Genomic DNA, 57103 nt, shown 5'->3' with positions numbered 1-57103 from the left:
GTGGCGTTTCAACCCGCCCCATCAGTTCGAGAATCAGCTCGGCTTTCATCAGCCCGCCCATGGCATGGTCATCAAGGAGCGGGATTACAACTGAAGCGTCAAGCCCGGACTACGACATCGGTCAAGCTTTTGCATTCTTCGTCGCGCCGGATTCCGGCCCGCAAACAAAAAAGCCTCCCATCCAGAAACGGGAGACTTCCACTGGCCGGCAAACCGGCCCGCAACTGCCCATGAGGGCGGTCACCGGCAGGCAGCGTGGCGTCGCTGCCTGCCGCGCATCATGTGGCTACTTGCCGACCTCATGCCCGACCACGCCACCGACTGCTGCGCCGCCGATGGTGCCCAGTGCGCTGCCATTGGTCAGGACCGCACCGCCGACCGCGCCGATACCGGCGCCGACTGCCGTGCTCTTGCCCTGCTTCGACATGCCGGCGCAGCCGCCAAGGCCGAGCAGCATGGCTGCGACGACGGTACCCAGCGCAAGTTTGTTCATGGTTTTCATGGTTACACCTCTTCTGTTGAGTTTCCGGCACTGGCACCCGGCACGTCTCTCCTCTCCATCCTGAATGGATGGGCCGCCCGGGCGTCCCTGTCAGGTAGACCCCGGACGGACGGCAACGTTCCCCGAGCGCCAGTCTCCGACCCCGCGGCACGACGGTTGTGATGCCTTGCGGAGGAGTGAAACCATTACTGACACAGGCCGGAACGCGTGTCTGTGCGCTAGCGCACCGGACGTTACCATTTGTATCTGAACGGCATGCACAGCGCGGTGGCCGCAGACGGCAGCGGGACCGGACCCGCCCTCCCCGGCAGGGCCTCCAGGCAATGGTAACGGCCGTTATATTTGCACTTTCAACATTTGGCCGATTTCATGGCCATTGCTGACTGGCAATTCACTTTTGATCTTGAATGAAAATTTTGTAACACAGAATATTCAGGTAGTTAATTTCAGCTGTGCCGCTCCTAAGTTTCAAGATGCATGCTGTAGTCAGGCAGATAAAAATTGACAATCAGGCCAATAGGGACAGGGCTTTTACCCAAATACGGTCGTTATGAACGGCGCGTGACAGCGGTGAAAAAAAATATTCAGCAAACGGTTTACCAGAGCGTAACGATGCTGATAAATTAAATGTCATGCGCGTAGCGTGACACGTCAATGCCCTTCCCGCTTATTCCTTTTTCTCAGTGACTGAGCATCGGGCACTCATTGCCGGCCAGCCCCCGTCATTCCCCACTTATTGAAGGTGGCTATATGAAAATCTCGACTAAACTGTATGGCATGGCGGCGATCAGTCTCATTGGCCTGGTCGCCATGCTCGGCACGCTGTATGTGCAAATGGCAGTAGTGGATCAGCGCATCATCGATGCCACCCAGAATGCCCAGCCCTCGCTGGTCATCGCAGAAGAGGTCAAGGCCCACTACATCGAGGCGCGCCGGCAGGCCATGATCCATGCCGCCAGCCTGGATCCCGCCGACAAGAAAGAGGCAGAACAGGGTATCCAGAGCAATGTCGACACGCTGCTGAAGGACCTCAACACCTACAAGAGCACGTTGCTCATCAACGATGAGGATCGCGCCAATGTCGAGGCGACGCTGGCGGCGCTGAAGAAATGGCAGGCGTCGATGGCCGACTTCCTGGCGCTGTCCGGCAAGGGCACGGTGGAAGGGAACGCGGCTGCGCTGCAGTTCAGCAAGGACAAGATCACGCCGGTCGCCGCCGATGCCTATGCCGCCATCGACAAGCTGGTCGAGTTCAACAAGACCCTCGGTACCCAGTCCGGCCTCGATGCCGTGAAGGCCGGCCAGAACGCAAAATGGACGCTGCTGGCGCTGGGGCTGACACTGCTGGCCGTGATTACCGGTTCCAGTCTGTGGGTGGCGTTCAGCGTCAAGGCCTCGCTCGGCAAGCTCGAAGTCAAGATCGTCGCCATCACCAGCGAACGCAACCTGACCCTGCGCGTCGACGACAGCGGCACGGACGAGATCGCCCATATCGCGTCCCGCTTCAACCAGCTGCTGCAGATGCTGCAGACCAGCTTTGTCGAACTGACCCGGATCGGTCAGGCAGTCGGCGGGCACGCCACGGCGGTCGCCGACTCGTCGGAACAGATGTCGCAGGCGGTCGAACAGGTCAGCGAATCGACCTCCAGCATGTCGGCGGCGGTCGAACAGATGACGGTCAGCGTCAACCACGTTGCCGACCGCTCGGCCCAGGCCGATGAAAGCGGCCGCGCCGCCGGCGAGGAAGCCACCCTGGGCGCCGCCGTGATCGGCGAGACCATCAGTGCCATCCGCAGCACCTCGGACAGCGTCAAGCTGGCCGCGGAGCAGATCGTCAAGCTGCAGGAAAAGACCACGTCGATCGGCGCCGTGATCGATGTGATCAAGGACATCGCCGACCAGACCAATCTGCTGGCGCTGAACGCAGCGATCGAAGCCGCCCGTGCCGGCGAAACCGGCCGCGGCTTCGCCGTGGTCGCCGACGAGGTACGCAAGCTGGCCGAACGCACCGCGATCTCGACCCAGGAAATCACCGCCACCGTGCAGTCGATGCAGGGAGACGCCAACCGGACGGTCGCCTCGATGAAGGGTGTGGTCACCCAGGTCGAAACCGGCATGAGCTCGGCCAACCAGGCGACCGAGGCCATCAACCGCATCCTCGAGCGCACCAGCGGTGCCGTCGAGCAGATTTCCGAGATTTCGTTTTCGATGCGCGAGCAGTCGCTGGCCAGCACCAGCATCGCCCAGCAGATCGAACGCGTGGCACAGATGGCCGAAGAAAGCCATTCCAGCTCGCAGAACAACTCGGCCACCGCCGCCAACCTGAACGATCAGGCACAGCGGATGCTGACCACCATCGCCCAGTTCCAGGTATAGCGGCGAGCGCGGTCGGAATGGCTTCCTTTCAAGGAGACAGTGATGGTCATGACCCGGTTGGACGACGACACCGTGACGCGGCTCCGTGCCAGCGGCTACCATGCCAAATGTTTCATCCGGCACGGCATGGCCCTGTTTTTCATCTATCGCTGGAAGGCGGGTACGGCGACACCGCCGCCGCCGTCCACCCCCCGCCCAGCGCCCTGAACAGCGTGACCCGGTCGTTGCCGACCTGCAGGGCAGAGGCAGCGAGCCGGGCGCGGGCCTCGACATGGTCGGCCTGTGCCAGCAGCACGTCGAGATAGGCAATGGCACCTGCCCGCCAGCGCTGATCAGCCAGTCGGTATGCCCGGCCGGCACGGTCCCGTGCATCGCGCAGCGCCTCATGCTGCGACAGCGACGCGTCATAGATCGTCAGCGCCTGTTCGGCCTCCTTCAGCGCCGTCAGCACCGTGCCATCGAAGGCGGCCAGCGAGGCGGCCGTCCGGGCTTTCGCCTGCCCGACACGGCTGCGTGCTGCCATCACATTGGGAAAGTGCCAGCTGATCAAGGGCCCAAGGGCGAATGACCAGTCCTGGTTCCCTGCGTCGTTGCGCAGCCGGCTGCCCGTCGCGCCCAGGGTAATGCGCGGATACAGATCGGCAACGGCAATGCCGATCCGTGCAGTATCTGCCGCCAGCCGGTGCTCGGCCTGGCGGATGTCCGGCCGCCGACGCAGCAACGCCGCACCGTCCCCGACCGGCATCGGGCCACGCAGCACCGGTGCCTGCAGGCATTGCGCCGCCGTCCCGGGCACGGCGGCCGGCGGACGGCCGAGCAGCGCGGCCAGCTCGAACAGCGTCGCCTGCCGCTGCCCCTGCAGCGGCGCCAGTGCCGCCCGTGCCCGCGCGGCACTGGCGCCGGCCCGTTCCACATCGAGCCGGGATGCCGAGCCTGCCTGCCATTTCTGCGTGACCAGTTCCAGACTGTGCGAAGTCAGCGTCACCGACTCGCGGGCGATGGCAATCGACTCGCTGAGCGTGCAGGCCTCCACATACGCACGAGTGGTTTCCGCCACGACGGCGACCCGCGCCGCATCACGGGCGGCCGCCATGCTTCCGGCGTCGTGCTGCGCCGCCTCGATATCGCGCCGAACCCGGCCGAACAGATCGACTTCATAAGCCAGTTGCAGACCGCCGCTGTACGACCATTGCACCGGCGCCCGGCCCGGGCCGGACGATGCGGCCGCGTCACGGCCATACTGCGCGCTGCCGCTGACGGTCGTGGCCGGCCACTGCGCACTGCGTGCCTCGCGGAACATCGCCTGTGCCCGGTCGAGATTGGCCTGGGCAATGCGAAGGTCGGTGTTGGCTGCCAGCGCAGTCTGCACCAGGGCGTCCAGCGATGCGTCCTCGTACAGCCGCCACCAGTCGTCGGGCAGCTCGGCCCCGTGAGCCACGGCGCGGGTTGCCGGCGACACGAAGGCGCCGGCCGCCGCTGCCGGCACGGCCGCGGCCCGGTAGTCCGGCCCGCTGGCGCAGCCTGCCGCAGTCATGACGAGTGCAGCCAGCAGCCCGCTGCCGCTACGGCGGGAAACGATCGGGCGCTCAGTCATGGGCCACCTCCGCCACGGCAAGTTCGCGCGCCCGCAGGCTGTCGTGCGCCGCCCGGTGATCCCGGGCCAGGAAGGAATAGACCGTCGGCAGGACAAACAGGGTAAACAGCGTGCCGATCAGCAGTCCCATCACCACCACGATGCCGATGGCGAACCGGCTGGCCGCACCGGCGCCGCTGGCAAACAGCAGCGGCACCAGCCCGGCCACCATCGCCGCCGTGGTCATCAGGATCGGGCGCATGCGGACGGCGGCGGACTTGCGGATCGCCACAACCCGGTCCAGCCCCTCGTGTTTCTGGATTTCATTGGCAAAGGCAACCATCAGAATACCGTGCTTGGAGATCAGACCGATCAGGGTGACCAGGCCGATCTGGGTGTAGATATTGAGTGTGCTGAAGCCGAGGTACAGTGGCACCAGGGCCCCGCACACCGCCAGCGGCACCGTAACCAGGATGACCAGCGGATCGCGGAACGATTCGTACTGCGCCGCCAGCACCAGAAAGATCACCACCAGCGCAAACAGGAAAGACACGGTCAGCCGGTTCCCCTCGCTGACGTACTGGCGACTGTCCGCCTGCCAGTCGATGCTGGCGCCGGCCGGAACCGGCTGGTGTTGCAGGAAATCCACCGCCTGGCCCATGGTGACGCCGGGCGCCAGCACCGCCGACAGCGTGGCCGCATTCATCTGGTTGAACTGCGGCAACCGGTTGGCTTCCGGGTGCATGTCGAAGCCCACCACGGTGGACAGCGGCAGCAGCGCCCCCGAGGCGGCGCGGACATGGAATTGCCCGAGGCTGTCCGGCGCCAGCCGCTGCGCGCGCGGCACCTGGGCGATCACGTCGTAGGAGCGGTCGTGCCAGTTGAAGCGGTTGATGTAGTTCTCGCCGACCAGGATCGCCAGCGTGTCGGCAATGGCGCTCATCGTCACTCCCATCTCGCCGGCCTTTTCGCGATCGATGCGGATCCGCGCCCCCGGGCTGTCGAAGGCCAGATCGCTGTCGACGAAGGCGAACAGACCGCTGCCCCAGGCCGCCGCCTTGATCTTTTCCATCGCGGCATACAGCACCGGAAAATCATCCGGCGAACGCAACACCATCTGCACCGGCAGGCCGCCGTTGCCGGCAGGCAGCGCCGCGCCGAGGAAGGCTGCCGCATACACACCGGTGACAGCGGCGCCGTCGGCATTCAGCCGGGTCTGGATCTGCGCCGCGCTGCGGTCGCGCGCCGACCATTCCGTCAGCAGCACCCCGCCAAAGGCATTGTTGGCGCCGTCGGTGCCATTGGTGAACCAGCTGCTCGCATACTCCGGCAGCGACTTGAACAGCTGTTCGATCTGGCCGGAATAGCGCTGGGTGTAGTCGATATTCGCGTACTGCGGCGCCCTGGCCTGGACAAAGACATAGCCCTGATCCTCGGACGGTGCCAGCTCGCGCCGGCTGCCGTTGAACAGCACGACAATGGCCACCAGCACCGCCGCGCCGACCATCAGCACCACCGGTCGCGCGGCCAGCGTCTGCCCGAGCAGCCGGTCATAGTTCCGGGTCAGCCGGCCCATGGCAGCTTCGACCCGCCGTGACAGCCGGCTTTCGCTCACTTTGGCATCGAGCAGCCAGGAACTCATCATCGGCGACAGCGTCAGCGCCACCAGCCCGGAGACAATGACCGAGCCGGCCAGCGTAAAGGCAAACTCGCGGAACAGCGCACCGGTCAGCCCGCCCATCAGCCCGATCGGCGCATAGACCGCGGCCAGGGTCAGGGTCATGGCAATGACCGGTCCGACGATCTCGCGCGCGCCGACCAGCGCCGCCCGCACCGGAGACAGCCCGTCCTCGATATGACGGTGGATGTTCTCGACCACGACAATGGCATCATCGACCACCAGGCCGATGGCCAGCACCATGGCCAGCAGCGTCAGCAGGTTCAGCGAAAAGCCGAAGGCAAGCATCAGCGCCGCCGTGCCGATCAGCGACAGCGGGATGGTCACCACCGGAATGATGACCGCGCGGAACGAGCCCAGAAACAGGAAGATGACCACGATCACGATGGCGACCGCCTCGATCAGGGTGTGGATCACCTCGTCGATCGACGCATTGACGAAATGCGCCACGTCGAACTGGTTGGACACGGTCATCCCCGGCGGGGCCACGCGCTGGATGGCCGGCAGCAGCGCCTTGACCGCCCGGACAATCTCCAGCGGGTTGCCGTCCGGCGTCGGCGAAATGCCCAGGATCACGGCCGGCCGGCCACTGCTGCTGGCGGTACTGTTGTAATTCTGGCCGCCGATTTCGAGCGTGGCGATATCGCCGAGGCGGACCAGTCCCCCGCTCCCCTGCCTGACCACCATCTTGCGGAAATCGTCGAGGCTGGTCAGATCGGTACCGGCCGTCAGGTTGATCGCCGTGTCGCGGCCCTTCAACTGCCCCGGTGCCGCCTGCACATTATTGGCGCGCAGCGCCGCCGCCACATCCGGCGCGGTCAGCCCGCGCGCTGCCATCCGCGCCGGATCCACCCAGATGCGCATCGCCAGCGCCTGGCCGCCGAACAGGTCGACCGAGGCCACACCGGGCACGGACGTCATCAGCGGCTGGGCCACGCGGACGGCAAAGTCGGTCATCTGCGGCACACCCAGCGTGTCGCTGGTAAAGGCCACGTACTGGATGGCCGACGCACCATCGGTCATCTTGCTGATGACCGGATCGTTGACGCCTTCCGGCAACTGGTACCTGACCTGCTGGACCTTGGTCAGAATTTCGCTCATCGCCCGGTCGGCATTGGCGTTCAGCACCAGCTTGGCCTTGATCTGGCTCTTGCCCTGGGTCGAGGTGGACGACAGGTACTCGATGCCGCTGGCCGTCGACACCGCCTGGGCGATCGGCGTGGTCACGAAGCCCTGCATCACCGCCTGGGTGGCGCCCGGGAAGCGGGTGTCGATAACGATGGTCGCGCTTTCCATGTTCGGGTACTCGCGCACCTGCAGCGAGAACAGCGCACTGCCGCCGATCAGCAGCAGCATCAGGCTGACCACCAGAGACAGGACGGGGCGGCGGATAAAGAGATCGGTAAAGCGCATGCTCAGTGCCCCCCCGCGCCGACCAGCCGGCTGACCCGCAGCGCCGCGCCGGGCTGGATGCGCAGCTGGCCCTCGGTCACCACCACATCGCCGGCGCGGAGTCCGCGCGTCACCACGACGTCGTCACCGATACGCCGGCCCAGCGTGACTGCCACCCGCTCGGCGGTTCCCGCCTGCCGGGGCCGGTCGCCACGGATCGCCACCACGCTGTCACCGGCCGCCGACAGCTGGACTGCCGTCGCCGGCAGTACCAGCGCCTGGCGTTCCGGCGGCAATTGCAGGGCCGCGCTGACATGCATGCCGGGTCGCAGCGCGCCGCCGGCGTTGTCCAGCGTCGCCTGCAGCCGGAGATTGCGCGTATCGCGGTCGACCCGCGGCTCAATGGCACTGACCGTGGCGACAAACGCCCGCCCCGGCCAGGCATCCGCCGCCACGCGCACCGTGGCGCCGACCCGCACCTGCGCCAGGGCCTGCTGCGGGATCGAGAAATCGACGTACAGGCGGTCAATATTCGCCAGGGCGGCAATGGCGTCACCGGGATTCAGGTACTGGCCAAGGTCCGCCTGGCGCACGCCAATCACGCCGGGGAACGGCGCCCGGATCTGCTTCTGCGCAATCCGCGCATCAAGCTGCTGCACACTGGCCTGCGCCTGATCCAGCTCGGCCTGATGCTGCTCCAGCAGTTCTTTCGGCTCGGCACCGGTCGGTACCAGCAGCCGCGAGCGGGCCAGCAGGGTCTGCGCCAGCCGGACCCGCGCCAGCGCGGCAGCGCGATCGGCCCGCTCCGGCGCGTCATACAACTGGACCAGCAGGTCGCCGGCCGCGACCCGGGTGCCCGAGGCAAAGTGCAGACCGGTCACCCGGCCGGCGGATTCCGGAGCCAGCACCACTTCGCGCACTGCGCGCAGCGAACCGACCGCATCCAGCGCAGCGGGGGCATCGCCGGCCTGCAGCACGGTGGCGACCACGGCAACCGGTGTCGCCGGCTGCGGAGCGGACGCAGGGTGCCGCCACTGGCGCCAGCCGGACAGGCCAGCGGCAAGCAGGGCAAGGACCAGGGTGGGGCCCAGCGCGGCGCGGGAAAGGCGTGGACGGGGAGAGATATCGGGTTGATCGACCATGAATGGCTTCCGTTCGGCATAACAGTAGCCGGCACTCTATTTCCTCAACCTTGCTTGAGGTAAAGTGCCCACATACTGGAACGGGAAACTTTTCATGCCAAAGCGATCAGTGCGACGCGATCTGTCCACCGGGCCCTTCGTGCCGATGACGGCAGAAGAGTTCGCCCGCGAACTCAGTGTCGGCGAGGTTGCCGCCCGCAGCGGCATCGCCGTGTCCGCACTGCACTTCTATGAGGCCCAGGGCCTGATCACCAGCCGGCGCAATGCCAGCAACCAGCGCCGCTATCCCCGGGCGGTCCTGCGGCTGATTGCGGTGATCAAGGTGGCGCAGCGCACCGGGATTCCGCTGGCGGAAATCCGCGAACACCTGGCCTGCCTGCCGCACGACCGCCCGGTCAGCGCGGCGGACTGGGCGAAGTTGTCTGCCGGATGGCACGAAGTGCTGGATGACCGGATCGCGCGGCTGCAGCGGTTGCGCGACCAGCTCGGCACCTGTATCGGCTGCGGCTGCCTGTCGCTGACCGACTGCCCGCTGCGCAACCCGGGCGACGAGGTGTCGCGCGAAGGCGCCGGCCCGCGTCTGCTCGACCCGGGCTGAGGGCGACTCAGGCCAGCGTGCGCTTCATGATGGAAACCTGCTCGCCGTCATATTCAATCGACTTGACGGCGCGCCAGCCATGCTTGCGGTACAGCGCCTGCTGGTCCGGCGTATACAGATAAATATCCTTGAAATTCTGCGCCCGGCAATAATCCACACATTTCTCGATCAGGGCGGTACCAATGCCCTTGCCGCGCGCGTCCGGGCAGGTATACACCTCACTCATCCAGTGAGTGCCTTCGCGAATTTCCTTGATTTCATGCTGCAGCACGCTGGCGGTACCGAGGAGTTTCTTTTCATCGCCGAGGGCGACAAAACAGGTTTCTCCCGTTTCCGGCTGGCTGCGCTTCAGAAAGCGCTGCCTGATTTTTTCCGGATTCGACCAGTTGGTGAAAGCTGACCATTCAGCGTGCAAATGTTTGACAATCTCCGGGATCAGATCCGGACGACTGGACAATCTGACGATTTTCATTACCTGACTGCAATCAAATTTTTATTGGAAATCTGCCGGATTATTAAAACAATAATTTAATAATCCGGAAATACATCAGCATGATACCTGAAAATAACCGGGTAAAAAAGGCCGGGCGGGCGACCTCACCGCCGGCGCGATGTTTTATCCCTTGTTCTCCGGTGTTAACCCGGGTTGCCGTTGCTCAGATTCGCTCAGTTCCAGCCGTCATTTTTTCATTACAGTCCCAGTCGCTTATACCGTTCGAATAAACCGGAGCCCGACATGAACAGAATGCACCGCGCCGTCTGGGTCAAGCCGTTCGGCTCCTGGGCCAACCAGGATGATCGCGACGGCGTCGCCGGCTACAAGGCCACCACCGCCCATGCCGGCATCGGCCTCGGCCGCACGCTGATGCTGCGCGAGCACACCTCGTTCACGCCGTCGGTTCGCACCGACTACACCTGGATCCGCGACCAGCCCTACACCGAGAGCGGCGCCGATGCGCTTCTGTCGACGTTCTCGGCACAGGTCCCGAACCATCCGGAGTGGATGGATGCCCAATACCGGCTGCCCGCCGCCGACGTGCTGCGGCGCACCGGCTATCTGGAAGACCTGTCGCAGCTGTAAGCCGCCCCGGCCCGGTCGAGCGACGCTTGCAGCAGCGCAGCCTGACTGCAGATCTGCTGCCGCAGGAATGCCTGTAGCGGGTCCGCCTCCAGCCCGGGATGCCACAACAGTTCGACCCCGATGGACAGGTCCGCATCGGCGATCGGCTTCAGCTGCAGGCCGTGGCTGCGCTGGCTGACGACCTGTCCGATCACGTCGGGCAGCACCGATACCGCCGGCAACTGCTCCAGCAAGACGGGAATGGCCAGCAGGCTGGCCATGCTGGCCAGAATCCGCCGTTGCAGGCCATGCTGGTGCAGATAGTCGTCAACCATGCTGGCGCTGTCGCCGGCATAGGACGTGTAGACATGCGGCACATCGGCCAGGTCCGCCGCGCACAAGGTCGCCGGCAGATGCAGCCGGTCCTGATGGTGCAGACAGACAAAACGGCTGACCAGCAGCGTTTGCCGCCGCAGCCGGGATGTCAGATGCGGGAAATAGCCGATCGCGCAGTCGATGCGCTGGCTTTCCAGCGCCTGCCCGACCTCGGCGGATGACATGGCCTGCACTTCCAGCTGCAGGCCGGGCGCGCAGTCCTGCAACTGGATGATCAGGGCCGGCAACAGGGCGACTTCCAGCAGATCCGGCATGGCCAGCCGTACCTTTGCCTGCGCCGTTGCCGGATCGAAAGCCTGCGGCTGCAACAATTGCTGGCCCTGTTGCAGCCACTGCGTCAGCGGCTGCAGCAATGACGCGGCCAGCGGCGTCAGCACCATGCCCCGGCCATGGCGGTACAGCAGCGGGTCCCCGGTCCGCTGCCGCAGGCGCTTGAGGATATGGCTGACCGCCGGTTGTCCGAGGCAGAGTTTCTCCGCGCTGGCGCTGACACTGCAGGTCGTCAACAGGGTGTGCAGCACCACCAGACTGTTCAGATCCAGCCGCCGCAACTGCACGGGATTGATATTATTCATAGTAATATATTACATGATGAGTATTGATTTTATTACTTTATCCGGACTCCCTACACTGGTGAATTCATTACTCGTCACCCGCCGGCATGTTCGACTCCCGCAGTCATTTTCAGCCTCCCCGCCGTTACCTGTTCGCCATCATGCTGGTAGCCAGTCTGGAATTCATTCAGAACGGCATGCTGAATTTCGCGGCCAGCGCCGTCATGGGCGGCATCGGCGCCGCGCCTGAAGAATTCAGCTACGCAGCCATGGCCTATGCGAGCACGGCGATTGTGGTGCTGTTCAACCACCAGCGCTGCAGTTACTGGCTGGGGCCGCGCCGGTTCGTGCAGGGCTCGCTGCTGCTGTTCGGGCTTGGCGCCGTGCTCTGCGCCTGCGCCAGCACGCCGGCGGCCTTCATTCTCGGCCGGGCGGTGCAGGGGCTGGGCGGCGCGGTGTTTTTTACCGCCGCGCGGGTCGAAGTCGACCGATTGCAGGACAAACGCAAGATACTCGGCCTGCTGTGCTTTGGTTATGCGCTGATGCTGGGTTCCGCGTTCGGCCCCCTGCTCGGCAGTCAGGCGCTGCGCCATCTGGACTGGCGCTGGATCTTCTGGGGCATCCTGCCGTGGCTGGCCCTGGCCCTGCCGGCCACCCGTATGCTGAGTCTGCGGGCGCGACGGCCACGCCCCTCGTCGTCCACCCCGCACGCGCTGGCCTGGCTGGCAGCGGCAGTGCTGGCATTGCAATGGCTGATCCAGCAGACACCGTATGATTTTTTCGGCCAGGCACAACAGCTGCTGATGATCCTGGCGCTGTGCGGCATGGCGGCACTGGTGGCGATCCGCCTGCAGGGCGGCAATGCCCGCCTGGTTTACAGCTGGCGTTCGCTGGCGCAATTGCGCTATGTGCTGGGGCTGTTTTTCTATTTCTGCTGCTATCTGCTGGTATCCGCCAACAGCTATATCCTGCCGGTCATGGTGCAGCAGGCACTGGGCTTTGATGTCCCGACTTCCGGGCAGCTGCTCTCGGTCAGCTTTCTGGCCGGCATGCTGTTCGCCACCGTTTACGCCGCCCTGCTGTTCCGGCGGCGGGCGCCCGGGCTTCGCATCATGCTGCTGATCGCCTGCGCGCTGCTGGCGGCCTATGGCCTGCTGATGACCAGCATGATCCATCCCGGCATGACGCTGTGGCAACTGACCGCAATCCTGCTGCTGAACGGCGGCTTCATGTCGCTGTTCATCATGGCGGTGGCGCAAGGCACCTTCCGCGAGGTCCGGCCGGCGCAGTTCGCCCACGCCTACCAGACCAAGAACATCGTCCGGCAACTGGCCATTTCCATGGGTGTGGCGCTGAGCACCGTATTTCTGCAGGCACGCAATGCCCTGCATTACCAGCGGCTGTCCGAGGGCTTTTCCTGGCATGCCCCGCGGTTCACGGAAGCCATGGACCACCTGCAGCAACTGCTGCCGCAACTCGGGCAGGAGCAGCGGCTGGCGCTGCTGGTCGGCGAGCTGGTGCAACAGGCGATGCTGCTGTCCTGTCAGGATTTTTTCCGGCTCGAAACCGGCGTGGCGGCCGTTCTGGTACTGATCATCCTGCTGCAGCGGACATTCCGGGAATGAGCCGGGCCTCGGCAAGGGCACCGGCGCCCGTTTATGATGCGCGGATGCCATCGACCCCGGGCCACTCATGAACACCGACAGAATCCAGACCCTGCTGCAGGACATCCGCCTCGTCAGCGAGCGCAACCACGCCATCGTGCAGCAGGTCAGACACCTCGCCCTCGCCGCGGGCGACGGGGTGAGCGAGGAGGTCAAGTATGGCGGCATCCTGTTTTCCACTACCCGCTCGTTCTGCGGCGTGTTCTCGTATGCGAACCACGTCACGCTGGAATTCAGCGCCGGTGCCTCGCTGCCGGACCCGTTCCACATGCTGGAGGGACAGGGGAAACTGCGCCGCCATATCAAGCTGCAACAGCTGGAAGATATGGCGGACAGGCATGTCGCGGACTATATCGCGCTGGCTTGCGCGGCGGCCTCGTCCGCCGCATAGCCTGCCGGCAGTGCCGGCCAGTCGATTGCCTGCGGAAAGGCCGGCTGCAGCGGCAGGTCGCGCAGTGCCTGGCGATAGGCACGGACTTCGGCCAGTTGCCCGGCGCTGACCGGGTAGTCCGGCATCAGCAGGTAGTCGGTCGCGGTGATCAGGGCATCGCGACGGGCGCGGGCGGCGCATTGTCATCCGGTGCCGGGGCATCGCGCAGCACCGGGTGGCCATGTTCGTCGGCCTCGATGCACTGGCCGGCGGATTGGCCGGTGAGCAGGGCGGTATGCTCGTCGCGGGTGATTTCGATTGCGTCGGCAGGGATGGCGTCGCCATGGATTTCGCGGTCGTAGAAACCACCAGCCTGCGCGGAATACAGCATGATGCTCATTTTCCGATTGCCCTCCAATAGAGAATCTGGGTTGTCGTCGACCCGTTGAAAATCGCGCATCGGGTCGTGTCGAACGGCGGGTTTACCGTCGGCGCATTGCCGGCCAGTCCATCACGCGTGACCTGTACATTGAACAATGCGGATGGGAATGCAATGGGGAATGTCACCGTAACCTGAGTTCCACCCGGCACAGAGACACTGCCCCATTGCTCAATATCTCCACCGGGCAATCGCCGATAACCGTTTGTGACCAGCGAGCCCTGAAATGCAGTCCACGGCACCTTGTCCGCCCCCAGCTTGCTGACCTCGGTCGCCAGTTGCGCCGCATCGGCTGCACCGGGATTGACCACCGCGCCGAACAGGCGGATGACCCAGCAGCCGGTGACGTTAAGCGGGCGGTTTTCCGGAGCTGTCGGCACCTGGCGGGACGCGTCAAATTTCAGCGAGTAGGAGGCTCCAGTCGAACCACCTGCACCAGTCGTTGTGGCCTGCGTCCCCTCGACGAACGGCCCGGTCGCCCGGGACGACCGTCTGAAAATATCGTCGCAATACTCACCGACAATATTGCGGATCGCATCCCCCTGAATCATGCCGTCAGCCCCAGCCGACAGCGCCCCATCCCCGCGCATGAACAGCGCGCCCAAGCTCCCCGCCGACTTGCCGTTGTAATCCGGCAGCCGGAACGTGCCCGCCCCATCCCCCGCCGTGAACTTGCCGCGCTCGGTCGGCGTGGCCAGCCAGGCGGCGTCGGTGGCCACCGGCACATTGCCGGCGACGATGCCGGCCCAGGCATCCGGGTACAGGCTGCGCGCCAGGGGCTGGCCGTCGGCCGGCGCATAGCCGGCCGGAATGGCGGCGCGGTTCGGGCACCACAGCGGAAACAGCAACGGCAGACCGGCGGCCTGGTCGCTGGCCCTGGCGAAGTACGCGGCCGGGTGCCCGTCCAGCGCGGCGCTGTCGCGCGCCTTGTCGTCCCGGCCGAGGAACAGCGCCTTCAGCGCCTGCAGCCACTGGTTTTTCCGCGCCGGCTCCGGCTGCATGCCGGCAGCGGCCAGCAGCGTGATCGCCTCGGTCTGCAGGTCCTGGATGCCCGACTGCACATCGTTCAGGTGTGCGGAGGTCACGATGGTGCCCATCTCGCCGGTAAACGGATTGCCGTCGTGGAACAGGCCGTCCGGTGAGTCAATCGAGGGCATTCGGTCTTGCATGGTCAGCTCCTGGTTGCGAACAAGGTGTTCAGTTGCAGCAGTGTGCAACCCGGGCGGTGAAGCTAACCATGGGCAGGATTTCAGTGACTTTTCCCTCCGCGGCGGTCTTGCCGTGCCGTCTTGCGCCAGCATTGACGGGATAACGCCCCGCGTTATATTCCACGCATGGCGATCCACAACTTCATCGACAAGGAGACCGGCAAGATCTGACTCGGGGAGATCTCCCGACAGCTGCCGGCGGAAATCCAGAACGTGGCTCGTCGAAAGCTTAGGATGCTCAACAATGCCCATGCGCTTGACGACCTGCGCATTCCGCCAGCAAAGTCCCTCCCTCTTTAGTGCCGGGCCTTCAGGGGCGGTTCGGTCAGTGCGGCAGTGTATCCACCAGCGCCCGGGTGATGTCGGCCATGGCGGCATTGCGCGCCGCCACCGATGCCCCGGTTCCGGTGATAAAGATGGCCAGCACGACCGGCTTCCGGCCGGCAGGCCAGATCACCGCGACATCATTCATGCTGCCATTGGCCCCGGAGCCGGTTTTGTCGCCGACACGCCAGCCGGCCGGCAGGCCGGCGCGGATCTTCGCATCACCGGTCCGGTTCGCAACCAGCCAGTCGGTCAGCTGACGGCGCGAGGCGGGAGACAGTGTCTGTCCCAGCACCAGTTGCTTCAGCGAGCCGGCCATGGCGACCGGCATTGTCGTATCGCGCTCGTCACCGGGGCGGGCTTCGTTCAGCGTGGGCTCGTTGCGGTCCAGCCGGGTCTTGCTGTCGCCCAGTGAACGCAGGAAAGCCGTCACCCGTGCCGGGCCACCGACTCGCTCAAGCACGAGATTGGCGGCGGTATTGTCACTCTGGGTGATCGCCGCCTCGCACAGCTCGCCCAGGCTCATGCCGGCCTTGCCCACATGCTTCCCGGCTACGGGAGCATGTTCAAGCAGATCGTCCGGCCGGATTTCAATGCGCCGGTCCAGCATTTCCCGGCCCTGATCGACCTGCGACAGCAGCAGCGAGCACAGCAGCGGCTTGAAGGTGCTCATCATCGGAAAACGCTCATTGCCCCGGTACGCCCACTCGCGGCCGGTCCCGGTGTCAATGACGGCGACCCCCAGCCGCGCATTGAGCGACTGCTCGATGGCGGCCACTCGGGTTGTCAGCGGATCGTCCGCCGCCAGGGTGTTGCCCGGCAGGGCGGCGGCGCTGGCCGCGAGGGAAAAAACCACGGCTGCCAGCCGGTTTCGGCAAACCAGATTCATCGGTCATGTCCTTTAATTATTTGGGCAAGCGCATCGTATACACGGTGGATGGTGGCGACAAACGATGATATTTTGCCCCTGACATCAATAAAATCTGGCCTCAGCATGGATCGCCCTCACCTGCCGCTCAATGCCCTCCGCGCTTTCGAGGCCTCGGCGCGGCACTGCAGCTTTACCAAAGCGGCGATCGAACTGTGCGTGACCCAGGCAGCAGTCAGCTATCAGGTCAAGAAGCTGGAGGGGCAGCTCAATGTCCGGTTGTTCAAGCGGTTGCCCCGGGGGCTGATGATCACCCAGGAGGGCGAAAGCCTGCTGCCGGTGCTGCAGGACAGCTTCGACCGGATGGCCGGGGTGCTGGACCGCTTCCAGGGCGGCCGGTTCCGGGAAGTGCTGAGCGTGGGTGCCGTCGGCACCTTTGCCGCCGGCTGGCTGTTTCCACGGCTGGCGGACTTCCGCGAACGCCATCCGCTTGTCGACCTTCGGCTGTCCACCCACAACAACCGGGTGGATATCGCCGCCGAAGGGCTGGATTTCGCCATCCGTTTTGGCGATGGGGCCTGGCACGGCACGGCGGCGGCAAAACTGTGCGAGGCACCGTTCTCGGTGCTGTGCGCGCCGGACATGGCGCAGGGTCTGCGAACGCCGCAGGACGTGATCGGCAAGACCCTGCTGCGCTCCTACCGGCCGGAAGAATGGACGCGCTGGTTCGAGGCTGCCGGGCTGCCGCTGCCGGTACCGCCGCACAAGCAGGTGGTGTTCGACTCCTCACTGACCATGATGGATGCGGTCCTGCAGGGGGTCGGCCTTGCCCTGGCCCCCGCGCTGATGTTCCGGCGCCACCTGGCCGGCGGCAGCATCTGCCAGCCGTTCGACCTCAGCGTCAACATGGGCAGTTACTGGCTGACCCATCTGAAGTCCCGTATCCCGACCCCGGCCATGGAGGCGTTCCGCGACTGGCTGATGGCCACGACCCGCTAGCGGCCCGGCGCCCCCGGGTCTCAGGGCTGCCCGATCATCAGCAGCGCCGTCAGCAGCAGCATCAGCGCAAACGACTGCTTGAGCCGCCGTTCCGGCACGCGGTGCGCCAGCGCCACGCCCCACGATACGGTGGCCATGCCGCCGGCCGCCAGCGCGGCCCCCAGCCGCCAGTCCACATGCTGCGCCCGGCCATAGGTAGCCAGGGCGACCAGCGCGCCCGGTACCACCAGTGCCAGGGCCAGCCCCTGCGCCACCGCCTGGCGCTTGCCGAAACCGCGCACCAGAATCGGCGCGGCCACGATGCCGGCGCCGACGCTGAACAGGCCGGCGAACAGGCCACCAACCACGCCGACGGCCGGCAGATAGCGTTCGTTCCAGTGCGCCCCCGGGCTGGCGTTGCCGGCACGCGGCCGGCTGGTCCAGAGAAAATACGCCGCCAGCCACAGCAGGAAGACGGCAAACGCCAGCTTCAGTAGCCGGGCATCCAGCGCCACCGCCAGCCGCGCGGCCGGATAGGTGGACAGGATGGAGGTCAGCCCGATGGCCAGCGCCGTGCGCAGCGGAAACGGGTTGCGCTGGCGGTAGCGCCAGAAGGCGATCAGTACATTGGGCACCATCATCACCAGCGCCGTGCCCTGGGCCAGTTGCTGGTCCATGCCGTACAGCAGCACCAGTACCGGGATGGCCAGAATGCCGCCGCCGATGCCCAGCAATCCGCCCAGTGCGCCCAGTGCCGCCCCCAGCAGCAGGGCCAGACCCAGTGTCATGATCAGCGCCATCGTCATCGCCTGCGTTTTCCCGGAAACAGGCCGCCAGTGTAGCCTGTCGAAGAATGGATATAATTCCGCCCAGGGAAAGCCATTCTTTACTTGAGCGCAACAATGAGCGATGTCTCCGATCTGGCCTTCTTTGCCCGGCTGATGCAGTGCGGCAGCCTGAGTGCCACCGCCCAGGAACTCGGCGTGACGCCGCCTTCGGTCAGCCGGCGGCTGTCCGCGCTGGAACAGCGACTGGGCGTGCGGCTGCTGAACCGCACCACCCGCACGCTGGCCCTGACCCACGAGGGCGAGCGTTACCTCGACAAGGGCCGGCATATCCTCAGCGAGCTGGCCGAGCTGGAACGCGAACTGGCCGGCAGCCAGTCGGCGCCGCAGGGCCTGCTGCGCGTCAATGCCACGCTGGGCTTTGGCCGCCGGCATATCGCGCCGGCGGTGTCCGCCTTCGTGCGCGCATATCCGAAGACCGAAGTACAGCTGCAGCTGAGCGACCGCATGCCGGTCCTCACGGCCGGTGCCTTCGACGTCAGCATCCGCTTTGGCGAACCGCCCGAAGCGCGGCTGGTGGCCAGAAAGATTGTCGCCAATCGCCGCATCCTGTGCGCCGCACCGGCCTACCTCGCCGCCCACCCGCCGATTGTCACCCCGCGCGACCTGAGCCGGCATGCCTGCATCGTGGTGCGCGAAAACCACGATGCCTACGGCCACTGGCAGATTCACGCCGGCCAGCGGCAGGAAACGGTCAAGGTTGGCGGTCCGCTGGCGACCAATGACGGCGAAACCGCCGTCAACTGGGGACTGGACGGGCACGGCATCCTGCTGCGCTCACTGTGGGATGTGGCGCCCTGTCTGCAATCCGGCCGCCTGTGTCAGGTCCTGCCGGACTGGCAGGGCGCGCCGGCCGACATCTGGGCGCTGTATCCGCCCCGGCTCGAACAGTCGACCCGGGTACGGGTGTTCGTCGGATTTCTGACCGACTACTTTGCCCGGAGCACGATGGCCGCTGGCTGACCGCGACCGGCACCATCCCGCAGACCCGGACAGCGGGAAGACAGGCCCCGGTCGATGACCGGAGTCCGGCAGCAGTAGCGCCGGCGCCGGCAGCAGGGCACAGTACGGCGATGCAAGGAGGATGAACATGGCAAGCAGGGAAGAAATCGCCGATTTCATAGCGGCTGAATTTCCACAGACGCGAGTGGTCATCGAGGACGTGGGCGACCGGGGTGCCACCGTGTCGCTGGAAACCGGAGAGGCCGATCTGCGCCCCGGCGGGACCGTGTCGGGGCCGACCCTGATGGCGGTGGCGGATGTCGCCCTCTATGTGGCCGTGCTCGGCGCCATTGGTATCGTGCCGCTGGCAGTGACGACCAGCCTGACCATCAATTTTCTGAGAAAACCCGAATCGCACAAGCGGGTGATCGGCAAGTGCGCGCTGATGAAAGTCGGCAGGAGCCTGGTGATGGGGGAAGTCGCCCTTTATTCGGAAGGTGTCGCAGACCCGGTCGCCCATGTGGTCGGCACGTATTCCGTTCCGCCATCCGGTGCCAGACAAACCGGTTCCCGTTGAATCAGGCGGCGGATCATGGCGGGCTCCGGCAGCTATTCCATCCCGCTTCCGGATGGCCCGCAGCCAGCCATGTGACATGGCCTGATCGGTGGCAAATTTATTTATGAATATATCCGGGTCCTAATGATCGGTGAGGACAATGCATGGGGTCACGGCCTTGCGGCCAGTGACACCGTCTGGAGCGCTGCTGCCCTGTGGCCAGCGTGCCATTTCGTGTTGTCACCTTGCAAAGGATCGATTCATGAGCACCGCCTCCGTCAGCAATACAAACGGGACTTCCCCTGCCCACGCCCCTCACCACAAGCACGGCTCGACTGAAGTCAGAAACCACCGGAACAGTAACGGCGACGCGAACGACAGCAGCAAGCCGGCATCGTCGACGCCGGCCACTTCGGTCAACAGCAGTGGCCAGACAACCGGGAAAGTCATCAACGTCACGGCCTGAATCGTGCCTGAACGCAGCCCTGCCTTGTCAGGAGGCAGGCTGCGAGCCTTCCGCCCCGGGCCAGATCATGGTGATGAACGGGTCGTGCTGACCGCTCTGACCGCCGGCAGGCCCGCGGGAAAAATACTGCGCCAGATAGGCGTCGAGCGCACGGGCATCCAGTGGTCGGGCATACAGATAGCCCTGGGCGGTATCGCAGCCGTTTTCCTTCAGGAAATCGGCCTGTTCGGCCTTTTCGACGCCTTCAGCGGTAATGCCCAGTCCCAGGCTTCCGGCCAGCATGATGATGGCCTTGCAGACCGCCGTATCCTGGGCCAGTTCGGGAATGTTGCAGATAAAGGAGCGGTCGATCTTCAGCCGGTCGACCGGCAGATCCTTCAGTACCGCCATTGACGAGAAGCCGGTACCGAAGTCGTCGATGGCGACGGACACGCCCACCGATTTCAGCGCCTTGAGAATGCGCTTGCTGTCCTCCAGCGACTGCAGCACGCTTTCGGTGATTTCCAGTTCGAGCAGGGAGGCTGCCAGCCGGGAGGTGGCCAGCACGTCCTCGATCCCCTGCAGAAAATCCGGCTCGACAAACTGCATCACCGACACGTTGACCGCCACTTTCAGCGGGTGGCCGTAGCGGACATTCCAGCGCCGCGCCTCCTGGCACGCCTGCTGCAGGACCCAGCCGCCGATTTCCTGGATCAGCCCGCATTCCTCGGCGACCGGAATGAAAGTGTCAGGCGGGATCAGCCGGTCCCCGTCCTGCCAGCGCAGCAGGGCCTCGAAGCCGATCAGTGCGCCATCCGTCATCCGGACCAGCGGCTGGTAATGCAGCAGGAAGCGGCGCTCCTTCACCGCCTGCCGCAGTCGCTGCTCCAGCCGCAAGCGTTCGTGAATCTTTTCCGCCATGGACTGGTTGAAAGTGCAAAAGCGGCGCTTGCCGGATTCCTTGGCCTCGTACATTGCACTGTCGGCAGCACTGAGCAGCTTTTCCGCCGTGGTGCCATGCTGCGGATACATGGCGATGCCGATGCTGCAGGTGACGACGATGGTTTCGTCATTGGCCACGATCGGCTGTTCCAGCTTTTCCAGCAGACGGCTGGCCACGATGCTGCAGTCCGCCTCGCTGCTGTGCGGGCAGACAATGAAAAACTCGTCGCCGCCAAAGCGCACCGCAATGTCCGAGCGGCGGATGGTTTCGCGAATGCGCTGCGCCACCACCTTCAGCAACAGATCGCCGGTGGCATGACCGAGGCCGTCATTGATCAGCTTGAAACCGTCCAGATCAATGAACACCAGTCCGATTTCGCTGCCGTTGATCTCGGCGCGCCGCAGTTCGATCGCCAGTTGCTCATTGAGCAGATAGCGATTGCCGAGTTCGGTCAGCGCATCGTGAAAGGCCATGCGGTTGAGTTCGATCTCCGCCTTCTTGATCGAGCTGACATCGGTGCAGCCGATGATGAAGTGGGACGGAAACTCGTTGTCGTAGGACACCTGGCAGATATGTTCCCAGGCCGGGAACTGCTCGCCGTTCTTCCGCCGGCACATCACCTCGCCATGCCAGCCCACATCCTGCATCTGGGCGATGCTGTGGTAGAAATCGGGCGTGTGCTTTTTCACGTGCAGCAACTCGTCGATGTCCATGCCGAGGATTTCGATCAGCGAGAATCCGGTCATGCGCAGAAAGGCCGGATTGGCCGATTTGACCAGCCGCTCGGCATCAATGACGGCGATGCCTTCCGCCGTGGACTGGAACACGGCACCGGCCTGCTGCAGCAGCTGCTCGGACTTGATGCGTTCGGTGATGTCGCGCAGCACGCCGATCTGCTTGGCGTTCTCCTGCCACTGCGGCTCGTACTCCTGCACCGACATTTCCACCCACACCACTTCGCCGTCGTCCGGGGTGATGGCGGTGACCATGTCCACCCGCCCCCGGTCCTTGATCAGCTGGTTCAGCCGGCCCTGGTCGGCATGCTCCAGCAGGCGCAGGAACGGCGGGATGACTTCCTGGCGCGGCGCCATGTCCAGTCCGGTGATCTTGCCGAAATACCCCTGCCCGGTGAACAGCGACTGCTGCTTGTCCCACTCCCAGATACCCAGCTGGGCCGTTTCCACCGCCAGCATCAGCAGCTTGCGCTGCTTGTGGACTTCCACTTCCGCCATGCGGCAGGCCAGCGCCATGCGGATGGTGGCATTCAGCTCGCGCAACTCGAACGGTTTGAGCAGATAGCCGTACGGCGCGCTCTTTTCCGCCTGCTGCAGGATGATCTCTTCGGCGAAGGCCGTCAGGTATACCACCGGAATGCCCAGTTCCTGACGGATGATCAGCGCGGCTTCAGTGCCGGAAATGCCATCCTCCAGATGGATGTCCATCAGGATCAGGTCGGGCCGGGCCTCGCCGGCAACCACGATCGCTTCCTCGCCGGAGGCGCAGCAGGCCACCACGTCAAAGCCCAGGCTCTGCAGGGCGATTTTCAGGTCCAGCGCAACAATGCGCTCGTCCTCCACAATCTGGATGCGATAGCCCATCACGACTCCCGGATAAGGTCTGGCATGACCATGGTGAAACAACTGCCCTGACCCGGCCCGGACCGCAGCGTCAACGTGCACTTCAACTGTTCGGCCAGCAGCGGCAGCAGCTGGAAACCGAGAGTGGAAGCCGTTCCCAGCTTCACGTCGTCGGGAATGCCCTTGCCGTTGTCCCGGATCTGCACCTGTACCTGCTCCCCGCTCAGCATCACGATTTCCACCGTGCCGGGGCAACCGGGTTCGAAGGCGTGCTTGCAGGCATTGATCACGATTTCGTTCAGGATCAGCCCGAACGGGATGCTGTTCTGCAGTTCGAGAAACGCTTCCTCGCCTTCGCGGCGGAAAGTGAGGCTGATATGGGAACCATAGGTCGCACTGACATCGCGCAGCAGATGAATCAGGCGCTCGACATAGACCGACACCGGAATGCGCGAGAAGTCATTGCGCTCATAGAGCAGCTGGTGGATCAGCGCCATCGAGCGCACATGGTTCTGGCTGTCCACCAGCGCCTTGTGCACTTCCGGCGTGGCATTGCGTGACTGCAGACTGAGCAGGCTGGAGATCACCTGCAGATTGTTCTTCACCCGGTGGTGGACCTCACCGAGCAGCACGGTCTTTTCCTGCAGGGCTTTTTCCAGCATCTGCTTGGCGTAATAGCGTTCCGACACATCGGTCACGCAGGCCAGGGTCAGCAGCTCGGCGCCCACCTGCATCGGATTGAGCCCGATCTCGCACGGGAACTGCGAGCCATCCTGACGCCGGGCGAACAGCGGCTTGCGGTTGGCCATGCTGCGCGCCGACGGCTGGCGGAAAAAACCCTGCACATAGTCAACGTGCAGGTGGCGGACATCGTCCGGCAGCAGCTTGCCCATCGACTCGCCGACCAGTTCATTGCGCGTGTAACCGAACAGTTCTTCCATCCGGGTGTTGATCAGGCGGATCTGCCCGCGGCCGTCGACCATCATCAGCCCGTCCGGGGTGGATTCCACGACCTGGCGGAAGTAGGTTTCGCTGATCTCCAGCGCCAGCTCGTTCTGTTTTCTGGCCGTGATGTCGATGGCGGAAGCAACGATATTGACGATATGCCCGCTGCCGTCCCGCAGCGGCGTCAGCATGAAGTCGATGGTCATGCGGCTGTCGTTCTTCATGCGCACGGCCACATCGTAGCGGACCGTCTCGCCGCCCGCCGCCCGGGCGATGGCCTCCTGCAGCCGGGCCTGTGTCAGCGGATCATGGTTCCACCAGTAGCATTCCCAGAATGGCTTGCCCTGCACCGACGACAGCGCCAGCCCGGCCTGCTCCAGCGGCGCCCGGTTGGCCTCCAGCAGCACGCCATCGACATCCAGCACGCTGACGAAGGTGAACAGTGCGTCCAGCACCTTGCGGACCCGTTCGCTGCCGTTGCGCATGACCTGCTCGGCCTGCTTCTTCAGCGAGATGTCCTCCACCATGGCGATGATGCCGCACACGATGCCGTCGTCATCGAAACGCGGGTGATAGCTGGCATCCCAGAAAGTCATGCAGCCGGAGCCGGCCGGGATTTCCGCACTGGCCTCGAAATGGCAGCGCGCGGTGCCACTGGTCATCACCTCGTTCATGATGTCTTCCAGTGCGGGACCGATGGCCGGCAGGATATCCCGCGGACGACGACCGAGATGCTGCTGAACGGCCAGTCCGTTCGAATTGGCCAGCCGGCCGTTGATATGCACATAGCGCAGCTGGCGATCCAGAATCGCAATGCCGGTCGGTGACGCTTCCAGTAGATCTTCTACCCATTTTTCCATCGCCTCACCCCATGCACTTGGACGTCAGCGCCTGACAGTCATTATGGGTAACGGAACAGGGTATTCAAAGAAGCAAATCTCATGGCACGGTCATGGCGCGGCCACGGCCGGACGGGCTCATGCGCCCTTCAGCCGGCCTACAGGTGCGCCTCGAACCGCTTGACCAATTGCTGCAGGTCATGCGCCGTGGTGCGGAGCTCGCCCGCGACCTGGTTCACGGTGGCAATGCTCTGGCTGTTCTGCTCGGTCATGGAGCTCATCAGCTCCATGTTCTGGGCCACCTCGGCGGCGGAAGCGGACTGCTGCTTGAGCATGTCGTTGACACTGCCGGATGCCGAGGCCACGCCCTGGTTGGCATCCCGGATCTCGGTCAGGCTGTTGCTGACGGTCTGGATCGCCTGCTCGATCTCGACCACCTGCCTGAGCGCCGCCTCGATATTGCTGGTGACCTGCCCGGTCTGGCTGGTCAGCACGCCGATCGACTGCTCGATATCGCGGGTGTTGCCGGTCGTGCGCTCGGCCAGCTTGCGCACCTCGTCCGCCACCACGGCGAAACCGCGCCCCTGCTCGCCGGCGCGGGCCGCCTCGATGGCGGCATTCAGCGCCAGCAGGTTGGTCTGGTCGGCCAGATCGCGGATCAGGGAGGTGATGGAGCCGATTTCCGTGACCGACTGCTTGAGCAGGGAAATGGAGTCGCGGGTGCTGTTGAACTCCCGCGAGGCGGTCCGGGCGGCCTCCTCCGTCACTTTCATGTTGTCCTCGCCGTTCTCCGCCAGCTGGCTGGCATGACTGGCATGCGCAGCACCGGCACCGGTAGAGGACGAAATCTCGGAAGTGGACACCGCCAGTTGCTCCAGCGCGGCAGCAATCCGGCTGACTCCTTCTAGCGTCTGCTCACCTCTCTTCTGCAGCGCGTCGGACTGGTTGTATGTGGACGTGGCCGCCGCGTTGACGGTGCCGGCGCCGGCCACCACGTCAGAGATCACTGCACGCAGATTGATCCGCATGGTTTCCAGCGATGCCTGCATCTGCTGGATTTCACGGCACCCGGATTTGGCGAACGTGTGGCTGAAATTGGCTTCGGTCAGCCTGACCAGACCCGCCCGGGTCCGGTTGAGCGGGACGGTAATGCTCCGGTGCAGCAGCCAGGCGGAAATTCCGAGCCACAGGATACTGCCGAGGTTGAGAATGTCCCGCGTGATTTCGTCCGGCACCAGCAGCTGGGCAATCAGTGCGACGAAGGGGGGCAACAGGCCCACGCAGAGGTACCGGTTCAGGCCCCAGTTCTGCTTCAGGCTGGTGGAGGGGAAGCGGGCGCGCTTTGCCTTCACTTCGGCACAGCATTTTTCCGCATCGATTTTCTGCTGTTGCGTTGGCGGAGTGCGGACGGACATGAAACCGACGGTTTGTCCGTTTTCCGTCAACGGCGTCACATAGGCTTCCACCCAGTAGAAACCCCCGCACTTGCTCCGGTTCTTGACGATTCCCCGCCACGAATGACCCGCCTGGATCGTGCGCCACATGTCTTCGAACGCTTCGGGCGGCATGTCGGGGTGGCGCACGATATTGTGCGGCTGGCCGATCAGTTCTTCCTCGGTAAACCCGCTGATGTCGATAAAGGCCCGGTTCGCATAGGTAATCAGCCCGCCAGGGTCCGTCTTGGTCACGATCGGACGTCTGGGCTGAAGAAAAAGCTCATGCTGCGTTACAGGCAGGTTACTGCGCATCGCGCGCCTCCGTTGTTTTCCGACGACAGAATACGCAATAGCCATTATTGCGGGAAATATTTACATATATAGCATGGCAAATTGGACTGCCTGTTTGCGTTGAAACAACTTTGCGCGCGCCGCGGCCGGCAGGATGCGGAACCGGATCAGGGCACAAAAAAAGCCAGGTTCCTCGGGAACCTGGCTTCGGGACGGGCTTGTCAGGCCCGGGGTTTGCTCACGCTACTACGACATCATGACCTGCACCACCAGCATCAGTCCGCCAAAGGCCAGCACGAATCCCACCATCGGGAAGACGAACTTCACCCACTTGTTGAACTGGATGCCCAGCATCTGCAGGGTGACCAGCACCAGACCGGTCGGCGCCAGGTACAGCATCGCGTACTGGCCCCAGTTGTAGGCCGACACCACCACCGAACGCGGGATGTTAACGGTATCCGCCAGCGGTGCCATGATCGGCATCGACAGCACGGCCAGGCCGGACGACGACGGTACGACAAAGCCCAGCAGCGAGAACACCAGCATCTGCGCCACCGCGAACACCGTGCCGTGCATGCCGGACACCAGGTTGGACGCATAGTCCAGCAGGGTGTCGGAGATCATGCCCTGTTCCATCACGATGTTGATGCCGCGGGCCAGACCGATGATCAGCGACACGGCCACCAGTTCGGATGCGCCGCGGGTGAATGCGTCGACCGCTTCCTTCTCACCCAGTCCGGAGATGAAGATGATGATGATGGCAACGGCAAGGAACGAAGCCGCCATCTGCGGGAACCACCAGCCGCCCGTGGTCACACCCCACACCATGATCGGGAAGGCGATGACGAACAGGGTCAGGATCAGCTTGCGGCGCGTGGTGAACGGCACCACTTCACCGTTGTTGTCGCTCTTCAGGAAGCGGGCGCGGAAGGCTTCACGGTCTTCATAGGTGTAGGAGAAGGACGGATCGGCCTTGATGCGACGGCAGTACCAGTACAGGTAGCCGATAACGGCCAGACCGCCAACGATGCAGCCAAACACCCGGTAGCCAATACCATCGGTAAAGGTGATGCCGGCCGCGTTGGACGCGATCACCACCGAGAACGGGTTGATGGTCGAGAACGTGGTCCCCATCGAGGCGGCCAGGAAGATCGCGCCGACGCAGACAATGGAGTCATAGCCGAGCGCCAGGAAAATCGGCACCAGTACCGGATAGAAAGCCACCGCCTCCTCTTCCAGACCGCAGGTGGTCCCCCCCAGCGTCATGACCATGCACACCAGCATCACGAACAGGAACTCGTTGCCCTTGGTCTTTTGTGCCAGCACCACCAGCCCGGCATCGAAGGCACCGGTCTTGTTCACCACGCCAATCAGGCCACCCAGCACCAGAATGAACACGATGATGTCGGCCCCTTCAATGGTGCCCTTGACCATGCTGACGGTAATGTCGCCCAGACCCTTTGGCTGCTGCTGCAGACGTTCATACGTACCCGGAATGGCAATCGGCTTGCGAATGGTGCCATCGGCAAATTTGTCGAGACCAATATTGATATTCAGTTTGGTCAACGCTTGCTGGCTGGCAGGTATTTTTTCCGTTACCCCGTGCGGAGTGGTAATTTGCAAAGTATGACTGTCTGACAAATAGGCCAGTCTTGAATATGAACCGGCAGGAATAATCCAGGTCATACCTATCGCCAGCAGCAGAATGGCAAATAAAATGGTGAACGCGGTTGGAAAACGCATCGGTCTTTTTATGCTCAGGGAAGCCATTAGGAACTCCGCATCAAAAGTTGTGCCGAGGCGGGGCTAATGCCGGGCCAGGGGCTTTCCTATGGGAAGGTGCGCATCTGGTGCGGCATATTGCCGACGGGGTGCGCGCTTGTCAGAGAATGTTCTGCTTATTTTTTACCAGACGTTTCTTCTACTAACGGAATTGAGTCTATCGGAGAGTGTACCTGTCGTGATTTGACGTGCCTCAACCCACTTGTCACAAGTCGCCATGTGTTTTTTCATCCAAAGACAACTCGTGGTTTTTATGAAAATCATCGGAAAATACCCGATTCAGGATGTCTTTATTGCATAAGAGCATTATTGACCACGGCGCCGGGCGTTTTTTGATAAAGATTGCGCTTCAGAGCACGCAATCTTTATCGATATCCAGCCTGAATCAGGGAATAAAATTGTTTATGCAAAGCAATCCGCTTCAATGACAATTGCCTATCCGCAAACAGGGGGGTGTCATTGAAAAGGTAAACATGCTAGACGCAGTTCGGCTGCCAGACGCCGGCGCCGGCTCAGACCAGCGGCACGGACGCCGGTGTGCGCGCCGGTTCATGCTCGGCCCACTGCTGCTTGATGCGCAGGATGTCATCCATGCAGCCCGGCAGCAGCGCGGCCAGTTCCGGATCGAAGTGGCGACCGCTTTCGTCCCGGATCAGCGCCAGCGCCTTTTCGACCGGCCAGGCCTGTTTGTAGGGGCGGACGCTGGTCAGCGCATCGAACACGTCGGCAATGGCGACGATCCGCGCCACATGCGGAATGTTCTCGCCGCGCAATCCCTGCGGGTAGCCGCTGCCATCCCACTTCTCATGGTGATTCAGGGCAATGATGGCGGCCATCCGCAGCAGGCCCGAGTCATGCTCGCCAATGATCCGCGCACCGATGACCGTGTGCTGGCGCATGATCTGCCACTCGGCGTCGGTCAGCTTGCCCGGCTTCTGCAGAATGGCATCGGGAATGCCGATCTTGCCGACATCGTGCATCGGCGCCGCATGCAGCAGTTCCTCCGCGGCGGACGGACTGTAGCCGGCAGCGAGCGCCAGCACCCGGGCGTAGTGGCTCATCCTGACCACATGCAGCCCGGTCTCGTTGTCCTTGTATTCGGCGGCCATTCCGAGGCACTGCACAATCTGCAAACGCGTTCGGCGCAGCACGTCGGCCTGCACCAGGGACAACTGGTTGCGGACGCGGACCTTGACGATGGCCGGACTGAAAGGCTTGGTGATGTAGTCGACGGCCCCCAGGTCAAAGCCATGCTGTTCGTTGGCCGCCTCCGCCAGCGCCGTCACGAATATCACCGGGATGTCAGCCGTCGCGGCTGACTGCTTCAGCGTCTGGCACACCTCGTAGCCCGACATGCCGGGCATCATGATGTCGAGCAGGATCAGGTCCGGCTGTCCGGTCCGCGCCAGTGCCAGCGCCTTGTTCCCGTCCCGGGCAAACAGCAGCCGGTAGTCGTCCTGCAGGGTATGGCGCAGCAGTTGCAGGTTGACCGGCTCGTCGTCGACCAGCAGCAGGGTCGGTCTGGCATCGTTCTGTCGCATCATGAGTGGCATTCGGCCTGGTCGGACGGCAGGCGGGCCAGCCAGTCCCGGAGCAATTGTTCGGCAAGATCAAAATCGAAGGCATCGACGGCACTGTTCAGCGCCTGCCCGCGCTCCTGCTCGCCCTGCGCCCGGAATCCCTCGCAGACGGCCTGCAGGGACGGGTCGTCCAGTTCACCACGGGCCAGGTAGCCGAGCAGGGTCCGGACCGCATCCTGGACCGCCCGGGGCGAAGCGTCGGGCCATGACGGCGGCACCGGGTCGGCCCGGGTCCGGGCAGCAGGTGCCGGCCGCGCCGACCCGGCCGGTTCGTCGGCCAGCGGCAGCGGCGTCATGGCAGGAACGGCGGCACGAGCGGCGCGGGGGGACAGAAACGGCTGCTGCAGTCCCAGTACCCTGGCCATCTCCACCAGCAGCCGGGGTACATCCAGCGGCTTCATGGCAAAGCCGTCCATTCCCGCTTCGCGGGCGGCCTCCCGGTCCGTGTCCTGGACACTGGCGGTCAGGGCAATGACCGGTGTCGCCACCCGCCCCTGCTCCCGCTCACAGCTTCTCAGCCTGCGCACGGCCTCCAGACCGTCCATGTGCGGCATGTGCACGTCCATCAGCACAATGTCGAACCGGCCAGCCATGAACTGTTCGAGGGCCTCCTCGCCATTGCGCGCGGTCGTGACCCTGTGCCCGCCCTGCTCCATGATCAGGGTCAGCAATTCGAGGTTCTGTGCCACGTCATCCGCTACCAGAATATGCAGCGGTGGCAGACTCATGGTGCCGATGGTCTGTGCCTTTTCCGCCGGTGCCGAACCGGCCGGCAGCGGCAGCGCCACCCGGAAGACACTGCCGTGCCCCGGCTCGCTTTCAACCTCGATCGTCCCGCCCATCAGCTCGGCCAGTTGCCGGGCAATGGTCGTCCCCAGCCCCGTGCCGCCAAAGCGGCGGCTGATCGAGGTATCGGCCTGGGTGAAGGGCGCAAAAATCCTCGCCAGTTGCTCGGCGCTCATGCCGATCCCGGTATCCCGCACCTCGATGAACAGCCAGCCATCCTCGCGGCGGAAATCGAGGCCGACATGGCCCCGCTCGGTAAACTTGATGGCATTGCCGACCAGGTTGGTCAGGATCTGCTGGACACGCAGCGGATCGCCCACGCAGTACTCGTCCAGATCCGGCGGAAAATGCACCGTCAGTTCCAGTGATCTGGCCTCGGCAGCCAGTCGCATTGACGCCATGACCTGGGTCGCCAGCGCCTGCAGCGAGAAATGGATCTGTTCCAGCCGGAACGCGCCCTTCTCCAGTTTGGTGGTATCCAGGATGTCATTCAGCAGGCCCAGCAGTGAACGGGCCGACTGGCGCACGGTTCCCAGGTGGCGGCGTTGCAGATCAGACAGCTCACCGCCGAGCAGCAATTCGGTAAAACCGATGATGGCATTCATCGGGGTGCGGATCTCATGGCTCATATTGGCCAGAAAGATCCCCTTTGCCGCAGCGGCCTGTTCGGCACGCTCGGCCACCTCGCGCAGCGAGGATTCCAGCGCCCGGCGCTCGGTCATGTCGGAAACAAAGCCGACGAACAGCGGTTCGCCCGGCAGCTCGACCCGGCCGACGGCAAGCCTCATCGGGACGGAATGCCCGTCCTTGTGCAGACCGGTCACTTCCCGTCCCACGCCAATAACTCTGGCGGCACCGGAATTCAGGTAATTGGCCAGATAGCCGTCATGCTGCGACTGATCCGGCTCCGGCATCAGCATTTTGATATTGTGGCCGATGACTTCATCGGCCGACCAGCCGAAAAGTCGTTCGGCCGACGGATTGAATGCCTGGACGATGCCGCGGCAATTGATGGTAATGATGCCGTCCACTGCCGTCTCGACAATGGCCCGCATGCGCGACTCGCTTTCCTCCTCGCGGAGAAACAGGCGGCGGTAATAAAACAGTCGCTTGATTGCCAGCATGACCACGACCAGGGCAATGACCAGGGCGGACAGCAGTAATGCAATGACGGGATCAGCCGGGAATGAGGGCATGGTATGGCGCTATGCGGAAACCGCACCGGTTTCTGGCACTCGCGAGAGTGCTTTCTTTATTAAGGGAGAACTGCGGGGGGAACAGACTGCACCTATTTGCTCAGACTGGCAATGAAATGCCCGGCGAGAGAATTGAGGTTATCAACCTGCCGGCCCAGTTTTCCGGCTTCGTTTCCGGCTTCCCGGCTGGCATCGACGGCCCGGTTTGCACTTTCTCGCAGTACCCGCATCTGGCTGCTGGTCTGCTCGCTGAGTACGGACTGTTCCGCCATGGCACGATCGACACTGGCTGCCAGTTCATGAATATTGCCCACGGACTCCAGGATCATGCCGAAGGCGCGGTCGGTTTCACCGGCCAGACTGACCGTCTGCTGCGAGGTTTCCACCCCGCCGCTGATCGCCTCGACACAGGCGCGGGTTTCCGTCACCAGCCCCAGAATGATGTCGCGGATATCGCGGGTCGATTCCTGCGTGCGCTGCGCCAGGCTGCGGACCTCGTCGGCAACGACCGCGAATCCCCGGCCGGCCTCCCCGGCCCGGGCCGGCCTCCCCGGCCCGGGCCGCCTCGATCGCGGCGTTCAGTGCCAGCAGATTGGTCTGCTCCGCCACATCGGTAATCACGTCGATGACCTTGCTGATGCGCTGATTGCGCTGTTCCAGCGCCGAGACCGTGGCCCGCGTCCCGTCCAGCGACGCAGCCAGCCGGTCGATGGCCTGCACCATGCATTCCAGTTGTTCCCGCCCCTGCAGCGTTGCCTGGCGCGATGCGGTCGAGGCCTCCGCCACCCGGGCCGACGACTGGGCGACCTGGTGCTGACCATCCAGCATGCTGGCCATGGCACTGGCAATGTGCTCCACATGCTGGCCCTGGCCAAGAATCGCCTGATTCGACTGCTCGACAAAAGCGTCGCTGCGTTTTTTCGAGCGCAGCAGGTAGTGGCAGGTATTCTCCAGCCGGGCAACGATGGCACGCATTTCCGAGGTCCGCGTCAGCAGGCTATAGCGGATGCGCCCCAGCTCGTCCCGGCGCCCGCTGTACAGATAGGCCAGATCCGGATGACCCTCGCCCCACGGACTGGCCTCGTTCACCAGCCGGCGAAACGGTGTCAGCAGGGCCATGACGCCGCCGCCGGACGCCACGGCTGCCAGCAGTGCGCTGCCGGCCATCAGCAGGTCTCCCGAACCGGCGGCCAGCCCGGCCAGCGCCGTGGCCGGCATGCCGGCCACCAGCGCCATGCGGGTTCCCCAGGCGCTCTTCTGCCCCGGCATCCGCCATGCCTGCCGGCCCCGACGCCATGTCCGGTACAGCCGTTCGGCCCGGGCCCGGGCCTGCTCGTCCGGCTGCGTGCGCACGGACTGGTACTCGACCACTTGCCCGTTTTTCAGAATCGGCGTGACATAGGCATCAACCCAGTAATAGTCGCCGTTCTTGCAGCGGTTCTTGACCATGCCTTTCCATGAACGGCCGGACTGAATTGTCTGCCACATGTCCCTGAATGCGGCTGCAGGCATATCCGGATGGCGAATGATATTGTGGTGCTGCCCGACCAGCTCCTCGCGGCTGAAACCGGATACGGCAACAAAATCGTCATTGGCAAAGGTAATGTCACCCTGCAAATCCGTCGTAGTGATCAATTGCGCATGGCGAGGATACAGGACCTCTTTCGAGGTAACCGGCTGGTTGTCACGCATGAACAGCTCACTTTCCTTGATGCAGAAACAGGGCACCCCATCCCCATGCCGCAAACGCACACCGCCCTTCCGGGAAAATGCGGAAATCGTCCGGAAAACAGGCACACCACCTTGTAATGGACGCAAAAAAGCATCGACAATCTGCATGTATATTGTCGACAGGGTATCGGGTATCAGTTTTTAAAGCATATCCCAGGCGGATACGCAATTCAACAAAACTTTCGCACTTTGCATAACAAACCGGCAGGGTATAAAAATGTTGAAGAATGACGGGATAAAAGAGTTAAATTTAACGTTGCGGCAGGGTTAACAATCCATGACGCTTTTAACATGAAAAAGCTCATGACCCGGCATGGCCGGCCACCTGGCACAACCACATTTGAAACCGGCCCCGCCCAGGCATTCGGCAACGTCGTTCGCAAGCTGAGAATGGAACAGGGTGTCGCCCAGGAGAAACTGGCCCAGCTGGCAGGCATTGAACGCTCGCACATGGGCAAGATCGAGCGCGGCAAACACATGCCGTCACTGATCCTCATTCTCAGGATTGCCCGCGCGCTCGACTGTAGCTCCGCCGACCTGCTGACGGTCATGGAGCGCCTCATGCCGGTAATGGATAGTCACTGATATTCGTCCGCAAGTTCTGGCCCTGGATCAAATCCGGGCGTTTCTGCCATCACCGGCAGCGGATTCCACAGAAGGGAGTCAGCACCTGTCACCCTCGCGACATGTGCAGACCGCATGATCGGCACTGCGCGTATGCTTGCCGCAAGGTGCCTTTCCGGCGCCATTCATACGGTCCAGCGCTTGCCATGTTTGGTGTGATGTATCTGTTTTCCTATATTCTGGGCGTGCTCGCCATTGTGCTGGTGCCGGGCCCGAACTCGATCTACGTATTGACCACCGCGGCCCGCAGCGGCATCAGAAGCGGCTACGGCGGCGCACTGGGTATCTTTATCGGCGACTCGGTGCTGATGTCGCTGTCCGCCCTGGGCGCCGCCTCGGTGCTGCATGCCAATCTGTTCCTGTTCAATGTGGTCCGGCTGGCTGGCGCAGCCTACCTGTGCTATCTCGGCATCGGCATGCTGTTCAACGGCGTGCGCTCACTCGTTGGCAAACGCACGGAGACCGTCCAGGCTGACGTCACCGAAGCCCCCGCCGCCCGCGAGCACACCCCGTTCGGGACCAGTTGCCGCAAGGCACTGATGATCAGCCTGATCAATCCCAAGGCGATCCTGTTTTTCCTGTCATTCTTCGTGCAGTTCGTTGACCCGGACTATGCCTATCCGACAATCAGCTTCCTGGTTCTCGGGCTCATCATGCAGGCCTTCAGCATGTGCTACCTGAGCATCCTGATTCTGGCCGGCTCCAGTCTGGCCAGGGTGTTTTCGCGTCAGAAAAAGCTCAAGGCCCTGCTGCACGGCATGATCGGCGGCCTGTTCGTCAGTTTTGGCATACGCCTCGCCGCCTGAATACCTTTCCGGCATGGAAACCCGCCGCTGCCCGCGCGATAATCGGCCTCTTGCCGATTTCATCGCCGGAGGGACCCATGCTGGTCAGCGCATTCGATTACAAACAATGGTCAGACCGCCGCACGCTGGCGGCCATGGCGCGCATTGACCGGGCAGCGTTTCCCGAAGCCGCCGCCTTCACGGCCCAGCAGCTGAACCACATGGTCATCGTGGAAGAGTTGTTCAGGGCCCGCCTGGCCGGCACCCCGGCCCCGCACCGCGCGACCAACACCGACACGGTTCCCGATCTGCAGGAACTGGCGCAAAGGCTGGCGGCATCCAGCGAATGGTTTTCCTGTCAGGCAAGAGACCTGACGCCGGCACAACGGCAGCAGCGGCTCTCGTTCACGTTTGCCGATGGCAGGCAGGGCTGCATGAGCCGGCAGGAGATCCTGTTCCACATCATCAACCACGGTACCTATCACCGTGGCGCCATCGGCCATGCACTGGACCTGGCCCGGGTCGCGCATCCGGCGGATACGTATACGGTGTTCATTCATGAGGCCGAGCCGGCACGGCGCGGATAAGGACATGCCGGTGCCTTGCCCCACAGCGGAGGAATGATGAGGTCGACGCGGATCACGCTGCTTGCCACCGTTCTGGCTCTGGCCAGCCAGGCCTGTGCCGGCGCACCTGCCGACGCTGAAACCCGGACATTCACGGTTCACCGGCAGATCGCCCATGGCGACGAGGCCAATATCATGGAACTGACCGTCCCCTATCAGCTGGGTCGCACGGTCGAGAAAACCGGCGACGTCTGCTGGCAGTCCGTGACCCGCCAGACCGGCGAGGAAAAGCACGCGCGCACACTGGTCGATGCCGACCGTCGCGTGAGCGTGGAAGAGGTCTGGCCGGTACTGGCCATCACGAAGACGGTGGTCGCGTGCGGGGAGAACGGGTTATAGGGCATTGAACGGCCTTGCGGGCACGACAACCCGGATGGCCATCCGGCTGCCCTATTTGTTTTCGCTGCAAATGAACGCACGCTTCAGGCCGGCAATCACGGCCAGATCGGTGCCATCCGGCGTCATCACGATTTCCCCGGTTTGCAGAACGCAGGCCGAACCCCGGATCTGGAAAAACGCCTCGTAATCCTTGCCGGGCTGGGGGATAAAGCTGGCAGCCACCTGGCATGAGGCATGGGGATCAACAATACCACTGTTCAGGGTCAATGGCTGCCCGGCCTCGATTTCATACTCTTTGAAAAACGCGCGCGCGCCAAAAAAGCTGATGTCGTTGATTCTTCTGGTGGTGGGCGATTCCGGCATGCCAATGGTGACATTCGAGACCGTGCCAAAAAAAGAGCCCATGGTGTCGGAAAATCCGCCGGAGGCCACAATCTGGTTCGGTGCCGTGCCAATGAATTTCATCGTATAGCATTCACTGTTCTTGAACAGATCCACATAAACGCTATTCCGGCCAAAAACTCTTATTCTTGCCTTGGCCGGGCTTTCCAGCTCTGGTGTTTTTTCATCCGGGGGCAGTTCATCGGCAACCGCCATCGCGCAACATTGAAGCAATACGGCACCAGCAATCATTTTCATGATTTTATTTCCAGAACTCATTTTCAATCCAGTCAGAAGCCAGTCGGCCGAGGGGGTAAAGAGGCATAAATTCTATCCCACCCCGCTTCTGCTCGTCATATCGAATAATGATGTCGCGCCAGTCGCGACCTCCATGGAAAACCGGATACTTCCTGCACCGGCCAGCACCCTGACATGCTTCCTGGTCCCGGCCATCACGCATCAGGCCGCCACCGACCCTTGCTTTTCCAGTGCGGGAGGGGACAATCCGGAGTATCAAGCATCGCCATGGCAACCTGTATGCAACATCAAAAACACTGGTCAAAAGTCGAACTGATTTACCAGACCGTTCGCAACCCGAACATCCACATCAAGGGCACGCACAGCTATTACAGCGATGCGTGGAGCGGCAGCTTTGAACAATCCGTGGTGCGCTATCTGTATGGCGACGAATACAGCCTGCAGGCGTGGGAGCCGCAATGGGACATCGACCCGCTTTATCTTGGTGATTACGTATGCATCGGTGCGGAGGCGGTAATCTTGCTCGGCGGCAATCACACGCACAGGGCGGACTGGTTCAGCCTGTATCCTTTTGCCGATTTTCTGGACGAGTCCTACCAGGGCAAGGGGCCGACCGTGATTGGCGACGGCGCCTGGATCGGCATGCGCGCGATGATCATGCCCGGCGTGACGATCGGAGAAGGCGCGATTGTCGCGGCCAACAGTGTGGTCACGCGCGATGTCGCCCCTTATGCCGTGGTGGGCGGCAACCCGGCGAAGCCGATCAGGACGCGTTTTTCGCCGGCAGTGATCGAGCGGCTGCTGGCGCTCAAGGTTTATGACTGGCCTGAAGCGAAATTCGATACGCTGAAGCGACAGTTGTGCAGCGCCGACATCGACGCACTGGAAGCGGCCAGCCGTCGCTACGATCAGGCGTCAGACTGATGACGCGACATGCCCGTCGATGGCGCCCGACAGACAGAAGCCCGGTCGATGCCCGGGTAGTAGCAACTGGCATTGGAAATTTATATGACATATGCTGAAACGGCACACCCTGCCAAGACAGGCACTTGTCAGCTTAGAAGGGCGACAGAATGCACCCAGCCGGACTGGTCATTGAGAACTTCTGCAGGCTCACCCATGCGAAGCCGACCCGCCAGCCCGGCTGGCATGCCCTGGCTGGTGGGAGCAATGCTGACAAGACGGCAGTCGTCAACACGCCGGGGACCCTGCTGGCTGCGAGTCCATCAATGGCCGGGACCTGCCACAAGATGGAGCTCCCTGAGGCGCCCCCCGGCGATCAAGGCATGATGGTGCGGCGGCGGCTCGCCTGGAACGACGGGGAATCCCCACCTTGAATGACTTGACGATGAACCATCTGAAAGCACTTTGTGCTGTGCCAAAGCGCATCCAGATTGACCATGGCAGCAGGTTCATCCTGCATGCGCCGGCTTACCGGGCGCATGAACACAAGGTGCCCCTGGACTTCTCCAGCCCAGGAAAGCTCGCAGCCCCTCCCCTCGCCAAAGCAGGCAACGGAAGTTTCCGGGATGAATGCCTGAACGTGCATTGGTCCCTGTCACCTGGGGATTCGCGTGAAAAGACCGAAACCGGGCGACAGGGTGAAAATCCATTCAGACCGCACAGTTCACCATGCAATCCGACGCCCCGCGAGTTCCGGCCCGCACTCATTGACAGCCAGAACCCCAGGTGCGTGGTGATCGGCCTGCGGAGAGAAAATCATCATTGCCTTGCAACATATTCAAATACAAATGAAAGCAACGACACAATGATGAATATCTTTAATTTTCATATTTATAAATATTTATGAACAATGCCACTCACGCCAAAATTGTGCACGAGGACGCTACAACCAAAGCCCTTGGTCAATGCGTAGAGTCATTGCAAAAGACCCTGTTCTTGACACCACTCGGATGGGGGTTGGTTGTATGGCTATCCTACGGTTACATTCCCACACGAAATATAACCACATGGGTTTTGATATTCTTAATAGAATGGCTCATTTCTCACGGGATAATTATTTACATAAAATCATCAAGATTGAGCAATAAAAAAATCACTGCTTTTCTAAATTTATTATCAGCAGCGGATGGGATTGCCTGGGGCGCCATGGTGCCGCTTCTCTTTCTTTACAATCAACTCGTTGACTCTTGGCTGGTTGTTGTTTTATGCGGGGTTGCCGCCATCAATGCGCCTGTATACGTAACATGCATGTCCGCATTCAGATATTTTGCAACTGGATTTTGGGCTTTCTCTGTACCACCTGCGCTGCAGTGGGGCGCAGAGGTATTTGCAGCATCAGAATTTTCAATAGGGTTTACGGTATACTTGCTGATTTTACATTACAATTTGAATGTTTTATCGACCAAGGTTATCCTCGGGATCAAACTGCAACTGGAAAACAATATTTTCACCAGGGACCTGGCAGAATCTCTTGAAAGAGTCGAGATTTTGGCAAACAATGACGCCTTGACCAATCTGGCGAATCGAAGATCACTCAATTCAATGCTGATCAATTTCCAGCACAAGAAAGATTGCGGACTAGCGAATTCCTGCCTGATTATGCTTGACATTGATTTTTTCAAAAAAATCAATGATGTTCATGGCCATGCCATCGGGGACAAGGTTTTGTTTCATTTTGGCCAGCGGGTACAAGCCAATTTGCGATCATCAGATGTGCTCTCCCGGTATGGCGGTGAAGAATTTATCGCCATTCTGCCCGATGCCGATTTGGAAATGGCACTGGAAATTGCAGAGAGGATCAGAACCGACATTCAGCACCATGAATTAATATCTGACCCACCCATTTCAATCACGGTTTCTATTGGAGTATCCAAATTTGAGAAAAATGAATCCACCGATGACCTGATAAAAAGGGTAGATGCCTGTCTGTATATGGCAAAAAACAATGGAAGAAATCAAGTGTGGTTCAATATAGAAGGCGCAGCGCGTCAATATTACCCTTCATTGGAGAGGCAAGGGGCAGTCCATCAGGCAGGATACGGCGCCCTGCCCCCCGGAGAACCAGCCCAGTGGCAATCAACACGCCAGGATTAAAAAGTGATCGACACTGAAGCAGCACTACGCGTCGCTTCACCGTGATAGACCGCTTCAATATTGTTGCCGTCCGGATCAAGGACAAAGGCAGCGTAGTAGCCAGGATGATAGGCACGCTCCCCGGGAGCGCCATTGTCCTCGCCACCATGCGCGAGCGCGGCCTGGTAAAAACGGTCGACCATCGCCCGGTCTTGCGCCTGGAATGCCAGGTGATGACGCCCCGTCAGCACCCCCAGCGCCGCCGGGCCATCCATGGCGGTCACGAACAATTCGTCTGCCCAGAAGTACCCGTCACCCGCGCCTCCCATGGGCACATTGAGAGAAGCAAAAACGGCTGCGTAAAAGGCCTGGCTCGCAGAAAGGTCTTGAACTACCAACTGGATGTGGTCGATCAGACGACCCCGATGTATTTCTTGCGTTTCCATACAGCCCCCTTGAGTAGTCATTCAAGCGCCTGGCGCGATGCATGCGCAGCATAGCGTGCAGAACGACAAGCTTGCACGTTTATGCAATGCCCCGGCGAAACCTGCTCGGGTTAAACGGCCAAAGCAAACGCTTCAGCCGAGGTTTTCATCCCTGGTGCGCCGCCCAGCCGGAGGCGTCGCAACGAGAGGCTGGCGGTGCCGCCGGTATTCACTATCAACAAGATCCGGGGTCGGGATGCCTCGTTCGTCGCAAGTCCTGGCTGGGGCTGGCGTCGAAATGCCTCAGATCATCGCAGCTGAACTGCGAAAAGCTCTCGTAGCCAACAGCAGGCGGCGCGCCTCAAGTAGCCGAAGCGGCTTCTGATACTGCAACGGCCTGAGTGGGCTTGCCCCGTCCTTCGCCCAGTGCGGCGAAACCGTTAGCGCTGTGTTGCAAGAGCGCTTTGGGCGTACTCGCTTCGCCGTGAATTTGACAGCTACCTTTGAGTAAGCAGTCTTACCTCACAGTCCCATGCGGGCAGGTCAATGGTTATTCTACTATGCTAGAATCATTGATTTGGGATCAAAGCCAAACTCGGTACAGTCCAACGGGCCGCACCTGCCTGTCGAGAAAGTATAGGGTGGCTCCCATGATCCTGCGCGAGCAGCGTGTCCAACTTGCGCCAGGAGTCTTAACTACTTGTTTTTGATAGTTAATTTGAATAATTGTTTGACGAAAAGCAAGGCTACCCAAGGCGCCACCTTTGAAAGTGGTGCGTAAGCCATACTCTTCGAAGCGTCGGCATAAAAGGAGAAGAAGGATGGGGCTTTTCGACAAGGTTGCTGCCATTAGCGCTGGCATCAAGGACAAGGCTGTTTCTGCGGCAGAGGAGGCCGAATTGGCCTCGAAATTTAGCAACCTAAAGGACAAAACAGCCGAGCACGCCTCCGCCTACCTAGAGACGGGAAAAGAGCACGCAGGACGACTTGCAGATGCCGCTAGCGCGAAGCTGTCCGAGGTGGATTTTGATGCTTTGAAGCGTAGCGAAACCTACGTAACAAAGTTCCACGAGTATCGCGAGTACAGTACCGAAAAAGTCGTCAATATCTATTGTTCAACCTTCGAAGTGGATAAGACCACCTCCGAAATGATAGAGGACATCCGAGGTCGATTGCCTTCACGCCCAACGGATGTTGATGACATTTTCGAGCAGTGCAAGCGTGAAGCATTTCAGCGAGCAATTTCAGCCTTCTGTTTGGCACCCATCATGCAGGGGCTCGACAGAACACTTGAGGGTCGTTATGCCAACCTGTCGGTTGATTACAAGGACTTCAAGGAAAAAAACAATCTACACGACGCCCCCAATTTCGCGCGCATGAAGAACGAACGCTTTGAAGCGCGAGCGAATGGCATGATTCCTCTTACCGATGCCTATAACAAAAGCACTCCCCTCAATCCTTACGATGCTGATATTGAGCATGTCGTAGCAAAGAAAAATTACTACGACGATTGGATTTTAAAAGGAGCGACCAACGACGATGAAATCATCGCAATGATGAACCATCCGGACAATCTCACGTTCACAAATGAAAGTGTTAATGGATCGAAAAGCGACTGGGACATCCAAGGGTATCTAGCGCACAAGGCGCAAGCAAACGAGCTACGGGTTGACGACAAAAATCCAGATAAGCTGTACCTATCCATTGGTCGCGTTGAACGCGAAGTTAGCAAATCTGACATGCTTGCTGCAGATGATAAGGCGCGAGAAAACCTCCGCCGCCAGCACTTCGAAGCAGCAAAAGAAATAGGCCTGACCGTGGCTAGCGCCGGTACCCGCATGGCTGCGCAGCAGGTGGTTGGCCTCATCGTCATGGAGACTGTCGACATTTTTATCGACGAAATCAAAGATATCTGCAGGAACGGTAAGTTCTTCGATGAGAACGGACTACTGGCCAACACCAAACAACGCCAGCAGAACATCTCGGACAAACTTGCCCAGCGCTTTGAAGAACGTCAAATCTGGGCGCGCGCCAAGGTGGCGGGCATTGAAGGTGGAGTTGCCGGTGCGCTAAGCGCCATACCCCAGATTCTCATCTCTCTTATTGTGAAAATACCTGGGTTTATGCTCTCCATCATCCGAGAATGCACACTCTCAGTTGTTCGGTCAGTACGCGTCCTCTTGAGCAACGAAGAAAACAAATTCGATAGCATCAAGGTGGTGATGATGGGTACGGCCTCGGCAGTGCTGGGGGTCTACGTAGCCAATGTCATCTCTAAGGCAATTCGGCCGGTGCCAATGTTGAATGTTTTTAATGGCCAAGTAACTGCGGTACTGACGGGCGTGGTCACTACAGCGGCTCCGCTTGGAGCTATTTATGTGTTCGACCAAAACAAGGCCAAATTTAGCTTTGCGGTATTCGGGGGTAAGGGCTCGTGATTGCCACACGGAGCCCCCAAAGAAAAATTAAGTGAGGATGAGGCAGGTGTCGTCTGGAGAAAGACAAGCGAGCGAAGAAGCCTAAACAGCCGACTTGAGCAAGCTCTCTGGCGGCGTCCCTGGAGCGCCCTGCGTAAACTGTTACGCCAGAGGGGGTTGGTGGGATGTCCATCGCCAGTTGAGGTGGGTGGGAGCATAAGAGAGAGAGGCGAATACGGCTACTTGGCGATGTAGGTGAGCGTTACCCGGAGTTCAATGAGCAGTGGCAGTTAAACGCTACAGAGCAGACCGAGCCGGCCTACTAGTTGAATGACCGCTTTGGCCGACAACCAGTCATCCCGCGATGATCTCTGCCGTCATGACAGCTTTTCGGTCATGGCAGCCTTTCATGACAATGTTGTAACTGACTACTTACGGCCAATTGCAACCATTCGGTTGTTGAAATCTAAAAAGACTTGAAAAACCTAATGCATCTCAACGCAATTTTTTTGCCTCCCCATTTGATGACCATTATCAAATGGCACTGCTTTATTGCATCGACAAGGAGCAGAACTATTGTTTCTCTCTTTCCAGATTTCCCGATGAAGACGAAATCGAGGTTATGATTCTCGACCAAGTCAATAGCAAAGTCGATGACCTTTCCGTAAAGCTACGTGGTTCGATGTTAAGCGTCTCAATAGACGAGTCCCTCGCTGAGCAACTGGATGGTCATAGAACATACAGCATTAACTTGATCGGTGCTGATAGCGTCAAGATGGAGACTCTTCGCGGCGCTCTTCACAAAATATTTGAGGGAAAAAATGGCCTTGGCATTGAAGAATAAACCTGCTTATTAACGACTGCTATCGGGAATCGTCAAGGACCGCTAGGGGCTGAGACCGGTCATTGGGCTACGAGCGCGGACAGACATTTGCCGCTGGTCGATTTGCCAAAATTCTCAAGCTGACCTAGCGAACCCTATTCTGCCCCCGCGTGGGAGTCTGGTGAGCAAGTACGCGCAACTAGTGTGCAGTGCAGATGGTAATTAGTGCGCAGTGAGGATGCAATTAGGTGTGCAGTTGGGAAGCTATTTCGCAGCCAGTGGCACATCGTTCGATGTGTCAGGCGGGCAGCTGCTCTGACGGCCCACTGGCCCATGCAGCACGGCGTGGGCCAGCAGCAGCCCCGGTACGATTGCACGCGACCGCGCCCCCTGCTCTGGAAGTTTTATTGAAGCCCGCCATGTCAGCCTCTGTACTCAGCCCCGTCTGCCAACCGCCGCCAAGCGCCTTGAAGGCAGCAACCGCTGCACGTGCCGATTCCGTCTGCGCCTGAGCCTGTGCGTCGGAGGCACGCAGCAAGCTTTCATCTGCCTGCAGGACCTCGATCAGGCTAACGACCCCTTTCTGATAGGCAGCAAACGAAGCCGACCGGGCCCGGCTGAGCGAGTCCACTCCCCGGGCAAGGACTGCCGCCTGTTCCTCGCGTTTGACCAGGGCCGTGAAAGCGTTCTCCACGTCCTCAGTCGCATGCAGCACCGCAAGCCGATACGCGGCCAGCATCTCAACCTCCTGGCCCCTGGCCTGGTCAATCTGCGCGTTGATGCGACCAAAATCGAACAGGCGCCAGCGCAGCCCCAGCACACCGGAAGCCTGGCTGGCACCGCCAGTGAACAGATTGCCCGCCGTCACGCCCGTTGCACTGCCGATCAACCCGCTCAGGGAAAGTTTGGGGTAATACTCGGCAACGGCAACGCCAATACGTGCATTCGCTGCAGCAAGGCGGCGCTCGGCCGCGATCAGGTCAGGCCGGCGCCGGAGCAACTCGCCCGGTGATCCGGTAGCGCCAATGCGCGGGGCAACAGGGATGGCAGCAGCTTCGGCCAGCTCGGCACGATGCGTGCCGGGTGACGAACCCAGCATCACATCCAGTGCGTTCATGGCTGCGTCCAGTCCCGCTTCAAGGACTGGCACGGAAGACTGGACCTGGGCAAGCCCCCCTTCGGTCTGGCTCACCTGCAGTTCGGCCACCAACCCCTTGCCATATAGCAGCTGGATGGTTTCAAGCAGCACCTGCTGCTTCTGCACCTGTCGACGGGCAACATCCAGCCGGGTTTGCAACCCGCGGATCTCGATATAGATGTCGGCGGTCTGCGCTGCCACTGCCAGGCGAGTAGCCGCATTGCCGGCTTCCGAAGCCTGATACTCGGCCAGTGCCACTTCTCGTCCACGGCGCAAGCCACCAAACAAGTCCAGTTCCCAGCTGGCACCAAGTTCGGCCTCATAGGCATTGCCATACCGGTCGAAACCCGGTCCCGAATTCAGGACTTGCCCCAGGGGCGTTTCAACGGACTGGTAGGCTCTGGCAGCCTGGCCGCCGACATGGCCAGCCGGCAGCAGCGCGGCATTGGCCGCTCCAAGCCCCGCCCTCGCCTGAATGACGCGGGCGGATGCCTGCGCGAGATCGAGATTTTGCGCTAACGCCAGCATGACGTATCGACTCAGTTGCGGATCACCGAAACCTGTCCACCATGCAGCCTGGTCGGCACGGGTGGACGCATGCCGCTGCTCCACTGCGGCAGCGCCCAGATACCGTTCAGGCATCGGCATGTTGGGCCGGGCATAATCGGGACCAGCAGCACAGCCGGCCAATAAACTGGCTGCGATGAGCAAGGCAAGAGAGCGTTTGGCTAGCACGGACAGGCTCCGGGTCAGAATGAACTATGGTGACCATATTACATATTGGTCACTCATTGTCAATTTTTGAGTACCCCTGTAAGCTACAAGCCATGAAGAGCCCCCATACTTCCCCTCCTTCCGCCCGCGGCCCGGCCGACCACGAAGTCCGCGATCAAATTGTTGCCGCCGCCACCGAGCACTTCAGCCACTACGGCTACGAGAAGACCACGGTGTCCGACCTCGCCAAAGCCATTGGCTTTTCCAAGGCCTATATCTACAAGTTCTTCGAATCCAAGCAAGCCATCGGCGAGATGATCTGCGCCAACTGTCTGCGCGAGATCGAGGCCGACGTCAGAGCAGCAGTCGATGCAACCGGGCGGCCGCCCGAGAAACTGCGGCGGATGTTCAAGGCCATTGTGGATGCAAGCCTGCGGCTGTTTTTCCAGGACCGCAAACTCTATGAAATTGCGGCCTCGGCTGCAGGCGAACACTGGCAGGCAACGGTCGCCTACGAGGAGCGCATCCAGAACTTGCTGCAGGATGTCGTGCAGCAGGGGCGGCTGAGCGGGGACTTTGAGCGCAAGACGCCGCTCGATGAAACCGCCAAGGCGATTTACCTGGTCATGCGCCCCTATCTGCATCCGCTGCAGCTGCAGTACAACATCGAAAACGCAGAGGAGGCCCCCGCGCAGCTCTCCAGCCTGGTGCTGCGCAGCCTGTCGCCGTGACGATACACCCAGACAGTGACCATTGACTAAATTGGTCACAATAACAATACTGAAAGTCCCGATCACTTCGTCAAAGGGACTTTCATGCTTCGGCATCGCCTTGCCATCCCTGCAGTCATTTGTGCCTTGCCGTTTGCGTTGGTCGCCTGTGGCGAACAGGCACAGACAGATCCCCGCACCGTCACGCCGCTTGTGCGTACGGCCATCGCCCGGGCGACTGCCCCTGAATCACGTTCATTCACTGGCACCATAGCCGCCCGGGTACAGAGCGATCTCGGCTTCCGTGTCTCCGGCAAGGTGCTGGAGCGCCTGGTGGACACAGGGCAAACCGTCAAACGCGGTCAGCCGCTGATGCGGATTGACCCGGTCGACCTGCAACTTGCCGCCCATGCGCAACAGGAGGCGGTAGTCGCGGCGCGAGCGCGGGCGCAGCAGGCAGTACAAGACGAGGCCCGCTACCGTGACCTGCGTGGAACCGGTGCGATTTCTGCTTCAGCCTACGACCAGGTCAAAGCGGCGGCAGATGCAGCCAGGGCCCAGCTCGGCGCAGCCGAAGCGCAGGCCAGCGTGGCCCGCAATGCCAGCCGCTATGCGGAGCTAGTGGCCGATGGTGACGGGGTCGTCATGGAAACGCTGGCCGAGCCCGGCCAAGTCGTCAGCGCCGGGCAGGTCGTGGTGCGTCTGGCTCGCACCGGTCGTCGAGAGGCCGTCATCCAGTTGCCGGAGACCCTGCGCCCTGCGGCAGGCTCCATCGGGCAAGCCACCCTGTTCGGCAAGGAAGGGGTCAGCGCTACCGCCAGACTTCGTCAGCTCTCCGATGCCGCAGATCGACTCACCCGCACCTTCGAAGCACGCTATGTGCTGGATGGCGACTTGGCCAATGCGCCTTTGGGTGCCACGGTGACAATACAGATCCCGGATGGGCATGCAGTAAACACGGCGGGCATGCAGGTACCAATCGGAGCATTGTTCGACGCGGGTAAAGGACCTGGCGTCTGGGTAATTAATGGCAAGCCAGCCAGGGTAACCTGGCGGCCAGTCTCCGTCCTGCACCTGAGTGATGATGGCGCGCGCATTGACGGCCAGATCAGGCAAGGCGACCGGGTCGTCGCGCTCGGTGCGCATCTGCTGCGTGAAGGACAACAGGTCCGGCTTGCTGACAATGCCGTCGCCACGGCCGCAGAAGGAGTCAAGCCGTGAGCGAGGGCCGTTTCAACCTGTCGGCGCTCGCCGTGCGCGAACGTGCCGTTACCCTATTCCTGATTCTGTTGATCTCGCTGGCGGGAGCCGTCTCCTTCTTCCGGCTGGGACGTGCCGAGGACCCATCATTCACGATCAAGGTGATGACTATCGCTACTGCCTGGCCCGGCGCCAGCGCACAGGAGATGCAAGACCAGGTCGCGGAGAAAATCGAAAAGCGCCTGCAGGAACTGCGCTGGTATGACCGCAGCGAGACCTACACCCGCCCCGGGCTGGCTTTCACCACGCTGACCTTGCTGGACAGCACCCCGCCATCGGAAGTGAAAGAGGAGTTCTATCAGGCACGGAAGAAAGTCGGCGATGAAGTGCAAAATCTTCCTCCTGGCGTGATGGGGCCATTTCTGAATGACGAATACTCCGATGTGACATTCGCCCTGTTCGCACTCAAGGCCAAGGGTGAACCACAGCGTGTGCTCGTTCGCGATGCGGAAACGCTGCGCCAGCGTCTGCTGCATGTACCGGGCGTGAAAAAGGTCAATATCGTTGGCGAACAGGCCGAGCGGATCTTTGTCGAGTTCTCGCATGACCGCCTGGCCACACTGGGCATCAGCCCGCAGGACGTATTCGCTGCCCTCAACAGCCAGAATGTTCTGACGCCAGCCGGCTCGGTGGAAACCAGGGGGCCGGAGGTGTTCATCCGCCTGGACGGCGCCTTTGACCAGCTGCAGAAAATCCAGGATACGCCGGTGGTGGCACAAGGCCGCACGCTGAAACTGTCGGACATCGCCACGGTCAAGCGCGGCTACGAAGACCCGGCAACGTTCATGATCCGTAACGGCGGCGAATCAGCCCTGCTGCTGGGCGTCGTCATGCGCGATGGCTGGAACGGGCTGAACCTGGGCAAGGCCCTGGACAGCGAGGTGGCAGCGATCAACGCAGCACAGCCGCTGGGCATGCGCCTGATCAAAGTGACTGACCAGGCCGTCAACATCAGCGCAGCGGTCGATGAGTTCATGGTCAAGTTCTTCGCTGCAGTGCTGGTAGTCCTGCTGGTGAGCTTTGTGAGCATGGGATGGCGTGTGGGCATCGTGGTTGCCGCGGCCGTGCCGTTGACGCTGGCCATCGTCTTCGCCGTGATGCTGGCGAGCGGCAAGAACTTCGATCGCATAACACTGGGATCGCTGATCCTGGCGCTGGGCCTGCTGGTGGACGACGCCATCATCGCCATTGAAATGATGGTGGTGAAGATGGAGGAAGGCTACAACCGGGTCGCCGCTTCGGCCTATGCCTGGAGCCACACCGCAGCACCAATGCTGTCGGGCACGCTCGTCACGGCAGTCGGCTTCATGCCCAATGGCTTCGCCCGGTCCACGGCCGGCGAGTACACCAGCAATATGTTCTGGATCGTTGGCATAGCCCTGATCGCCTCGTGGTTGGTCGCGGTGGTGTTCACCCCCTACCTGGGTGTCAAGCTGTTACCCGACTTCAAGGCGGCCGAAGGCGGTCACGAGGGCATCTACGACACGCCACGCTACAACCGCTTCCGCCGGCTGCTCGGGCGCGTCATTGCCCGCAAGTGGATCGTCGCCAGTTCGGTGATCGGCCTTTTCGTGCTGTCGGTGCTCGGCATGGCTGTCGTCAAGAAACAATTCTTCCCGGTTTCTGACCGACCTGAAGTTCTGGTCGAGATGCAGATGCCCTATGGCACGTCGATCACGCAAACCAGCAAAGCGGCAGCGAAGGTGGAAGCCTGGCTGGCCAGGCAGAAGGAAGCCAGAATCGTCACCGCCTACGTCGGCCAGGGTGCACCACGCTTCTTTTTCGCGATGGGACCGGAACTGCCCGATCCGTCGTTTGCGAAGATCGTGGTACGCACGGACAGCCAGGACGAGCGCGAAGCATTGAAACTCAGGCTGCGGCAGGCCATCGCCAATGGACTGGCCCCCGAGGCACGCTTGCGCGTCACCCAGCTCGTATTTGGCCCCTATTCACCATTTCCGGTGGCCTACCGTGTCACCGGCCCTGATCCCGGGGTATTGCGTAAAGTCGCCGCCGAGGTACAGCAGGTCATGGATGCCAGCCCGCTTGTGCGCACCGTCAACACGGATTGGGGAGTACGTGTGCCCACGCTGCACTTCACCTTGCAGCAAGACCGGCTGCAGGCGGTGGGACTGACTTCCAGCGCCGTCGCGCAACAGCTGCAATTCCTGCTGACCGGGGTGCCCGTCACCACGGTGCGCGAGGACATCCGCACGGTGCAGGTCGTCGCACGTTCGGCCGGAAATGTCCGGCTCGACCCGGCCAGGATTGGCGATTTCACGCTGGCGGGCGCCCATGGGCAACGCATTCCGCTGTCGCAGGCGGGCAAGATCGAGGTGCGCATGGAAGAGCCCGTCATGCGCCGGCGCGACCGCACACCGACGATCACCGTACGAGGCGATATCGCTGAAGGCTTGCAGCCACCGGACGTGTCGGCGGCCATTACAAAGCAACTCCAGCCGATCATGAAAAAGCTGCCGGAGGGTTATCACATCGCAGAAGCAGGATCCATCGAGGAGTCGGGCAAGGCCACCGTGGCGATGCTGCCAATCTTCCCGATCATGCTGGCCATCACGCTGCTCATCATCATGTTGCAGGTGCGTTCAATCTCCGGAATGGTCATGGTCTTCCTCACCAGCCCGCTGGGCCTGATCGGCGTGGTGCCGACCCTGCTCCTGTTCCGGCAGCCCTTCGGCATCAATGCATTGGTCGGCCTGATTGCGTTGTCGGGCATCCTGATGCGCAACACGCTGATCCTGATCGGACAGATCCGCGAGAACGAAAAATCAGGGCTGGATCCATTCCGTGCCGTAGTCGAAGCGACCGTGCAGCGCGCCCGTCCGGTAATTCTGACGGCGCTGGCGGCAATCCTGGCGTTCATTCCGCTGACCCATTCGGTATTCTGGGGAACGCTCGCTTACACACTGATCGGCGGCACCTTCGCCGGGACGATCCTGACCCTGGTATTCCTGCCGGCGATGTATTCCATCTGGTTCAGGATCCGGCCCAGCAGCGTCAGTCGACCCTCAGAGAAGGAACCCGCATGAAGATGGGCCGCCATCGGTGAATACGCAAGGCAGCCATCCGGTTCGCCAGATCGGCTGTCAGCTTTCATCAGGCGTGACCATGCGCATGGGGCGAGTCCCGATCTTCGCCCCCGTGCCTTCATCCACAGCGACTGCCTTGATTTCTTTGCCTGTTTCCGCGTCCAGGAAACGAGTCAGCTTGCCCCCGCCGCGGTATTGGCGTCCCCATGCGCCGATCATGAACAGTACCGGCAGAAAATCGCGACCGGCAGCAGTCAGCAGGTACTCCTCGCGCGGCGGGTGCTCCGAGTAGCGCCGCTTCTCCAGCAGCCCCTCCTCCGTCAATGCCGCCAGCCGGCGGGTCAGCATCGTCGGTGCAATGCCCAGGCTTTTCCGGAATTGGTCAAAGCGGGTGAGGCCGGCATGGGCGTCCCGCAGGATCAGTATGCTCCATGCGTCACCGGCGACAGCCAGGCTGCGCGCGATCGGGCATGGGTCATTGCAACTATTTTCGCTGTTCATACTATTTTGATAGTGACTTGTTTTCAGATTGGTAGTAGTGTTCGTATCAGTTTGATACTAACACTTCAATGACAGGCAATCTACCCGGTACGGAGACTTGGTTGATGAGCACGAGCAATGCAGGTATCGCTCCGGTAACCGGAGCATTTTCAGACATCTGCGCAGCCGCAGCGGCGTGGCCGATGGGCAGTGCAGGATGAAAAGTCAGACCATGAAAGCACTCACTTTCAAACGCTATGGCAAGTCGCCCGGGATCGGGCTCACCGAAGTTCCCCGCCCCACGCCAAAAGCCAGCGAGCTGCTGGTACAGGTTTACGCCGCCGGCCTGAACCCGATCGACAATATGATTCCGACCGGGATGTTCAAACCGGTTCTGCCTTTCCGGCTTCCGGCCACCCTGGGCAGCGATCTGGCCGGCGTGGTGACCGGGGTTGGCAGCGACGTGACTCGCTTCAAGCCAGGCGACGCCGTCTTCGCCAGCGTCTTTGACCTTGGCACAGGGTCAATTGCCGAATTCGCGGTCGTGCCGGAGAGCGTTGCCGCGCTGAAACCGGCCAATCTGGACTTCGTGCAAGCCGCCTCGATGCCGATGGTCAGCCTCACCTCGTGGCAAGCGCTGAAGGAACGCGCCAATCTCCAGGCCGGCCAGAAAGTCTTCATCCCTGCCGGGTCGGGCGGAATCGGCACGCTTGCGATCCAGCTGGCAAAGCACCTTGGCGCCAGGGTGGGAACCACCGCCAGTACGGGCAATATCGAACTGGTGCGCGGTCTGGGCGCAGACGAGGTGGTCGACTACAAGAAGCAGGAATTCGAGAAGGTCCTGCATGGCTATGACGCAGTGCTTGGTACGGTCAGGGGTGATGTGATTGAAAAATCCATCTCCATCCTCAAACCGGGAAGCAGGATCGTCTCTCTCGTCGGCCCGCTGGATGCGGCATTCGCTCGTGCGAAACGGCTGAATTTCTTCCTGGCATTCGTATTCGGGTTGATGAGCCGCAAGATCATGCGCCAGGCAAAGAAGCGGGACGTCACTTACTCGTTTCTCTTCGTGCGTCCGGACGGCGCCCAACTCGACCACATTGGCCAACTGCTTGAGACGGAACGCATCCAGCCGGTAATCGACAAGGTATTCCCGTTCGAGCAGGCAAAAGAGGCGCTGGCCTATCTTGCCCAAGGCCATGCCAGGGGGAAAGTCGTCGTCAAAATGCGATGAGCAGTCCCCATCGAGCCCCTTTTTTTACTCACCTGACCAACAGAGAAAAACCATGAACTCATCCAGAAAAGTCGCGGTTGTAACCGGTGCCTCATCCGGTATTGGCGCCATCTACGCGGATCGTCTTGCCCGGCGCGGCTATGACCTGCTGCTTGTCGCCCGACGTGGCGACCGCTTGCAAAGTCTCGGCGCAAGGTTTGAGCAGGCTTATGGCATCAGGGCCGAAGCGCTGGTGGCCGACCTTGAAAAAGAAACCGACCTGACGGCTCTGGAAACCGTCCTCGCTGATCATTCCGCCATCCGGGTACTGGTAAACAACGCGGGTATTGCCAGACTGGGCCAGCTTGCCGAAGCGCCGCCGCAAGACTCGCTGGCGCAAATCGCCTTGAACATCACGGCGCTGACGCGCTTGACGCATGCCGTGCTGCCAGCGTTCAAGGCGCGCAACGACGGCATCATTATAAATATTGCCTCGGCACTGGCACTTGATGCGCTCCCGGTCAGCGCCGTATACAGCGGCACGAAGGGTTTCGTGCTCAACTTCAGTCGCGGCCTGCAGCAGGAGCTAGCGAATACCGGAATCAGGGTTCAAGTGGTGCTGCCTGCCGCCACCGCCACCGATCTTTGGGATATCTCCGGCGTGCCGCTGGCCGCGTTGCCACAAGAAACGGTGATGTCTGCCGAGCATCTTGTCGACGCCGCACTAGCCGGTTTCGACCAGGGCGAGTCGGTCACTTTGCCATCCATGGCTGATGCCGGCCTCTGGGAGCGATTCGATACGGCACGCGCCGAGCTGTTCGCTGCGATGCAAACCAGCCAGCCAGCACCGCGACTCCTTGCCCTCTGACCGCAGTCGGGCGAAGCGCCCTTGTCTCAATCCCGCCTGATCCAAACCCGACACACTGGAAACCTTGATGAGCAGCGCACTATTCACCCCCACCCGGCTCGGCAGCCTGCCGCTGAAGAACCGTATCGTCATGGCGCCGCTGACACGCAGCCGCGCGATCGGAAACCTGCCTAATGAACTGATGGCGCAGTACTACCGCCTGCGGGCGGATGCCGGGCTGATCATTACCGAAGGCACGTCACCGTCGCCCAACGGTCTGGGTTACCCACGCATTCCCGGACTGTTCAACGAAGAGCAGGTGCAGGCCTGGCGACGGGTCACCGATGGCGTTCATCAGGCCGGCGGCAGGATTTTTGTGCAATTGATGCACACTGGCCGGGTCAGCCATCCCGCCAACATGCCGGCCGGCGCCAGCGTTCTGGCTCCCTCGCAGGTCGCCGTTCCCGGCGAGATGTGGACCGACACCGACGGAATGCAGCAGCATCCAGAGCCACTCGAAATGAGCGAGGCGGACATTGCCCAGAGCATCGCCGAATATGCGGCATCGGCCAATCTGGCCATGCAGGCCGGCTTCGACGGCGTCGAGCTGCATGCGGCGAATGGCTACCTGATCGACCAGTTCCTCAATACGGCTTCCAATCTGCGCCACGATCGCTGGGGCGGCCCGGTCGAAAACCGCATCCGCTTCGCGGTTGAAGTCGCCAGGGCAACCGTTGCTGCCATTGGTGCCGGGCGCGTTGGCATGCGTATCTCGCCGTATGGCGTCTTCAACGCCCAGGTGCCGGATGCCGGGATGGATGACTTGTACCTGCGTTTGATCGACGAGTTGAATGCGCTCGGTCTGCTCTACATCCACGTCGTGGATCACAGCTCCATGGGGGCGCCGGAAGTCAGCCCCGCATTGAAAGCCAGGCTTCGTGCCGCGTTCAACGGGCAATACATTCTCTCCGGAGGCTACGATGTCGCCCGGGCCAATGCCGATCTCGACGCACAGCGTGGCGACCTGGTGGCTTTCGGTCGTCCGTTTATCTCGAATCCGGATCTGGTAGCCAGGCTGAAGTCAGGACAGGCCTTGGTGGCGCCTGATTTCTCTACCTTTTACACACCAGGAGAAAAAGGCTACACCGATTATTGAAGCCTGAGCCGGATCACATACTTGCATGACGATCAGGGAGCAAGCCGCTCGTGCATCACCCCCTTGAATTGAATCCTGCCGCTGCGGGGAAGCCTCGCTTCGCTCGTCCGTTTATCGTGGACGGCGTTTGTGGACAGTCTGAACCTGCTCTTCGGAGCAGGTTTTTTTGCGGACAAACGGCGGGAGTGAGCCTCCTTGCCAGTGAGTCACTGCGGGAACGCGCGCCTTTGCTCCCGGCGCCTTCGCACAGCCTGCTCACCGTCCATCAGGAGCCCGGGCAATTGATGGGGCCGCGCCGGTCTTTCCAGACATCCACGGCCTTCCGCTCCCCGGCTGGTTATGATATCCATTTGATAATCCTGTCCGGGGCAAGCGGGTCCATGGAGACTCGCTTCCAGCGGCCAGCCCCCCCGCCGGCACTATCCAGGGCTGTACCTCGCCGTGGTCATCCTTTCCCTGCTGGTCATGGCTTATGCGCAAAGAGGATTTATGGAGTTGCTGTTACTGGCTGATGAGCCATCTGCCGCAGGCATGGTTGCCTCATGGTATTTTGACGAATGGTGCCGCGACAGCGGCCATTACACTCAAGATCAGGTGCTGGCCAAGGTCATGGCTGCCACTCATGTCGACAGGGCGCCGCTGATCGTACTGGCCCGCCAGGCCGGTGAATGGGTGGGGGCTGCCGAGCTCAAGATCCGTGAAATGGCGATATTTCCCGAGTACGAATACTGGTTGGGTGGGGTATATGTCGTTGAAAAAGCTCGCGGACAGGGGGTCGCCTCCTTGCTGATAACAGAGATTCTCAGCCGTGCTCGTGGTGCAGGGATACGCAAGCTGTACTTGCAAACCGAGAACCTGACCGGTGGCGTTTATTGTCGTCATGGTTTCAAGGCCGTTGAGCACGTTAATTACAAAGGCGTTCATGTCCTGGTGATGGTGGCGGATACCGGCATCCCGTCATCACCCGTCCTGAATAGTGTTGACACCTGGACCGCAGAACAACCGCCGGAGCCACCCGGCAATTGACGCCCGCTGCACTGCATCGGGCGCCCGCTCATCTGCGCGAGCATGCCAAGCGGCCGGATTCGATTTGGGGAGGGCCCTTTCTGTAGCGTGGAGCATTACAACCTGTCGAGCCCTCAGGATCCCACTGGGCAACAGCCGGCCTCATACTTCGAGGCTCTTGACCATGCCCCCCCAAGCACGCTCCAATCGACTCCGGCTTATTGCGCTGAGTTTTCGCAAGCCAATTTCACGCGACATGGCCAGAACACCCGACTCCTTGTCATGTCCTGCATCCCTCATCTCGAACGCCAGTGCCTTTAACTCGGTCAATGAAATCTCATCGACCGAACGCACCGAGCCTACTGCTGGACGCCGGAACCGAGTCGCCCCGGCAACGTCACTGCCTTTGGGCCAGAAGAATGTACCAACGTCTTCCGCCTCACTCTCGTAGTGCAGGGATGCTAGGCGAACGACCCGGTCCTGGATGCGCGCACCTGTGCGCCCCCAACCATGCAGGCGTGCAATGCGGCGTGCTAGAACCTCATCCAGAACTGGGCCTTCGACGCTCACCACGTGCTCAATCATGCAGAGAAGACGCGGGTTGTACGCCACCTCGAAGAACGCTTCTGCGTCGACTTCGAAACCGGTCAATGCCAGGTCCACTTCAATGAACCGCGCCTCCGACGATGCATTATTGGATACGGCGCAAGCGTTTTGTGCATAGGTCAATGACGAGACATCCGCATCGTTCTCCGGTATGACGGGCTTTTCGATACCGCCTGACAATGCGCCAGTCGAGCCCTCGCTCGAGGTTGCCATGGCCCCAGCAATAGCTTGCCGTGCAAGTATTGCAGCGTCTTCTGCTTCTTTTGCCCGCACCACACGTTGTTCAGCCAGAAGTGACTCAAGTTGCCCATGAATTTTTTCGACGGTACCAGGCATGTCAATCCACCAGTCAGTCGACCAGATTCGCAGGATTTCCCATCCCAAGCCTCGCAATACCTGCTCACGGAGCTTGTCGCGATCCCGGGCCGTCGCCGAACGATGGTAGGTTGCCCCATCGCATTCAACACCGGCCAAATAACGACCCGGTGCGTCAGGGTCAACGACGCCAAGGTCAATGCGAAATGCAGACACACCGACCTGCGAGTGCAAAATCCATCCCTTTTCAGCAAGCGTTGCAGAGACGCTTTTCTCGAACAGGCTATCAAAATCACCAATGCTGCCAACAACGGCCTCGCCAAGTGCACGCGCACCACGGTCCGCAAACTCAAGGAAGTGCTTCAGGTCCCGCACTCCCAGCGCCTGCGTTCTTGACAGATCCATCTGTTCCGGCTGGAAGCTTCCGAACACCCGAAGCTCCTGGCGAGCACGGGTAATGGCAACGTTCAGTCGTCGTTCACCGCCCTGCTGGTTCAACGGACCGAAGTTCATGGGCATCGAACCATCAATACCTGGGCCATAAGTGATGGAGAAGTACATGATGTCGCGCTCATCACCCTGCACACTTTCCAGATTCTTGACGAAGACCGGCTCCGTCTGGGTCTCAAGGAAGTACGGTTCGATGGAAGGGTCCTTACGGCGTTCGTCATCCAGCAGGTTCTCGATGAGCGTTTGCTGCTCGGCATTGAACGTGACAACGCCAATGGTCAGTCCGCTTTCGCGGAATCTCGGCGACTTCAGCTTGCCGACGAGGTCCGCTACCAATGCTTTCGCTTCCAGTTTGTTTGTCCGTGCACCGCCGCGCTCGTATTGCCCGTTCGGCACATGATTGAAGCTCACAGCACGGTCGTTGGTCACAGGACTCGGGAACGTAACCAGATCCCCGTCGTAATAACGATAGTTAGAGAACGCAATCAGGCTTTCGTGGCGGCTCCGGTAGTGCCACGACAGCTTCATCGTGGGCAGGTTTGCACCGATACACTCTTCAAGAATGCTTTCGAGCTCAGTCTCGACATCACTGTCGTCGACATCGGATTCCGCGCGGTCAAAGAAGCTCGTTGGCGGCAGCTGCTTCGGGTCTCCGACCATGATGACCTGTTTCCCGCGCGCCATTGCGCCGATAGCATCCCACACCGGAATCTGCGACGCCTCATCGAAAACAACGACGTCAAAATTCGCGGTTTCCGCCGGCAAATACTGGGCGATAGACAGCGGACTCATGAGCAGGCACGGCGTCAGGCGCATGACAGCATCCGACGCTTGCGCCATTAGCTCACGCAGCGGCAGATGGCGGGTCTTCTTCTGCATCTCATAGCGCAGTAGCCCCCACTCGGAACCGCGAGATACGCGGTCAGGCGCAGGATGGCCAGCGGAAAGCTGTGCACGGACCAATGCCTGAGTGAGACCGATGAAACGCTCGTCCAGCTCTCGGAAATCACGAATCCGCTTCTCGTGTTCAGCAGAAACAAATGTTCGGAGAACTTCGTCAGCGTCGACAACCGCATTCAGCCACCAACCGACGTCCCCCCGGATTTGAGTAGCACGCTGGTCTAGAGTCCAATCCTAGTGGTGAGGGAGATTGGGCATGAAAAAACGGTATACAGAAGAGCAGATCATTGGGTTCCTGCGTGAAGCGGAGGCAGGTCTGCCGGTGAAGGAGTTGTGCCGGCTGCATGGCTTCTCGGAAGCAAGCTTCTACCTGTGGCGCAGCAAATTTGGCGGAATGAATGTATCTGACGCCAAGCGTCTGAAGGAGTTGGAGGCTGAAAACGCGCGCCTCAAGCGCATGCTGGCGAATGCCTTGCTGGAAAATGAGGTCACCAAAGAAGCACTGCAAAAAAAGTGGTGACCGCACCGGCAC

The 57103-nt window shown here is 61.4% G+C and carries 50 protein-coding genes and 2 pseudogenes (1 of these 52 cut by a window edge); 27 read left to right on the top strand and 25 right to left on the bottom strand.

From position 1 onward, the window contains the following. On the bottom strand, positions 1 to 49 hold the beginning of the coding sequence (locus tag Q352_RS0113770; RefSeq protein WP_146745115.1) for a hypothetical protein. The gene continues 194 nt to the left of window position 1, outside the view; the window shows 49 of its 243 coding nt (coding positions 1–49); its start codon is at positions 47 to 49; its stop codon lies beyond the left edge, outside the window. Positions 50 to 286: 237 nt separating this feature from the next. Continuing rightward, complete coding sequence (locus tag Q352_RS0113765) at positions 287 to 493, bottom strand: YMGG-like glycine zipper-containing protein (protein ID WP_199489849.1); 207 nt, start codon at positions 491 to 493, stop codon at positions 287 to 289. Positions 494 to 1252: 759 nt separating this feature from the next. Here Q352_RS0113765 and Q352_RS21200 point away from each other — a divergent pair. After that, complete coding sequence (locus Q352_RS21200; RefSeq protein ID WP_084300196.1) at positions 1253 to 2878, top strand: methyl-accepting chemotaxis protein; 1626 nt, start codon at positions 1253 to 1255, stop codon at positions 2876 to 2878. Between the two features lie 139 nt (positions 2879 to 3017). On the opposite strand, the gene Q352_RS21195 is transcribed toward Q352_RS21200, so the two are convergent. The 3 genes from Q352_RS21195 to Q352_RS0113745 are packed head-to-tail and all read right to left on the bottom strand — an operon-like array spanning position 3018 to position 8663. Continuing rightward, positions 3018 to 4472 (bottom strand): efflux transporter outer membrane subunit, encoded by a 1455-nt coding sequence (locus Q352_RS21195; protein WP_036386394.1) that lies wholly within the window; start codon positions 4470 to 4472, stop codon positions 3018 to 3020. Beyond that, the gene (locus Q352_RS0113750) at positions 4465 to 7542 is read right to left on the bottom strand and encodes an efflux RND transporter permease subunit (RefSeq protein WP_028499840.1); all 3078 of its coding nucleotides are present in this window, start codon (positions 7540 to 7542) and stop codon (positions 4465 to 4467) included. The genes Q352_RS21195 and Q352_RS0113750 overlap by 8 nt, the downstream gene beginning before the upstream one ends. A gap of 2 nt (positions 7543 to 7544) precedes the next feature. Next, on the bottom strand, positions 7545 to 8663 hold the full coding sequence (locus Q352_RS0113745) for an efflux RND transporter periplasmic adaptor subunit (RefSeq protein WP_028499839.1): 1119 nt from the start codon (positions 8661 to 8663) through the stop codon (positions 7545 to 7547). Between the two features lie 94 nt (positions 8664 to 8757). On the opposite strand from Q352_RS0113745, the gene soxR reads away from it, so the two are divergent. Beyond that, on the top strand, positions 8758 to 9261 hold the full coding sequence (gene soxR, locus Q352_RS0113740; protein ID WP_276324994.1) for a redox-sensitive transcriptional activator SoxR: 504 nt from the start codon (positions 8758 to 8760) through the stop codon (positions 9259 to 9261). Positions 9262 to 9268: 7 nt separating this feature from the next. Here the strand turns inward: soxR and Q352_RS0113735 are convergent, their stop codons facing one another. Further along, positions 9269 to 9733 (bottom strand): GNAT family N-acetyltransferase, encoded by a 465-nt coding sequence (locus tag Q352_RS0113735; RefSeq protein WP_028499837.1) that lies wholly within the window; start codon positions 9731 to 9733, stop codon positions 9269 to 9271. Positions 9734 to 9997: 264 nt separating this feature from the next. Between Q352_RS0113735 and Q352_RS0113730 the strand changes: the two genes are divergently transcribed. Then, on the top strand, positions 9998 to 10342 hold the full coding sequence (locus Q352_RS0113730; protein ID WP_156952558.1) for an autotransporter outer membrane beta-barrel domain-containing protein: 345 nt from the start codon (positions 9998 to 10000) through the stop codon (positions 10340 to 10342). On the opposite strand, the gene Q352_RS21190 is transcribed toward Q352_RS0113730, so the two are convergent. Then, positions 10315 to 11292, bottom strand: a complete 978-nt coding sequence (locus tag Q352_RS21190; protein WP_084300194.1) for a LysR family transcriptional regulator — start codon at positions 11290 to 11292, stop codon at positions 10315 to 10317. The genes Q352_RS0113730 and Q352_RS21190 overlap by 28 nt on opposite strands. 86 nt (positions 11293 to 11378) lie before the next feature. Here Q352_RS21190 and Q352_RS0113720 point away from each other — a divergent pair, with 86 nt between their 5' ends. Both Q352_RS0113720 and Q352_RS0113715 read left to right on the top strand, forming a co-directional pair. Continuing rightward, positions 11379 to 12896, top strand: coding sequence for an MFS transporter (locus tag Q352_RS0113720; RefSeq protein ID WP_028499835.1), 1518 nt, complete (start codon positions 11379 to 11381; stop codon positions 12894 to 12896). 67 nt (positions 12897 to 12963) lie between these two features. Beyond that, on the top strand, positions 12964 to 13326 hold the full coding sequence (locus Q352_RS0113715; RefSeq protein ID WP_028499834.1) for a DUF1801 domain-containing protein: 363 nt from the start codon (positions 12964 to 12966) through the stop codon (positions 13324 to 13326). On the opposite strand, the gene Q352_RS22405 is transcribed toward Q352_RS0113715, so the two are convergent. The 4 genes from Q352_RS22405 to bla form a co-directional block, all read right to left on the bottom strand. Next, entirely contained in the window at positions 13284 to 13451 is a 168-nt protein-coding gene (locus Q352_RS22405) for a phage tail assembly chaperone (RefSeq protein ID WP_244879584.1), read from the bottom strand. The two genes, Q352_RS0113715 and Q352_RS22405, sit on opposite strands and share 43 nt — an antisense overlap. Positions 13452 to 13474: 23 nt before the next feature. Beyond that, positions 13475 to 13705: a hypothetical protein gene (locus Q352_RS21185; protein WP_051528966.1), complete on the bottom strand. Its 231-nt coding sequence runs from the start codon at positions 13703 to 13705 to the stop codon at positions 13475 to 13477. Continuing rightward, on the bottom strand, positions 13702 to 15204 hold the full coding sequence (locus Q352_RS22400; protein ID WP_156952557.1) for a phage tail protein: 1503 nt from the start codon (positions 15202 to 15204) through the stop codon (positions 13702 to 13704). Before Q352_RS22400 ends, Q352_RS21185 begins: the two co-directional genes overlap by 4 nt. Positions 15205 to 15277: 73 nt before the next feature. After that, on the bottom strand, positions 15278 to 16165 hold the full coding sequence (bla, locus tag Q352_RS0113695; RefSeq protein WP_028499833.1) for a class A beta-lactamase: 888 nt from the start codon (positions 16163 to 16165) through the stop codon (positions 15278 to 15280). Between the two features lie 105 nt (positions 16166 to 16270). Between bla and Q352_RS0113690 the strand changes: the two genes are divergently transcribed. After that, positions 16271 to 17143 (top strand): LysR family transcriptional regulator, encoded by an 873-nt coding sequence (locus Q352_RS0113690; RefSeq protein ID WP_028499832.1) that lies wholly within the window; start codon positions 16271 to 16273, stop codon positions 17141 to 17143. Between the two features lie 20 nt (positions 17144 to 17163). Here Q352_RS0113690 and Q352_RS0113685 read toward each other — a convergent pair whose 3' ends face one another. Continuing rightward, positions 17164 to 17922, bottom strand: a complete 759-nt coding sequence (locus tag Q352_RS0113685; RefSeq protein ID WP_244879583.1) for a sulfite exporter TauE/SafE family protein — start codon at positions 17920 to 17922, stop codon at positions 17164 to 17166. A 102-nt stretch (positions 17923 to 18024) separates the two neighbouring features. Between Q352_RS0113685 and Q352_RS0113680 the strand changes: the two genes are divergently transcribed. The 3 genes from Q352_RS0113680 (at position 18025) to Q352_RS23460 (ending at position 19931) form a co-directional block, all read left to right on the top strand. Next, positions 18025 to 18930, top strand: a complete 906-nt coding sequence (locus Q352_RS0113680) for a LysR family transcriptional regulator (protein WP_028499830.1) — start codon at positions 18025 to 18027, stop codon at positions 18928 to 18930. Positions 18931 to 19057: 127 nt separating this feature from the next. Continuing rightward, positions 19058 to 19486, top strand: a complete 429-nt coding sequence (locus Q352_RS0113675) for a PaaI family thioesterase (RefSeq protein WP_028499829.1) — start codon at positions 19058 to 19060, stop codon at positions 19484 to 19486. A gap of 241 nt (positions 19487 to 19727) precedes the next feature. Further along, on the top strand, positions 19728 to 19931 hold the full coding sequence (locus Q352_RS23460; RefSeq protein ID WP_146745116.1) for a hypothetical protein: 204 nt from the start codon (positions 19728 to 19730) through the stop codon (positions 19929 to 19931). Between the two features lie 27 nt (positions 19932 to 19958). Here the strand turns inward: Q352_RS23460 and Q352_RS21175 are convergent, their stop codons facing one another. From Q352_RS21175 to Q352_RS24325, 8 genes and pseudogenes are all read right to left on the bottom strand, one after another. Beyond that, positions 19959 to 22451 carry a two-component system response regulator gene (locus tag Q352_RS21175; RefSeq protein WP_051528964.1) on the bottom strand — a complete coding sequence of 831 codons (2493 nt, stop codon included), beginning with the start codon at positions 22449 to 22451 and terminating at the stop codon, positions 19959 to 19961. Beyond that, positions 22451 to 24235 (bottom strand): PAS domain S-box protein, encoded by a 1785-nt coding sequence (locus Q352_RS22395; protein WP_051528963.1) that lies wholly within the window; start codon positions 24233 to 24235, stop codon positions 22451 to 22453. Before Q352_RS22395 ends, Q352_RS21175 begins: the two co-directional genes overlap by 1 nt. Positions 24236 to 24372: 137 nt before the next feature. Next, positions 24373 to 25902 (bottom strand): methyl-accepting chemotaxis protein, encoded by a 1530-nt coding sequence (locus Q352_RS0113655; protein ID WP_051528962.1) that lies wholly within the window; start codon positions 25900 to 25902, stop codon positions 24373 to 24375. A gap of 285 nt (positions 25903 to 26187) precedes the next feature. Then, positions 26188 to 27684, bottom strand: a complete 1497-nt coding sequence (locus tag Q352_RS0113650; RefSeq protein ID WP_244879582.1) for a YfcC family protein — start codon at positions 27682 to 27684, stop codon at positions 26188 to 26190. Between the two features lie 551 nt (positions 27685 to 28235). Next, a complete protein-coding gene (locus Q352_RS0113645; protein WP_028499825.1) occupies positions 28236 to 29267 on the bottom strand; it encodes a response regulator in 1032 nt (343 codons plus the stop codon). Further along, complete coding sequence (locus Q352_RS21170) at positions 29264 to 31285, bottom strand: PAS domain-containing hybrid sensor histidine kinase/response regulator (protein ID WP_211249631.1); 2022 nt, start codon at positions 31283 to 31285, stop codon at positions 29264 to 29266. Before Q352_RS21170 ends, Q352_RS0113645 begins: the two co-directional genes overlap by 4 nt. A gap of 92 nt (positions 31286 to 31377) precedes the next feature. After that, a complete protein-coding gene (locus Q352_RS24330; RefSeq protein ID WP_276324996.1) occupies positions 31378 to 31770 on the bottom strand; it encodes a methyl-accepting chemotaxis protein in 393 nt (130 codons plus the stop codon). Between the two features lie 88 nt (positions 31771 to 31858). Continuing rightward, positions 31859 to 32902: pseudogene (locus tag Q352_RS24325) on the bottom strand (methyl-accepting chemotaxis protein); the annotation flags it as partial. On the opposite strand from Q352_RS24325, the gene Q352_RS23925 reads away from it, so the two are divergent. From Q352_RS23925 to Q352_RS0113615, 5 genes are all read left to right on the top strand, one after another. Then, on the top strand, positions 32804 to 33094 hold the full coding sequence (locus Q352_RS23925; RefSeq protein WP_211249633.1) for a hypothetical protein: 291 nt from the start codon (positions 32804 to 32806) through the stop codon (positions 33092 to 33094). The pseudogene Q352_RS24325 and the gene Q352_RS23925 sit on opposite strands and share 99 nt — an antisense overlap. 213 nt (positions 33095 to 33307) lie before the next feature. Further along, the gene (locus Q352_RS0113630; protein ID WP_028499823.1) at positions 33308 to 33601 is read left to right on the top strand and encodes a helix-turn-helix domain-containing protein; all 294 of its coding nucleotides are present in this window, start codon (positions 33308 to 33310) and stop codon (positions 33599 to 33601) included. A gap of 185 nt (positions 33602 to 33786) precedes the next feature. After that, positions 33787 to 34446, top strand: coding sequence for a leucine efflux protein LeuE (gene leuE, locus Q352_RS0113625; protein ID WP_028499822.1), 660 nt, complete (start codon positions 33787 to 33789; stop codon positions 34444 to 34446). 77 nt (positions 34447 to 34523) lie between these two features. Further along, positions 34524 to 35012 (top strand): DinB family protein, encoded by a 489-nt coding sequence (locus Q352_RS0113620; protein ID WP_036386392.1) that lies wholly within the window; start codon positions 34524 to 34526, stop codon positions 35010 to 35012. Positions 35013 to 35048: 36 nt separating this feature from the next. Next, the gene (locus Q352_RS0113615) at positions 35049 to 35390 is read left to right on the top strand and encodes a hypothetical protein (RefSeq protein ID WP_036386390.1); all 342 of its coding nucleotides are present in this window, start codon (positions 35049 to 35051) and stop codon (positions 35388 to 35390) included. A 51-nt stretch (positions 35391 to 35441) separates the two neighbouring features. On the opposite strand, the gene Q352_RS0113610 is transcribed toward Q352_RS0113615, so the two are convergent. Then, on the bottom strand, positions 35442 to 36029 hold the full coding sequence (locus Q352_RS0113610; RefSeq protein ID WP_156952556.1) for a hypothetical protein: 588 nt from the start codon (positions 36027 to 36029) through the stop codon (positions 35442 to 35444). Positions 36030 to 36296: 267 nt separating this feature from the next. Between Q352_RS0113610 and Q352_RS24320 the strand changes: the two genes are divergently transcribed. The 3 genes from Q352_RS24320 to Q352_RS22880 all read left to right on the top strand — a co-directional run bounded on the left by Q352_RS24320 (position 36297) and on the right by Q352_RS22880 (position 39086). After that, the gene (locus tag Q352_RS24320; RefSeq protein ID WP_036386388.1) at positions 36297 to 36953 is read left to right on the top strand and encodes a CatB-related O-acetyltransferase; all 657 of its coding nucleotides are present in this window, start codon (positions 36297 to 36299) and stop codon (positions 36951 to 36953) included. 424 nt (positions 36954 to 37377) lie between these two features. After that, complete coding sequence (locus tag Q352_RS23455; protein ID WP_156952555.1) at positions 37378 to 37839, top strand: integrase core domain-containing protein; 462 nt, start codon at positions 37378 to 37380, stop codon at positions 37837 to 37839. Then, entirely contained in the window at positions 37836 to 39086 is a 1251-nt protein-coding gene (locus Q352_RS22880) for a GGDEF domain-containing protein (RefSeq protein ID WP_084300188.1), read from the top strand. The genes Q352_RS23455 and Q352_RS22880 overlap by 4 nt, the downstream gene beginning before the upstream one ends. Here Q352_RS22880 and Q352_RS0113590 read toward each other — a convergent pair. Next, entirely contained in the window at positions 39083 to 39511 is a 429-nt protein-coding gene (locus tag Q352_RS0113590) for a VOC family protein (RefSeq protein ID WP_028499816.1), read from the bottom strand. The two genes, Q352_RS22880 and Q352_RS0113590, sit on opposite strands and share 4 nt — an antisense overlap. Before the next feature lie 800 nt (positions 39512 to 40311). Between Q352_RS0113590 and Q352_RS0113585 the strand changes: the two genes are divergently transcribed. Next, entirely contained in the window at positions 40312 to 41928 is a 1617-nt protein-coding gene (locus tag Q352_RS0113585) for a hypothetical protein (protein WP_028499815.1), read from the top strand. A gap of 517 nt (positions 41929 to 42445) precedes the next feature. After that, a complete protein-coding gene (locus Q352_RS0113580) occupies positions 42446 to 42751 on the top strand; it encodes a hypothetical protein (RefSeq protein ID WP_028499814.1) in 306 nt (101 codons plus the stop codon). A 277-nt stretch (positions 42752 to 43028) separates the two neighbouring features. Here Q352_RS0113580 and Q352_RS21155 read toward each other — a convergent pair whose 3' ends face one another. Next, a complete protein-coding gene (locus tag Q352_RS21155; protein ID WP_084300186.1) occupies positions 43029 to 44603 on the bottom strand; it encodes an efflux transporter outer membrane subunit in 1575 nt (524 codons plus the stop codon). 92 nt (positions 44604 to 44695) lie between these two features. Here Q352_RS21155 and Q352_RS0113570 point away from each other — a divergent pair, with 92 nt between their 5' ends. From Q352_RS0113570 to Q352_RS0113560, 3 genes are all read left to right on the top strand, one after another. Beyond that, positions 44696 to 45313 (top strand): TetR/AcrR family transcriptional regulator, encoded by a 618-nt coding sequence (locus Q352_RS0113570; RefSeq protein WP_028499813.1) that lies wholly within the window; start codon positions 44696 to 44698, stop codon positions 45311 to 45313. A gap of 84 nt (positions 45314 to 45397) precedes the next feature. After that, the gene (locus Q352_RS0113565) at positions 45398 to 46513 is read left to right on the top strand and encodes an efflux RND transporter periplasmic adaptor subunit (protein ID WP_028499812.1); all 1116 of its coding nucleotides are present in this window, start codon (positions 45398 to 45400) and stop codon (positions 46511 to 46513) included. Further along, positions 46510 to 49599, top strand: a complete 3090-nt coding sequence (locus Q352_RS0113560; RefSeq protein WP_028499811.1) for an efflux RND transporter permease subunit — start codon at positions 46510 to 46512, stop codon at positions 49597 to 49599. Before Q352_RS0113565 ends, Q352_RS0113560 begins: the two co-directional genes overlap by 4 nt. A 57-nt stretch (positions 49600 to 49656) precedes the next feature. Here the strand turns inward: Q352_RS0113560 and Q352_RS0113555 are convergent, their stop codons facing one another. Next, the gene (locus Q352_RS0113555; protein ID WP_028499810.1) at positions 49657 to 50100 is read right to left on the bottom strand and encodes a winged helix-turn-helix transcriptional regulator; all 444 of its coding nucleotides are present in this window, start codon (positions 50098 to 50100) and stop codon (positions 49657 to 49659) included. Between the two features lie 211 nt (positions 50101 to 50311). Between Q352_RS0113555 and Q352_RS0113550 the strand changes: the two genes are divergently transcribed. The 4 genes from Q352_RS0113550 (at position 50312) to Q352_RS21150 (ending at position 54321) form a co-directional block, all read left to right on the top strand. Further along, positions 50312 to 51313, top strand: a complete 1002-nt coding sequence (locus Q352_RS0113550; protein WP_028499809.1) for an NADP-dependent oxidoreductase — start codon at positions 50312 to 50314, stop codon at positions 51311 to 51313. 52 nt (positions 51314 to 51365) lie between these two features. Further along, positions 51366 to 52160, top strand: a complete 795-nt coding sequence (locus Q352_RS0113545; RefSeq protein WP_028499808.1) for an SDR family NAD(P)-dependent oxidoreductase — start codon at positions 51366 to 51368, stop codon at positions 52158 to 52160. Positions 52161 to 52227: 67 nt separating this feature from the next. After that, the gene (locus Q352_RS0113540; RefSeq protein WP_028499807.1) at positions 52228 to 53295 is read left to right on the top strand and encodes an alkene reductase; all 1068 of its coding nucleotides are present in this window, start codon (positions 52228 to 52230) and stop codon (positions 53293 to 53295) included. 441 nt (positions 53296 to 53736) lie between these two features. Beyond that, the gene (locus Q352_RS21150) at positions 53737 to 54321 is read left to right on the top strand and encodes a GNAT family N-acetyltransferase (protein ID WP_211249630.1); all 585 of its coding nucleotides are present in this window, start codon (positions 53737 to 53739) and stop codon (positions 54319 to 54321) included. A 141-nt stretch (positions 54322 to 54462) separates the two neighbouring features. Here the strand turns inward: Q352_RS21150 and Q352_RS0113530 are convergent, their stop codons facing one another. Then, entirely contained in the window at positions 54463 to 56550 is a 2088-nt protein-coding gene (locus tag Q352_RS0113530; RefSeq protein ID WP_028499806.1) for a DUF3320 domain-containing protein, read from the bottom strand. A gap of 277 nt (positions 56551 to 56827) precedes the next feature. Between Q352_RS0113530 and Q352_RS0113520 the strand changes: the two are divergent. Continuing rightward, positions 56828 to 57085, top strand: a pseudogene (locus tag Q352_RS0113520) (transposase); the annotation flags it as partial. Between the last annotated feature and the right edge of the window lie 18 nt (positions 57086 to 57103).

Origin of the sequence: Microvirgula aerodenitrificans DSM 15089, assembly GCF_000620105.1 — a bacterium.
Classification (GTDB): domain Bacteria; phylum Pseudomonadota; class Gammaproteobacteria; order Burkholderiales; family Aquaspirillaceae; genus Microvirgula; species Microvirgula aerodenitrificans.
The sequence above is the reverse complement of the archived record's forward strand: the minus strand, read 5'-3'. Positions and strand labels throughout refer to the sequence as shown.

What these genes read in the sequence shown, in the direction of transcription:
- Q352_RS21185 (WP_051528966.1), bottom strand. Translation starts at nt 13,705, where the DNA reads ATGAGCATCATGCTGTATTCCGCGCAGGCTGGTGGTTTCTACGACCGC.
- Q352_RS21175 (WP_051528964.1), bottom strand. Translation starts at nt 22,451, where the DNA reads ATGGGCTATCGCATCCAGATTGTGGAGGACGAGCGCATTGTTGCGCTG.
- Q352_RS0113675 (WP_028499829.1), top strand. Translation starts at nt 19,058, where the DNA reads ATGGCAAGCAGGGAAGAAATCGCCGATTTCATAGCGGCTGAATTTCCA.
- Q352_RS0113765 (WP_199489849.1), bottom strand. Translation starts at nt 493, where the DNA reads ATGAACAAACTTGCGCTGGGTACCGTCGTCGCAGCCATGCTGCTCGGC.
- Q352_RS0113680 (WP_028499830.1), top strand. Translation starts at nt 18,025, where the DNA reads ATGAGCGATGTCTCCGATCTGGCCTTCTTTGCCCGGCTGATGCAGTGC.
- bla (WP_028499833.1), bottom strand. Translation starts at nt 16,165, where the DNA reads ATGAATCTGGTTTGCCGAAACCGGCTGGCAGCCGTGGTTTTTTCCCTC.
- Q352_RS0113720 (WP_028499835.1), top strand. Translation starts at nt 11,379, where the DNA reads ATGTTCGACTCCCGCAGTCATTTTCAGCCTCCCCGCCGTTACCTGTTC.
- Q352_RS0113610 (WP_156952556.1), bottom strand. Translation starts at nt 36,029, where the DNA reads ATGAAAATGATTGCTGGTGCCGTATTGCTTCAATGTTGCGCGATGGCG.
- Q352_RS0113630 (WP_028499823.1), top strand. Translation starts at nt 33,308, where the DNA reads ATGAAAAAGCTCATGACCCGGCATGGCCGGCCACCTGGCACAACCACA.
- Q352_RS0113745 (WP_028499839.1), bottom strand. Translation starts at nt 8,663, where the DNA reads ATGGTCGATCAACCCGATATCTCTCCCCGTCCACGCCTTTCCCGCGCC.
- Q352_RS21170 (WP_211249631.1), bottom strand. Translation starts at nt 31,285, where the DNA reads ATGCCCTCATTCCCGGCTGATCCCGTCATTGCATTACTGCTGTCCGCC.
- Q352_RS22405 (WP_244879584.1), bottom strand. Translation starts at nt 13,451, where the DNA reads ATGCCGGACTACCCGGTCAGCGCCGGGCAACTGGCCGAAGTCCGTGCC.
- Q352_RS0113620 (WP_036386392.1), top strand. Translation starts at nt 34,524, where the DNA reads ATGCTGGTCAGCGCATTCGATTACAAACAATGGTCAGACCGCCGCACG.
- soxR (WP_276324994.1), top strand. Translation starts at nt 8,758, where the DNA reads ATGCCAAAGCGATCAGTGCGACGCGATCTGTCCACCGGGCCCTTCGTG.
- Q352_RS0113685 (WP_244879583.1), bottom strand. Translation starts at nt 17,922, where the DNA reads ATGGCGCTGATCATGACACTGGGTCTGGCCCTGCTGCTGGGGGCGGCA.
- Q352_RS0113690 (WP_028499832.1), top strand. Translation starts at nt 16,271, where the DNA reads ATGGATCGCCCTCACCTGCCGCTCAATGCCCTCCGCGCTTTCGAGGCC.
- Q352_RS0113730 (WP_156952558.1), top strand. Translation starts at nt 9,998, where the DNA reads ATGAACAGAATGCACCGCGCCGTCTGGGTCAAGCCGTTCGGCTCCTGG.
- Q352_RS22400 (WP_156952557.1), bottom strand. Translation starts at nt 15,204, where the DNA reads ATGGGCATTGTTGAGCATCCTAAGCTTTCGACGAGCCACGTTCTGGAT.
- Q352_RS0113555 (WP_028499810.1), bottom strand. Translation starts at nt 50,100, where the DNA reads ATGAACAGCGAAAATAGTTGCAATGACCCATGCCCGATCGCGCGCAGC.
- Q352_RS0113540 (WP_028499807.1), top strand. Translation starts at nt 52,228, where the DNA reads ATGAGCAGCGCACTATTCACCCCCACCCGGCTCGGCAGCCTGCCGCTG.
- Q352_RS23460 (WP_146745116.1), top strand. Translation starts at nt 19,728, where the DNA reads ATGAGCACCGCCTCCGTCAGCAATACAAACGGGACTTCCCCTGCCCAC.
- Q352_RS0113615 (WP_036386390.1), top strand. Translation starts at nt 35,049, where the DNA reads ATGAGGTCGACGCGGATCACGCTGCTTGCCACCGTTCTGGCTCTGGCC.
- Q352_RS0113650 (WP_244879582.1), bottom strand. Translation starts at nt 27,684, where the DNA reads ATGCGTTTTCCAACCGCGTTCACCATTTTATTTGCCATTCTGCTGCTG.
- Q352_RS0113580 (WP_028499814.1), top strand. Translation starts at nt 42,446, where the DNA reads ATGGCACTGCTTTATTGCATCGACAAGGAGCAGAACTATTGTTTCTCT.
- leuE (WP_028499822.1), top strand. Translation starts at nt 33,787, where the DNA reads ATGTTTGGTGTGATGTATCTGTTTTCCTATATTCTGGGCGTGCTCGCC.
- Q352_RS23925 (WP_211249633.1), top strand. Translation starts at nt 32,804, where the DNA reads ATGGCGAATGATATTGTGGTGCTGCCCGACCAGCTCCTCGCGGCTGAA.
- Q352_RS21200 (WP_084300196.1), top strand. Translation starts at nt 1,253, where the DNA reads ATGAAAATCTCGACTAAACTGTATGGCATGGCGGCGATCAGTCTCATT.
- Q352_RS0113545 (WP_028499808.1), top strand. Translation starts at nt 51,366, where the DNA reads ATGAACTCATCCAGAAAAGTCGCGGTTGTAACCGGTGCCTCATCCGGT.
- Q352_RS22880 (WP_084300188.1), top strand. Translation starts at nt 37,836, where the DNA reads ATGAACAATGCCACTCACGCCAAAATTGTGCACGAGGACGCTACAACC.
- Q352_RS24320 (WP_036386388.1), top strand. Translation starts at nt 36,297, where the DNA reads ATGGCAACCTGTATGCAACATCAAAAACACTGGTCAAAAGTCGAACTG.
- Q352_RS0113735 (WP_028499837.1), bottom strand. Translation starts at nt 9,733, where the DNA reads ATGAAAATCGTCAGATTGTCCAGTCGTCCGGATCTGATCCCGGAGATT.
- Q352_RS0113530 (WP_028499806.1), bottom strand. Translation starts at nt 56,550, where the DNA reads ATGCAGAAGAAGACCCGCCATCTGCCGCTGCGTGAGCTAATGGCGCAA.
- Q352_RS21195 (WP_036386394.1), bottom strand. Translation starts at nt 4,472, where the DNA reads ATGACTGAGCGCCCGATCGTTTCCCGCCGTAGCGGCAGCGGGCTGCTG.
- Q352_RS0113550 (WP_028499809.1), top strand. Translation starts at nt 50,312, where the DNA reads ATGAAAGCACTCACTTTCAAACGCTATGGCAAGTCGCCCGGGATCGGG.
- Q352_RS0113570 (WP_028499813.1), top strand. Translation starts at nt 44,696, where the DNA reads ATGAAGAGCCCCCATACTTCCCCTCCTTCCGCCCGCGGCCCGGCCGAC.
- Q352_RS0113585 (WP_028499815.1), top strand. Translation starts at nt 40,312, where the DNA reads ATGGGGCTTTTCGACAAGGTTGCTGCCATTAGCGCTGGCATCAAGGAC.
- Q352_RS21190 (WP_084300194.1), bottom strand. Translation starts at nt 11,292, where the DNA reads ATGAATAATATCAATCCCGTGCAGTTGCGGCGGCTGGATCTGAACAGT.
- Q352_RS0113715 (WP_028499834.1), top strand. Translation starts at nt 12,964, where the DNA reads ATGAACACCGACAGAATCCAGACCCTGCTGCAGGACATCCGCCTCGTC.
- Q352_RS23455 (WP_156952555.1), top strand. Translation starts at nt 37,378, where the DNA reads ATGAACCATCTGAAAGCACTTTGTGCTGTGCCAAAGCGCATCCAGATT.
- Q352_RS22395 (WP_051528963.1), bottom strand. Translation starts at nt 24,235, where the DNA reads ATGGAAAAATGGGTAGAAGATCTACTGGAAGCGTCACCGACCGGCATT.
- Q352_RS0113565 (WP_028499812.1), top strand. Translation starts at nt 45,398, where the DNA reads ATGCTTCGGCATCGCCTTGCCATCCCTGCAGTCATTTGTGCCTTGCCG.
- Q352_RS0113590 (WP_028499816.1), bottom strand. Translation starts at nt 39,511, where the DNA reads ATGGAAACGCAAGAAATACATCGGGGTCGTCTGATCGACCACATCCAG.
- Q352_RS0113750 (WP_028499840.1), bottom strand. Translation starts at nt 7,542, where the DNA reads ATGCGCTTTACCGATCTCTTTATCCGCCGCCCCGTCCTGTCTCTGGTG.
- Q352_RS0113645 (WP_028499825.1), bottom strand. Translation starts at nt 29,267, where the DNA reads ATGATGCGACAGAACGATGCCAGACCGACCCTGCTGCTGGTCGACGAC.